The 54,952-nt window shown below is 73.2% G+C and carries 61 protein-coding genes and 1 riboswitch (1 of these 62 cut by a window edge); of the genes, 23 read left to right on the top strand and 38 right to left on the bottom strand.

What is annotated here, in order from left to right:
* Both AB0H83_RS19450 and AB0H83_RS19445 read left to right on the top strand, forming a co-directional pair.
* Positions 1–2,273, top strand: partial view of a discoidin domain-containing protein gene (locus AB0H83_RS19450; protein WP_360095356.1) — the 3' portion only. Its footprint begins 1,204 nt before the window's first position; 2,273 of the gene's 3,477 nt are visible here — the last part of the coding sequence; the start codon falls outside the window, past its left edge; the stop codon is at positions 2,271–2,273.
* A 100-nt stretch (positions 2,274–2,373) separates the two neighbouring features.
* A complete protein-coding gene (locus AB0H83_RS19445) occupies positions 2,374–3,132 on the top strand; it encodes a pentapeptide repeat-containing protein (RefSeq protein WP_360095353.1) in 759 nt (252 codons plus the stop codon).
* On the opposite strand, the gene AB0H83_RS19440 is transcribed toward AB0H83_RS19445, so the two are convergent.
* Positions 3,111–3,515, bottom strand: coding sequence for a hypothetical protein (locus AB0H83_RS19440; RefSeq protein WP_360095350.1), 405 nt, complete (start codon positions 3,513–3,515; stop codon positions 3,111–3,113). The two genes, AB0H83_RS19445 and AB0H83_RS19440, sit on opposite strands and share 22 nt — an antisense overlap.
* Positions 3,516–3,637: 122 nt before the next feature.
* Between AB0H83_RS19440 and AB0H83_RS19435 the strand changes: the two genes are divergently transcribed.
* From AB0H83_RS19435 to AB0H83_RS19425, 3 genes are read left to right on the top strand one after another with little or no spacing between them, the layout of a single operon-like run.
* A complete protein-coding gene (locus AB0H83_RS19435; RefSeq protein WP_360095348.1) occupies positions 3,638–4,258 on the top strand; it encodes a hypothetical protein in 621 nt (206 codons plus the stop codon).
* Positions 4,259–4,309: 51 nt separating this feature from the next.
* Positions 4,310–4,639 carry a hypothetical protein gene (locus tag AB0H83_RS19430; RefSeq protein ID WP_360095345.1) on the top strand — a complete coding sequence of 110 codons (330 nt, stop codon included), beginning with the start codon at positions 4,310–4,312 and terminating at the stop codon, positions 4,637–4,639.
* Positions 4,640–4,654: 15 nt separating this feature from the next.
* Complete coding sequence (locus AB0H83_RS19425) at positions 4,655–5,494, top strand: hypothetical protein (protein ID WP_360095342.1); 840 nt, start codon at positions 4,655–4,657, stop codon at positions 5,492–5,494.
* 209 nt (positions 5,495–5,703) lie between these two features.
* Here the strand turns inward: AB0H83_RS19425 and AB0H83_RS19420 are convergent, their stop codons facing one another.
* Entirely contained in the window at positions 5,704–6,057 is a 354-nt protein-coding gene (locus AB0H83_RS19420) for a hypothetical protein (protein WP_360095339.1), read from the bottom strand.
* A gap of 239 nt (positions 6,058–6,296) precedes the next feature.
* Between AB0H83_RS19420 and AB0H83_RS19415 the strand changes: the two genes are divergently transcribed.
* Together AB0H83_RS19415 and AB0H83_RS19410 are read left to right on the top strand one after the other, a co-directional pair.
* Positions 6,297–9,359: a hypothetical protein gene (locus AB0H83_RS19415; RefSeq protein WP_360095336.1), complete on the top strand. Its 3,063-nt coding sequence runs from the start codon at positions 6,297–6,299 to the stop codon at positions 9,357–9,359.
* A 203-nt stretch (positions 9,360–9,562) separates the two neighbouring features.
* Positions 9,563–9,769: a hypothetical protein gene (locus AB0H83_RS19410; RefSeq protein WP_360095333.1), complete on the top strand. Its 207-nt coding sequence runs from the start codon at positions 9,563–9,565 to the stop codon at positions 9,767–9,769.
* 20 nt (positions 9,770–9,789) lie between these two features.
* Here the strand turns inward: AB0H83_RS19410 and AB0H83_RS19405 are convergent, their stop codons facing one another.
* A complete protein-coding gene (locus tag AB0H83_RS19405) occupies positions 9,790–10,725 on the bottom strand; it encodes a WYL domain-containing protein (RefSeq protein WP_360095330.1) in 936 nt (311 codons plus the stop codon).
* A 64-nt stretch (positions 10,726–10,789) separates the two neighbouring features.
* Here AB0H83_RS19405 and AB0H83_RS19400 point away from each other — a divergent pair, with 64 nt between their 5' ends.
* From AB0H83_RS19400 to AB0H83_RS19385, 4 genes are read left to right on the top strand one after another with little or no spacing between them, the layout of a single operon-like run.
* Positions 10,790–11,650: a hypothetical protein gene (locus AB0H83_RS19400; RefSeq protein ID WP_360095327.1), complete on the top strand. Its 861-nt coding sequence runs from the start codon at positions 10,790–10,792 to the stop codon at positions 11,648–11,650.
* A 9-nt stretch (positions 11,651–11,659) separates the two neighbouring features.
* Complete coding sequence (locus AB0H83_RS19395) at positions 11,660–11,974, top strand: PadR family transcriptional regulator (protein WP_360095324.1); 315 nt, start codon at positions 11,660–11,662, stop codon at positions 11,972–11,974.
* A complete protein-coding gene (locus AB0H83_RS19390; protein ID WP_360095321.1) occupies positions 11,971–12,447 on the top strand; it encodes a hypothetical protein in 477 nt (158 codons plus the stop codon). The genes AB0H83_RS19395 and AB0H83_RS19390 overlap by 4 nt, the downstream gene beginning before the upstream one ends.
* A gap of 9 nt (positions 12,448–12,456) precedes the next feature.
* Positions 12,457–12,672, top strand: a complete 216-nt coding sequence (locus AB0H83_RS19385; protein WP_360095318.1) for a zinc-ribbon domain-containing protein — start codon at positions 12,457–12,459, stop codon at positions 12,670–12,672.
* Between the two features lie 10 nt (positions 12,673–12,682).
* On the opposite strand, the gene AB0H83_RS19380 is transcribed toward AB0H83_RS19385, so the two are convergent.
* Complete coding sequence (locus AB0H83_RS19380; RefSeq protein WP_360095315.1) at positions 12,683–13,936, bottom strand: hypothetical protein; 1,254 nt, start codon at positions 13,934–13,936, stop codon at positions 12,683–12,685.
* An 83-nt stretch (positions 13,937–14,019) separates the two neighbouring features.
* The gene (locus AB0H83_RS19375) at positions 14,020–15,444 is read right to left on the bottom strand and encodes a DHA2 family efflux MFS transporter permease subunit (protein ID WP_360095312.1); all 1,425 of its coding nucleotides are present in this window, start codon (positions 15,442–15,444) and stop codon (positions 14,020–14,022) included.
* 68 nt (positions 15,445–15,512) lie between these two features.
* Here AB0H83_RS19375 and AB0H83_RS19370 point away from each other — a divergent pair, with 68 nt between their 5' ends.
* Complete coding sequence (locus AB0H83_RS19370) at positions 15,513–16,079, top strand: helix-turn-helix transcriptional regulator (protein WP_360095309.1); 567 nt, start codon at positions 15,513–15,515, stop codon at positions 16,077–16,079.
* A 49-nt stretch (positions 16,080–16,128) separates the two neighbouring features.
* On the opposite strand, the gene AB0H83_RS19365 is transcribed toward AB0H83_RS19370, so the two are convergent.
* From AB0H83_RS19365 to AB0H83_RS19355, 3 genes are all read right to left on the bottom strand, one after another.
* On the bottom strand, positions 16,129–16,860 hold the full coding sequence (locus tag AB0H83_RS19365; protein ID WP_360095306.1) for a CbtA family protein: 732 nt from the start codon (positions 16,858–16,860) through the stop codon (positions 16,129–16,131).
* Between the two features lie 14 nt (positions 16,861–16,874).
* Positions 16,875–17,090, bottom strand: a complete 216-nt coding sequence (locus AB0H83_RS19360; RefSeq protein ID WP_360095303.1) for a CbtB domain-containing protein — start codon at positions 17,088–17,090, stop codon at positions 16,875–16,877.
* Positions 17,091–17,126: 36 nt separating this feature from the next.
* A riboswitch (cobalamin riboswitch) is annotated at positions 17,127–17,273 on the bottom strand.
* 244 nt (positions 17,274–17,517) lie between these two features.
* The gene (locus tag AB0H83_RS19355; RefSeq protein WP_360095300.1) at positions 17,518–17,751 is read right to left on the bottom strand and encodes a hypothetical protein; all 234 of its coding nucleotides are present in this window, start codon (positions 17,749–17,751) and stop codon (positions 17,518–17,520) included.
* Positions 17,752–17,868: 117 nt separating this feature from the next.
* On the opposite strand from AB0H83_RS19355, the gene AB0H83_RS19350 reads away from it, so the two are divergent.
* Together AB0H83_RS19350 and AB0H83_RS19345 are read left to right on the top strand one after the other, a co-directional pair.
* Positions 17,869–18,660, top strand: a complete 792-nt coding sequence (locus AB0H83_RS19350) for a YbaB/EbfC family nucleoid-associated protein (protein ID WP_360095297.1) — start codon at positions 17,869–17,871, stop codon at positions 18,658–18,660.
* A gap of 3 nt (positions 18,661–18,663) precedes the next feature.
* Positions 18,664–18,990, top strand: a complete 327-nt coding sequence (locus AB0H83_RS19345) for a cupin domain-containing protein (RefSeq protein ID WP_360095294.1) — start codon at positions 18,664–18,666, stop codon at positions 18,988–18,990.
* 88 nt (positions 18,991–19,078) lie between these two features.
* On the opposite strand, the gene AB0H83_RS19340 is transcribed toward AB0H83_RS19345, so the two are convergent.
* The 5 genes from AB0H83_RS19340 to AB0H83_RS19320 form a co-directional block, all read right to left on the bottom strand.
* Positions 19,079–20,206, bottom strand: a complete 1,128-nt coding sequence (locus AB0H83_RS19340; protein ID WP_360095291.1) for an ABC transporter ATP-binding protein — start codon at positions 20,204–20,206, stop codon at positions 19,079–19,081.
* Positions 20,203–21,957, bottom strand: a complete 1,755-nt coding sequence (locus tag AB0H83_RS19335) for an iron ABC transporter permease (RefSeq protein ID WP_360095288.1) — start codon at positions 21,955–21,957, stop codon at positions 20,203–20,205. The genes AB0H83_RS19340 and AB0H83_RS19335 overlap by 4 nt, the downstream gene beginning before the upstream one ends.
* Positions 21,958–22,029: 72 nt before the next feature.
* Positions 22,030–23,094 (bottom strand): ABC transporter substrate-binding protein, encoded by a 1,065-nt coding sequence (locus AB0H83_RS19330; protein ID WP_360095285.1) that lies wholly within the window; start codon positions 23,092–23,094, stop codon positions 22,030–22,032.
* 176 nt (positions 23,095–23,270) lie between these two features.
* Entirely contained in the window at positions 23,271–23,963 is a 693-nt protein-coding gene (locus tag AB0H83_RS19325; protein WP_360095282.1) for a response regulator transcription factor, read from the bottom strand.
* A 204-nt stretch (positions 23,964–24,167) separates the two neighbouring features.
* Positions 24,168–25,058, bottom strand: coding sequence for a HAMP domain-containing sensor histidine kinase (locus tag AB0H83_RS19320; protein WP_360095279.1), 891 nt, complete (start codon positions 25,056–25,058; stop codon positions 24,168–24,170).
* A gap of 286 nt (positions 25,059–25,344) precedes the next feature.
* Here AB0H83_RS19320 and AB0H83_RS19315 point away from each other — a divergent pair, with 286 nt between their 5' ends.
* Complete coding sequence (locus AB0H83_RS19315; protein WP_360095615.1) at positions 25,345–26,784, top strand: RICIN domain-containing protein; 1,440 nt, start codon at positions 25,345–25,347, stop codon at positions 26,782–26,784.
* A 617-nt stretch (positions 26,785–27,401) separates the two neighbouring features.
* Here the strand turns inward: AB0H83_RS19315 and AB0H83_RS19310 are convergent.
* On the bottom strand, positions 27,402–27,905 hold the full coding sequence (locus tag AB0H83_RS19310) for a hypothetical protein (RefSeq protein WP_360095276.1): 504 nt from the start codon (positions 27,903–27,905) through the stop codon (positions 27,402–27,404).
* A 153-nt stretch (positions 27,906–28,058) separates the two neighbouring features.
* On the opposite strand from AB0H83_RS19310, the gene AB0H83_RS19305 reads away from it, so the two are divergent.
* Entirely contained in the window at positions 28,059–28,322 is a 264-nt protein-coding gene (locus AB0H83_RS19305; protein ID WP_360095273.1) for a hypothetical protein, read from the top strand.
* On the opposite strand, the gene AB0H83_RS19300 is transcribed toward AB0H83_RS19305, so the two are convergent.
* Positions 28,300–29,121, bottom strand: coding sequence for a hypothetical protein (locus AB0H83_RS19300; RefSeq protein ID WP_360095270.1), 822 nt, complete (start codon positions 29,119–29,121; stop codon positions 28,300–28,302). The genes AB0H83_RS19305 and AB0H83_RS19300 overlap by 23 nt on opposite strands.
* A 141-nt stretch (positions 29,122–29,262) precedes the next feature.
* Here AB0H83_RS19300 and AB0H83_RS19295 point away from each other — a divergent pair, with 141 nt between their 5' ends.
* Positions 29,263–29,823, top strand: a complete 561-nt coding sequence (locus AB0H83_RS19295) for a DUF488 domain-containing protein (protein ID WP_360095267.1) — start codon at positions 29,263–29,265, stop codon at positions 29,821–29,823.
* 3 nt (positions 29,824–29,826) lie between these two features.
* On the opposite strand, the gene AB0H83_RS19290 is transcribed toward AB0H83_RS19295, so the two are convergent.
* The gene (locus AB0H83_RS19290) at positions 29,827–31,206 is read right to left on the bottom strand and encodes a permease prefix domain 1-containing protein (RefSeq protein ID WP_360095264.1); all 1,380 of its coding nucleotides are present in this window, start codon (positions 31,204–31,206) and stop codon (positions 29,827–29,829) included.
* A complete protein-coding gene (locus AB0H83_RS19285) occupies positions 31,203–31,568 on the bottom strand; it encodes a PadR family transcriptional regulator (RefSeq protein ID WP_360095612.1) in 366 nt (121 codons plus the stop codon). The genes AB0H83_RS19290 and AB0H83_RS19285 overlap by 4 nt, the downstream gene beginning before the upstream one ends.
* 113 nt (positions 31,569–31,681) lie before the next feature.
* On the opposite strand from AB0H83_RS19285, the gene AB0H83_RS19280 reads away from it, so the two are divergent.
* The 3 genes from AB0H83_RS19280 (at position 31,682) to AB0H83_RS19270 (ending at position 34,040) form a co-directional block, all read left to right on the top strand.
* The gene (locus tag AB0H83_RS19280) at positions 31,682–32,020 is read left to right on the top strand and encodes a PadR family transcriptional regulator (protein ID WP_360095609.1); all 339 of its coding nucleotides are present in this window, start codon (positions 31,682–31,684) and stop codon (positions 32,018–32,020) included.
* Positions 32,021–32,140: 120 nt separating this feature from the next.
* Positions 32,141–33,277 carry a cellulose binding domain-containing protein gene (locus AB0H83_RS19275; protein WP_360095261.1) on the top strand — a complete coding sequence of 379 codons (1,137 nt, stop codon included), beginning with the start codon at positions 32,141–32,143 and terminating at the stop codon, positions 33,275–33,277.
* A gap of 172 nt (positions 33,278–33,449) precedes the next feature.
* On the top strand, positions 33,450–34,040 hold the full coding sequence (locus tag AB0H83_RS19270) for a hypothetical protein (protein ID WP_360095258.1): 591 nt from the start codon (positions 33,450–33,452) through the stop codon (positions 34,038–34,040).
* A gap of 18 nt (positions 34,041–34,058) precedes the next feature.
* On the opposite strand, the gene AB0H83_RS19265 is transcribed toward AB0H83_RS19270, so the two are convergent.
* The 6 genes from AB0H83_RS19265 to AB0H83_RS19240 form a co-directional block, all read right to left on the bottom strand.
* A complete protein-coding gene (locus tag AB0H83_RS19265; RefSeq protein WP_360095256.1) occupies positions 34,059–34,724 on the bottom strand; it encodes a class I SAM-dependent methyltransferase in 666 nt (221 codons plus the stop codon).
* 94 nt (positions 34,725–34,818) lie between these two features.
* Positions 34,819–35,067: a hypothetical protein gene (locus AB0H83_RS19260; protein ID WP_360095255.1), complete on the bottom strand. Its 249-nt coding sequence runs from the start codon at positions 35,065–35,067 to the stop codon at positions 34,819–34,821.
* A complete protein-coding gene (locus AB0H83_RS19255; RefSeq protein ID WP_360095253.1) occupies positions 35,064–35,540 on the bottom strand; it encodes a hypothetical protein in 477 nt (158 codons plus the stop codon). The genes AB0H83_RS19260 and AB0H83_RS19255 overlap by 4 nt, the downstream gene beginning before the upstream one ends.
* Entirely contained in the window at positions 35,537–37,030 is a 1,494-nt protein-coding gene (locus AB0H83_RS19250) for a DUF4419 domain-containing protein (RefSeq protein WP_360095250.1), read from the bottom strand. The genes AB0H83_RS19255 and AB0H83_RS19250 overlap by 4 nt, the downstream gene beginning before the upstream one ends.
* A 58-nt stretch (positions 37,031–37,088) precedes the next feature.
* The gene (locus AB0H83_RS19245; RefSeq protein WP_360095247.1) at positions 37,089–37,817 is read right to left on the bottom strand and encodes a response regulator transcription factor; all 729 of its coding nucleotides are present in this window, start codon (positions 37,815–37,817) and stop codon (positions 37,089–37,091) included.
* Between the two features lie 164 nt (positions 37,818–37,981).
* Complete coding sequence (locus AB0H83_RS19240; protein ID WP_360095244.1) at positions 37,982–38,353, bottom strand: hypothetical protein; 372 nt, start codon at positions 38,351–38,353, stop codon at positions 37,982–37,984.
* A 67-nt stretch (positions 38,354–38,420) separates the two neighbouring features.
* Between AB0H83_RS19240 and AB0H83_RS19235 the strand changes: the two genes are divergently transcribed.
* Entirely contained in the window at positions 38,421–39,704 is a 1,284-nt protein-coding gene (locus AB0H83_RS19235; RefSeq protein ID WP_360095241.1) for a hypothetical protein, read from the top strand.
* Here AB0H83_RS19235 and AB0H83_RS19230 read toward each other — a convergent pair.
* From AB0H83_RS19230 to AB0H83_RS19185, 10 genes are all read right to left on the bottom strand, one after another.
* A complete protein-coding gene (locus AB0H83_RS19230) occupies positions 39,688–40,992 on the bottom strand; it encodes an ATP-grasp domain-containing protein (RefSeq protein ID WP_360095238.1) in 1,305 nt (434 codons plus the stop codon). The two genes, AB0H83_RS19235 and AB0H83_RS19230, sit on opposite strands and share 17 nt — an antisense overlap.
* On the bottom strand, positions 40,989–41,975 hold the full coding sequence (locus tag AB0H83_RS19225; RefSeq protein ID WP_360095235.1) for a glycosyltransferase family 2 protein: 987 nt from the start codon (positions 41,973–41,975) through the stop codon (positions 40,989–40,991). Before AB0H83_RS19225 ends, AB0H83_RS19230 begins: the two co-directional genes overlap by 4 nt.
* A 71-nt stretch (positions 41,976–42,046) precedes the next feature.
* The gene (locus AB0H83_RS19220; protein ID WP_360095232.1) at positions 42,047–43,060 is read right to left on the bottom strand and encodes an NAD-dependent epimerase/dehydratase family protein; all 1,014 of its coding nucleotides are present in this window, start codon (positions 43,058–43,060) and stop codon (positions 42,047–42,049) included.
* A gap of 31 nt (positions 43,061–43,091) precedes the next feature.
* The gene (locus tag AB0H83_RS19215; protein WP_360095229.1) at positions 43,092–43,781 is read right to left on the bottom strand and encodes a hypothetical protein; all 690 of its coding nucleotides are present in this window, start codon (positions 43,779–43,781) and stop codon (positions 43,092–43,094) included.
* A 147-nt stretch (positions 43,782–43,928) separates the two neighbouring features.
* On the bottom strand, positions 43,929–44,303 hold the full coding sequence (locus AB0H83_RS19210; RefSeq protein ID WP_360095226.1) for an ATP-binding protein: 375 nt from the start codon (positions 44,301–44,303) through the stop codon (positions 43,929–43,931).
* A 96-nt stretch (positions 44,304–44,399) separates the two neighbouring features.
* Entirely contained in the window at positions 44,400–44,522 is a 123-nt protein-coding gene (locus AB0H83_RS19205) for a hypothetical protein (protein ID WP_360095223.1), read from the bottom strand.
* A 58-nt stretch (positions 44,523–44,580) separates the two neighbouring features.
* Positions 44,581–45,825, bottom strand: a complete 1,245-nt coding sequence (locus AB0H83_RS19200) for an ROK family transcriptional regulator (RefSeq protein ID WP_360095220.1) — start codon at positions 45,823–45,825, stop codon at positions 44,581–44,583.
* Between the two features lie 79 nt (positions 45,826–45,904).
* Positions 45,905–46,678 carry an FCD domain-containing protein gene (locus tag AB0H83_RS19195; protein ID WP_360095217.1) on the bottom strand — a complete coding sequence of 258 codons (774 nt, stop codon included), beginning with the start codon at positions 46,676–46,678 and terminating at the stop codon, positions 45,905–45,907.
* Positions 46,679–46,690: 12 nt separating this feature from the next.
* Positions 46,691–47,941, bottom strand: coding sequence for an amidohydrolase family protein (locus tag AB0H83_RS19190; RefSeq protein ID WP_360095214.1), 1,251 nt, complete (start codon positions 47,939–47,941; stop codon positions 46,691–46,693).
* 24 nt (positions 47,942–47,965) lie between these two features.
* Positions 47,966–48,784, bottom strand: a complete 819-nt coding sequence (locus AB0H83_RS19185) for a class II aldolase/adducin family protein (protein WP_360095211.1) — start codon at positions 48,782–48,784, stop codon at positions 47,966–47,968.
* Between the two features lie 197 nt (positions 48,785–48,981).
* On the opposite strand from AB0H83_RS19185, the gene AB0H83_RS19180 reads away from it, so the two are divergent.
* Entirely contained in the window at positions 48,982–50,037 is a 1,056-nt protein-coding gene (locus AB0H83_RS19180) for a hypothetical protein (RefSeq protein WP_360095208.1), read from the top strand.
* 21 nt (positions 50,038–50,058) lie between these two features.
* Here the strand turns inward: AB0H83_RS19180 and AB0H83_RS19175 are convergent, their stop codons facing one another.
* From AB0H83_RS19175 to AB0H83_RS19155, 5 genes are all read right to left on the bottom strand, one after another.
* Positions 50,059–50,280, bottom strand: a complete 222-nt coding sequence (locus AB0H83_RS19175) for a 4Fe-4S dicluster domain-containing protein (RefSeq protein ID WP_360095205.1) — start codon at positions 50,278–50,280, stop codon at positions 50,059–50,061.
* 208 nt (positions 50,281–50,488) lie between these two features.
* A complete protein-coding gene (locus AB0H83_RS19170) occupies positions 50,489–51,199 on the bottom strand; it encodes a GntR family transcriptional regulator (protein WP_360095202.1) in 711 nt (236 codons plus the stop codon).
* Positions 51,196–51,966 carry a thiamine pyrophosphate-dependent enzyme gene (locus tag AB0H83_RS19165; protein ID WP_360095199.1) on the bottom strand — a complete coding sequence of 257 codons (771 nt, stop codon included), beginning with the start codon at positions 51,964–51,966 and terminating at the stop codon, positions 51,196–51,198. Before AB0H83_RS19165 ends, AB0H83_RS19170 begins: the two co-directional genes overlap by 4 nt.
* A complete protein-coding gene (locus AB0H83_RS19160) occupies positions 51,963–53,024 on the bottom strand; it encodes a hypothetical protein (RefSeq protein ID WP_360095196.1) in 1,062 nt (353 codons plus the stop codon). The genes AB0H83_RS19165 and AB0H83_RS19160 overlap by 4 nt, the downstream gene beginning before the upstream one ends.
* A complete protein-coding gene (locus AB0H83_RS19155) occupies positions 53,021–53,581 on the bottom strand; it encodes a 2-oxoacid:acceptor oxidoreductase family protein (RefSeq protein WP_360095193.1) in 561 nt (186 codons plus the stop codon). Before AB0H83_RS19155 ends, AB0H83_RS19160 begins: the two co-directional genes overlap by 4 nt.
* A 77-nt stretch (positions 53,582–53,658) precedes the next feature.
* Between AB0H83_RS19155 and AB0H83_RS19150 the strand changes: the two genes are divergently transcribed.
* The gene (locus AB0H83_RS19150; RefSeq protein WP_360095190.1) at positions 53,659–54,813 is read left to right on the top strand and encodes a zinc-binding dehydrogenase; all 1,155 of its coding nucleotides are present in this window, start codon (positions 53,659–53,661) and stop codon (positions 54,811–54,813) included.
* The last annotated feature ends 139 nt before the right edge of the window (positions 54,814–54,952 follow it).

Raw genomic sequence — 54,952 nt, 5'->3', positions numbered from 1 at the left:
GCCCGGAGAACGGCATCTTCGTCACCGACAACCAGGGCGGCTACCAGCCGTCGTCCAAGCTGCTGCACATCAAGCAGGGCCGCTTCTTCAACCACTACCTCAACCCGCAGGGCCTGTACGACGACGCGCCCGTCACCCAGCCCGTGCTGTGGCTGCCACAGAACGAGATCGGCAACTCCCCCAGCACCCCGCTGTACATGCCGACCGGCGCCTACGCCGGGCAGTTCCTCATCGGCGACGTCACCTACGGCGGGCTGCAGCGCGCGTTCGTGGAGAAGGTCAACGGCGAGTACCAGGGCGCCCTGTACCGGCTCACCCAGGGCCTCGAGGCCGGCATCTCCGAGGTCGCGCTCGGCCCCGACGGCGCCGTCTACGTCGGCGGGCTCGGCGCCGGCGGCAACTGGGGCCAGACCGGCAAGCTCAGCTACGGCCTGCAGAAGCTGACCCCCAACGGCGCCAACACGTTCGACATGCTCGCCACCCGGGCCACCCCGAACGGCTTCGAGATCGAGTACACCCAGCCGCTGTCGGCCGCCACCGCCTCGGCCCTGGCCACCAGGTACCGGGTGAAGCAGTGGCGGTACGTGCCGACCGCCGCCTACGGCGGACCGAAGATCGACGAGGAGACCCTGACGGTGTCCTCCGCGACGCTGTCCGCCGACGCCAAGAAGGTCACCCTGGTCATCAACGGGCTCAAGGCCGGCCGGGTCGTGCACATCCGCTCGCCACGACCGTTCGCCGCCACCAACGGCCAGTCGCTGTGGAGCACCGAGGTCTGGTACACGCTCAACGCCGTCCCCGGCCAGACCCCGCCGGCCAACCTGGCCCTGGGCAGGCCCGCCACCTCCGACAGCAACTGCGCCACGTCGGAGAAGGCGGCCCGCGCCGTCAACGGCACCACCACCAACGGCAACCTCGACAAGTGGTGCTCGCAGGGTGCCACCAAGTGGCTGCAGGTCGACCTCGGCAGCACGCAGAGCGTCAACCGGTTCGTCGTGCAGCACGCCGGCACCGGCGGGGAGAACACCGCCTGGAACACCCGCGACTTCAACCTCCAGGTCAGCACCGACGGCACCACCTGGACGACCGTCGCGACCGCCACCGCCAACACGGCCAGCACCACCACCCACACCATCGCCGCGACCCAGGCCAGACACGTCCGGCTCAACGTGACCACACCCGCCAGCGACGGCAACACCGCCGCGCGCATCTACGAGTTCGAGGTGTACGGCGGCACCGCGCCACCGACCGGGAACCTGGCCCTGGACAAGGCCGCCACCGCCGACAGCTCGTGCGCCGCGTCCGAGGGCCCGGAGAAGGCCGTCAACGGCGGGGTCTCCGGCGGCAACGCCGACAAGTGGTGCTCCACCGGCGCCACGAAGTGGCTGCAGGTCGACCTCGGCGCGGCGCAGACCGTCAGCCGGGTCGTGCTCAAGCACGCCGGCGCCGGCGGCGAGAACAGCGCCTGGAACACCCGCGACTTCAACCTCCAGGTCAGCACCAACGGGACCACCTGGACGACCGTCGCGACCGTCACCGGCAACGCGCTCAGCAGCACCACGCACGACTTCACCGCGGTGTCCGCCCGGTACGTGCGGCTCAACGTCACCACCCCGACCGGCGACGGCAACGGCGCCGCGCGCGTCTACGAGCTGGAGGCGTACGCGTCCGGCGGCGCCAACCCCGGGCGGGTCGTGCTGTTCGACGGCACCAACATGAACACCTTCGAGGGATCCGGCGGCGCCCCGGTCACCTGGCCGCTGGGCAACGGCGGCGTCGAGGTCCTCGGCGGCGACATCCGCAGCAAGGAGAGCTTCGGCGACTTCAAGCTGCACATCGAGTTCTGGCTGCCCAACCTGCCGTCCGACGTGACCGGCCAGGCCAGGGCCAACAGCGGCATCTACCTGCAGGACCGCTACGAGCTGCAGGTGCTCGACTCGTACGGCGACCCGACCATCGGCATCGACGAGTGCGGCTCGATCTACAACAAGGTCGCGCCGACGAGCAACGCCGCGACCGCCCCGCAGACGTGGCAGACGTACGAGGTGACGTTCCGCGCGGCCCGGTACAACACCTCCGGCGCCAAGACCGAGAACGCCCGGGTCACCGTCGTGTGGAACGGCGTCACCGTCCACAACAACGTCGCCGTCGACGGCCCCACCGGCAACGGCGCCGCCGAGGGCCCGTCGGCCGGCAGGATCCGCCTGCAGGACCACGGCGACCCCGGCGCGAACGTGCACTACCGCACCATCTGGGTCGAACCCGCCGGCTGACCCACCGCCCCACCCCTGCCGCCCGGCGCCGCCGCTCCACGACGGCGCTGGGCGCGTTCGCAATCCGGCCGCAAGTCCCGGCGGCTGATACCGTCCAACCGTGGACCTGTTACGCGTGGAACATCGTCATGAGGAATTGGCTGACGTCGACTTCTCAGGTCAATCGTTCGACACGTTCGGCGCCTACGGCGGGACGTTTGTGCGGTGCGACTTCTCCGAGACGTCCTTCGGCAAGTTCAGTGTGGGGCACCAGGGTCAGACCCGGTTCGTGGACTGCGTGTTCCGGCGCACCCGGTTCCCGCTCGGCAACACGTACCTCGGCAACGCCCGCTTCGAGCGCTGCGTCTTCGACAACGCCCGGCTGCGTCACCTGCGCATCGACGGCAGCGAGTTCGTCGACAACGTGTTCTGCGGCCGGATCTGGCACACCGTCTTCTACGGCGTGCCCGGTCACTGGTCTGCGGGGGCGGACCGGCCCGGCAACGCGTGGCACGGCAACGACTTCAGCAAGGCCGACCTGGTCGACGTCGACTTCCGCGACATCGACCTGCGCGCGCAGCGCTGGCCCGAGGACCGCGACGAGTACGCGCTCATCGACCGTATCGACGAGCGCACCGCCGCCGCGACCGCCGCGATCACCGCCGCCCCGCCGGGTGCGTGGGCAGAGCCGGCGAAGGCGCTGCAGGCGGTCGACTTCCTGCGCACCGGCGTGCAGCGCGACCCGCACGGCTTCGTGCTGGTGCGCCGCCGCGAGCTGTGGCACCGGCTGCCGCCGGCGACCCGCGACCGGCTGTGGGCGCTGCTCGTCACGAACCCCAGCTTCGACGGCTCCGGCGGTTACAGCGACGACCAGGAGTAGAGCGACCGTCCCTGCGCCGCCGCCGACCGGGCCAGCCCGGCGAGGGCGATAAGGCGCTCCACCTCCCACTCCTCCAGCAGGAACCGGTCGGCGTACCCGCGGATCTGCGCCGGCTCCAGCCCCGCCAGGGTCTCGGCGAGCTGCGCGTTCACCCGTACCGTCCAGGGCCCCTCGAACTCGGGATCGGCCGACTCACCGAGCGGCTGGTCCTCGCCGAACTCGCTCGGGTCCCGCCCACCGATCTCCGCGGCGAACTCCTCGACCTCGAGGATCCAGCCCTTGCAGTCGACATGCGGCCAGTTGTTGCCGGCCGGACCGGCATCGAGGTCCATCGCCGCCAGCTCCGCGTCGGTGGCAGCGAAATAGTCCATCAGCACGCCCACGCAGCCGACCATATCGCGCCGGCCCGCCCCCTGCAGCGCGTGCCGCACCGGCGCACGGGCCGTGGTGACGGTGAGCTCGGTCAGGTGCGCCCGGCGACGGTACCGGGTGGCAAGATTGCGGCGTGGATGCTCTGCAGCTGTACCGCACGGAACTTCAGGCGCTGGTGGGTGGCGGCGAGACGCTGCGGGCCGCGGTGCACTGCCAGCGGGCGTTCGGCAGTGACCGGCTGGAGCGCTCGCCGGAGGAGATGGAGCGGCTGATCGGGTTCCTGCCGGGCGGGCTGCGCGACTCGGCGCTGGCGGCGCTGCGCGCGGAGCCGCGGCCGGAGCAGGCGTGGGAGCGGGTCGTGGGCGTGCTCATCGGCGCGGACTCGGTGATCCGGTTCGACGTCGACCAGGCGATCGGCGGGGTCGCCGCGGCCGGGCACGTGGGCTCGTGCGCGGCGCGGCTCGCCGAGGGCATCCGCGACGCGAGCATGGTGCACTGCGTCGTGACGGACCGGCGGATCGTGCTGGCCTCGATGGACCTGGACCCCGTCGCGTTCACACCGCTGACGCAGCTGCCGATCGGCGCGGTGCTGCAGGCCCGGCGGGAGGGGAAGTTCCTGCAGCGCGGCCGGGTCGTGGTCGACTTCGTCGACCTGTCGGAGCTGGCGCTGATGACCGGCGTGTTCGGCACCGGCGGCGCGGACGTGCTCGCCGGCGCGCTGGGCGGGGCCGCGAAGCCCGCGCCGGGTCGGTAGGCTGCCGGGGCGGCCGGGGGGAACGGCCGCCGTCGACATGGGGAGGCATCAATGGCGCCAGGGTTCAAGGTCGATCCGCCGGTGCTGGAGTCGTTCGCCGGCACGTCCGACGACCGCCGGGCCGCCTATGAGGCGCTGCGGCAGAAGATGACCGACATCCGGGTCAACCGGGACGCGTTCGGGCACATCCCGTTCCTCGGCAGCTCGATCTACGACTCCTACGACGAGCACGTCGAGACGTGCGAGGAGGCGGTCACGTCCGCGGCGACCGCGATGGCGGCCGTCGCCGCGGGCATCCGGGCCGTGGTCATCGCGTACCTGGACGGCGAGGCGAAGATCGGCGAGGACCTCGCCGCCATCAACCGGGCGCTCGGCAACTGACATGGAGGGGATCCGATGAGCGCGGAGTACGCCAACAAGCTGGAGCAGTGGTTCAGTTCCGCGCCCGGGCCGGTGCAGGAGGTGCTGCGGCCCGTGTTCGACCCGGCCAACGACATGCTCAAGGCCGTCGCCGGTGACCCGCAGGACCTGGTGCGGGCCGGCCAGCGATACGTGGAGGTCGGCCGGGAGATCGTGGCGATCGCCGAGCGGCAGCGCACCGACCGGCAGCGGCTCGCCGGCGCCTGGGAGGGCGACGGGTATCGGGCGTTCACCGACAAGGCCGCGGAGATCGAGGAGAAGCTCAAGACCCTCGGCGAGGCGACCGGCAAGACCGACGAGGTGCTCAAGGCGGCTGCCGAGGCGTGCGTCGAGGGCGCCAACCTCATCATCGACATCATCGTGACGCTCGTCGCGTTCGCCATCGGCACGCTCATCGTCAAGCTCGCCCTCGCGGCGCTGACGCTCGGGGCGAGCATGCTGGCGTGGGTCGCGGAGCAGATCGTCGCCGGCATCGTGGCGCTGACCCGCATCCTCAACGTCACGATGCAGGTCGCCCGGGTCCTCATGCAGGTCGCGCGGATCTTCAAGCAGATCGCCGAGATCCTGCGCGGCGTCGCCAACCTGCTCAAGGCGATGAAGACCCTGCTGGAGATGCTCGACAAGCTCAACAAGGCCTCGAAGGGCATGGCGAAGCTCGGTGCGTTCTCCACCCGCGCCGGCGCGTACGCCGCGGTCAACGCGACCGTCCTCGGCGGCAACGTGCCGCTGCCGGGCGGCTCGCTGCTCAAGACCGGCCGGGACGCCCAGGACGCGGCCGGGCACGCGAGCGACGCCGAGGACGCCGCCGGCAAGTGACTCCGCTCCCCCGCCCGGTGCACGGCAGACGAGGGACCGGGCGGGCGACGTCCTGGTCGAGGCTGTACTTCGTCCTGATCCCGTGGCAAGGTGCGGCATCGCTCGACCCTTGCCCGGGCTCTGCCACCGCCACAGCCTGAACCCAGACATACCGCCCCAGACCAAGCCGTCGGGCCGGGTCAGTACCAGCCAACCGAGATGAGATCACGTTAGTCGATCTCGATGTCACTGCGGTCGATGACTCCGCCGCCGGAGGCCCGCCGTTCGACGCGTCCGCCCGCGTTGTCGACCTTCGACCGTTCGATCCGGCCGTGGCGGTCCGCCCGGTCGGAGACCTCGCCGGCCCCGCGCAGGCGGATCGGCGACCGCCGGATGACGCCGGCACGGGTCGCGCGCTGCCGGACGGACCGTCGGGTCGCGGTGCCGGTCTGCAGCCAGGCCAGGACTCCCGCGGCGACGATCAGCAGGGCCAGCACGACCGCCGCCGTCCAGGTGAAGCTGTCGGTGACCACATTCGTGAGGATGCCGATGGCCGCGGTCACCAGGACTGCAATCAATGCCATCACTCGCACGATCGGCCCCCTCGCATTGGCTGACGACTATTCTACGCTCGGCCGGACGGCCGCCCGGCTCACGAGGACGGAGGATTCCGCCGCCGCCGGATGGCTGCCAGGGTGGGCGGGGTATGCAGCAACGGGCGGAACGGTTGGTGACGGTGGTTGTCCGGCGCTTCGTCGACAGGGTCGAGGCTGTTGCGGCGCTGCGGCGGTTCACTCGGGGAGGCCGGCGAGAACCGCGGCGGTTGCTCGTCGTCTGGGGTGAGCCGGGCCAGGGCAAGACGGCGTTCCTGGCCCACGTCCGCCGGCCCGGCTGGGCCGTCCTGGACCTGGAGACGACGTTCGACTACCGGGCCTCGAAGGCCGCCTCCTCCGACCAGTTCGCGGAGGCCCTCACGTCCCAGGTACACCTGGCCCTGATCCGCGCCGGGCGCCGCTGGTGGCGGCCGCGCCGGGTCCCGGCGGCCCGCCGGCACGACCACCCTCCCACGTCCGTCGTCATCACGGCCGATCGCCACTCGGTGATCGAAGGGCTGCATCTGCGGATCGATCGAGGTGAGCGCCGGTCGTCGTCGGAGACGCGCGGCCGGGCCCTGGAGGATCTCCGGGCGGCGGCGCGCTTCCTGGGTCGTCGCCGGGCCGTCCTCGCGATCGACACGACCGAGCGGCTCTTCTACCTGGACGAGGAACTCGGCAGCGAAGACGGAGACCATCGCACCGGCAACTGGTTCCTGCACCATGCGCTCCCGGTGCTGTTGGACGCGGCCCCCCGGCTGCGGATCGTGCTGGTGGGCCGGAACCGTCTCGTGGTTCCGGACGCGGCCGAGGTCCAGCTCCGTTCGTGGTCCGCCGACGTCAGCCGCGAGTTCCTCGGCCTGGCCGGCATCGCCGACCCCCAGCTGGCCGGGCTGCTGCACCGCCGGTGCGCGGGCATTCCAGTCTGGATGGCGCTGGCGGCCGACGTCATCCGGGCCGAGCAGGCCGACGGCCGCGCCGTCGGGGCCGACCGGATCGCAGAGATCACCCGGGACGAGCCGGCCCGGGTGTGGCTGCCTCGCGAGTTCATGGCCCGGCTCACCCGGCAGGAACGCGCCGCGGTCGAGGCCGCCGTCGTCCTGCAGACCGTGACCCAGGAGGCCGTGGAGAGCCTCGTCGACACTGCACTCGGGAGCCAGTGGTTCGCGGACCTCTGCAGGCAGTCGTTCATGCACCCCGCGGACAGCGGGGCGGCCGGCCAGCCGGAGGGCCAATGGCGGGTCAACGCGCTGGTGAGCACGGCATTCCGCGCGCACCTGCGGATCGAGTCGCCGAACCGGTTCCGCGCGCTGAACCTGCGCGCCGCGCAGTACCTGCGCACGCTCGCGCCCGGCGGCCCGGGCGTCGCCTACCACCTGTTCTGCGCCGGTGACTTCTCGGCGGCGCCGCAGTGGAGCCGCCGGCTGCGCGAGGCGGTGAACGCCGCCGACATCGCCGGCACCCTCGAGTGGGCCGGCGTGGCCGCCGGCCCCGACGTCGGGCCGACCGTGCGCGCGCATCGGCCCGAGCTGTACTGTCAGGCGGCGCTGGCCCTGGCCCGGGCCAGACTGGCACAGGGCAACGAGCGGGCGGCCAGGGTGTGGGCCCAGCGTTGCCGCCGGATCGCAGCCGAGCGCGGCCTGCGCCTGGAGGCCGGCGAGTCATTGGCGCTCCTGGGCGACGTCGCATTCGGCGCTCATGACTGGCGGCGGGCCGCGTCGAACTATGCGGCCGCCCTCTCCACCGGCGCGACGGAGGACCTGCGCGACCATGCCGGTGACGGCCTGGTGCGCGCCAACCTCGCGCTCGGGCGCCTGAGGGAGGCGCTCGGCGCCGCCGAACAGTCCCGAACCAGCGGCGGTTCGAGCGGCGCCCTGCAACAGGGGCTCGTTCGGTGCGCCCAGGGCTGGTACACCGAGGGGAGCCGGCTCCTGACCGCGGCGGCGCAGGACGACGGCCGGCCCGGCGATCGAGGTCTGGCGCTGCGCGTCATGGCGGCCGCCGCGCTCGACCGCGGCGAGACCAGCCGGGCGCGGGCCCTCGTGGAGCAGGCCGAGAAGACCGTCGCCGACGTCTCGCCACGGGCCGGTCAGCGGCCCTACCTGGACCTTCTCGCTCTGCGGCTCGGCCGTACGAGGAGCGTGCGGGCCATCCGTGACGAGTTCGCCCGGCGCGGCGACCACGCAGGCCTGGGCGAGCTGGAGCTGATTGCCGGCACAGCGGACGCGGCACTGGCCAGGTTCCGTAGGGCGGACGACCGGTTCGGCGTGTGGCGCGCGCGGCTGGCGACGACGGTTGCGGACCGGAAGCAGTACATGCAGGACGAACAGGATCGCGGGAACTACGCGGTGCTGGCGCGCAGCATCTCCTACGATGACGACGCCCGGCTCATGCTGCGCGTGCTGAGCCAGCCCGTTCACCGGTTCACGGGGGCCACCTCGACGACCATCGGCGGCTACAACATCTCGCTGTCCTCGACCGATGGGGAAGCCGCCACCGCCGTCTTCGGCGGGACGCCGATCAGCCTCGGCGGCGCGCGGTCGGGCGACCGCGGCGGCGGCTACGACGATCTGGCCGGCAACGTGGTGATCTCCGATCCGGACATGGTGGAGCAGGACGGCCCGGTCCTGGAGAACGCCGACGGTACCGTCACCCGATTCCCACGGCCCCAGAATGTCCTGCCGCCCCCGGTCCTGCGCGGGTGCGAGGAGCGCCTCGCTCAGCTCATCCGTCACTTTGCCGCCGAGGACGCGCCGACCTGGCGGGCCCGGGCACACGTCGAGCGGGCGTACGTCCGGCTGCTCTTCGCGCGGGTCGACGCATCCGGCGCCGACCTGGAAGAGGCGGCGGACCTGTTCGCGGCTGCGGGCAGCCCGCTCGAGCAGTTCGACGCGGGCCGCGAGCGCGCCCGTGTGCTCGGGCTGAAAGGGCTGTTCCCGCAGGCACTCGACGCCTGCGAGGGGTTGGTGACGATGCTGAAGGGGATCGAGGGTCAGTTGCGCCGCCGGGCCGAGCTCGCCCACCTGCGGGGGCAGCTGGCGCTGCTCGCTGGCGACCGGCCGCTGGCCACCCGCTCGTTCGACGCTGCGCGGCAGCGCTTCGACCGGCTCAAGGATCAGGCACGGAGCGCGGAGACGCTGCTGCAGCTGGCGTACGTTGAGATTGCGGCCGGCCGGTTGCTGGTCGCCCGCGAGCGGCTCCACGAGGTGGACCGGCAGTTCGTACTGGCGCTGAAGGGTGAGAACGACCAGCAGCGCCGCAACGTTCGCCGGCTGATCTCGGGCCTGAGCTGACGGTGGAGCGGACGCGCGGCCTGGCCTGGTTCGCCTTTCCGCAGATGGCCTCCTTGGCGAGGCGGCCATGGTCACCGTGCAGCACGCCGGCGGCGAGGGGCCGTTTCATCCTTTCGGGGTGAGCGGCGGGCGTGCCGGCGGCGGGGACCGTTGCAGAATGGACGGTGCCTCGATCCACGCTCCGAGCGGGAACCGGAGGAGCGATGAACGCCCTGTACAGCTACAGCGAGCCAACGTGCCTGTATGAGCTCAAGCGGGTCGTCCTGGCCGAGTTGGTGCTCGCCGGCCAGCCGGCGCGGACCGTCGGCGTGCCGCTGCAGGAGCTGATGTTCGACCGGGTGGACGCCGACCGGTACGAGCTCGGCCTGCACACGCTCCTTGATGCGGTCGTCGCCCTCGAGCGACGGTAACCGCCGGCCCACCAGGCTGGTCAGGCCGGGGCGTAGAGGGCGGCCACCGCCAGGGCCTCGGCCCGCATCGCCGTGCGGACCTCGGCGGGTTCGGTGACCTCGACCCGGGTGCCCAGGCCGAGGAGGCTGCCGACCGCGTGCGGCACCCCGGCGAATGCGAGCTGCACCGTCGTGGAGGTGCCGTCGTCGTCGCGCAGGTGGCGGGCGAGCAGGCGGCGCGTCATGGTGGCCGCGTCCGGGGCGGTGGTGATGACGACGCGCAGGTCGCGGGGGCGCACCTCGACCCGGTCGCGCAGGCCGGCCCAGGCCGCCTCGAGGTCGAATCCCGCGGGCACGTCGGCCGGCTGCGGCAGGACCGCGCACGCCAGGACGCGGGACACGCGGACCAGGGACGGTTCGGTGGTGACCAGGTACCAGGTGCCCGCCTTGGCCACCAGGCCGGCCGGGGCGACGGTCCGCGGGCGGCGGGTGCCGTCGCTGTCGCGGTAGTCGAGCTCCAGGCGCCGGCCGCGCAGCAGTCCGTCGTGGATGAGCGGCAGCAGCGGCACGGGCTCCCCGGCGCGCATCCACGGGTCGACGTCGACGATGACGTGGCGGCGGCCCTGGGTGAGGCCGCCGCGGACGGCCTGGCCGCCCGCGCCGATGATCTTCTCGATGGCCGAGTCCAGGGCGTCGCCGAGGCCGAGGTCGCCGGCGAGCCGCGACTGGCCGACGGCGAGACCGGCGCCCTCGGCGCGGCTGAGGTTCACCAGGCCGGTCCGGTACGTGTCCAGCAGCCGGATCCCGCCGTACCGGCCGCGTTCGGTGTACACGGGGATCCCCGCGGCGCTCAGCGACTCCACGTCGCGCAGCACGGTGCGCACCGAGACGCCGAGGCGGCCGGCGAGCTCGGGCGCGGCGGCGTCGGGGCGGGCCTGCAGCAGCAGGACCAGCGACAGCAGGCGGTCGGCGCGCACCCGCCGAGCATAGTCCGGCAAACATGACAGGAGGTGTCGTGTTTGTACGGCGATGCTGGCTGGCATGCACGCACCCATCACCGGCCCGTACGACCTGGCCCGGCAGAACGAGTACTTCGGCGGCTGGACCCAGCCGGTCGGCGACGCCCGCACGATCGTCATGGCGTTCCCGGTCGAGGGCTGGACCCACTCGGCCGCCGTCCTCCTGCGGCAGGACACCCCCGGCACCGTCACCGGCGAGGTGCAGGGCCCCGCGGCCGCGTGGCGGCAGGCCCTCGAGGCGCTGTCGCTGGACGTCGACGGCAGCGGATACCCGCAGGTCGGCGAGCGCGACCCGGTCATCGGCGCGCTGCAGCGGCGGCACGCGTACCTGCGGCCGGTGCTGTTCCACTCGCCGTACGAGGCGGCCTGCGCCTTCATCATCGGCCACCGGCTGCGCATCGAGCAGGGCCGCGCGATCCGGCAGCGGATGGCCCGCGCCCACGGCGAACGGTTCGAGGTCGCCGGCACCACCATGCACGCGTTCCCGTCGCCGCAGGCGCTGCTGCGGCTCGGCGCGTTCCCCGGGGTCAACGAGGAGAAGATCACCCGCCTGCACGGCGTCGCCGAGGCCGCCCTGGACGGCCGGCTCGACCGGGCCCGGCTGCGTAGCCTGCCCGTGGCCGAGGCGCTCGCCGGCGTCAAGCGGCTGCGCGGTGTCGGGGACTTCTTCGCCGTCGCGATCGTGATGCGCGGCGCCGGCCTCGTCGACTCGCTGCCCGGCGACGAGCTGACCAGGGCCGGCATCCAGCGCTGGTACGACCTGCCCGCCCCACCCTCCGGTGCCGAGGTCGCGCGGCTGGCGCAGGCGTGGCAGCCGTACCGGATGTGGTGCTCGGTGCTCCTCCACGCCGCGGAGCGGCGCGCCCGGGCCGCAGCTCTATAGAGTTGGCGGGTGGCGCGCGTCAGGCAACCGTCCCCGCAGACCGCGGCCGTCCTGCGCGCCCTCGCCGCGGACCCCGCACAGTGGCGCTACGGCTACGAGCTCGGCCAGCAGGTCGGGCTCAAGGCCGGCTCGCTGTACCCCATTCTCATCCGGCTCGCCGACCGTGGCCTGCTGGAGGCGTCCTGGGAGAGCGACCCGCCGCAGGGCAGGCCGCCGCGTCACCTGTACCGGCTGACCACCGCCGGACTGGAGACGGCCACGGCCCTCGCTCCGGCGGCGGCCCCCGCACCACGGACCCGGCCCGAGCCGCGGGGTGCGTGGTGACCGACCCGCTGCTGGCGATCGTGGTGCGGCTGCTGCCCGCCCGGCACCGCGACTGGGGCGTGGCCATGCGGGCCGAGACCGCCGCCCTGCCGCCCGGCCTGAAGCGGTGGGCGCACACCCTCGGCTGCGCCGGCGCAGTCCTCGCCCAGCCCGCCGCACTGCGGGCCGTCGGCTGTCCGCTCGCCGCCTTGGCGGTGCTCGGGGTGGTGCTGCGCTGGTCGGCCGGGATCGCGGACGCCCCGCTGCGATGGGCCCTCGTCGGCGCCGTCGCGCTGCTGCTCACCGTGGCCTGCCTGGGCCGGACCGTCAGCCCGGTCGGCCCCGGCGCCGTGGCCCGTGCCGTGCGGGCCGGCGTCGCCGCGCTCGCCGCGACGGTCACCGGCCTCGCGCCCCGCGTCCGGGCACCGGCGGGCACTGCCGGTCCCGTGCTGCGTGCCCGGGGCATCGGCGGGCAGGCGCGGCCCGGCGACTAGGCTGGACCGGTGCTGATCTTCGGTTGGGGCTGGCGGGTGAAGCACCTGCGCACCCTGACCCTGCGCTGCCCGCACTGCGGCAACACCGTCGCCCACCCGCTGTACAAGCGGGTCCTGAAGCTGTCACTGTTCTTCGTGCCGCTGATCCCGCTGCGGGTCAAGCACACCGTGCAGTGCACCGCCTGCGGCGCCCAGCGCGACGTCGACCCCTCGCACATCGGCTGAGCCCGCGCGATCAAGGCTTGCGGGCGATGCGGTATTCGAGGGTGAGGAACGGCAGGCCGAACAGGGTGAAGGCGTGGTCGGCGCGGAGTTCTCCGTTGTCGACGTAGACATCGAGGGTTTCGGTGAATCCGTGGACGGCCAGGGTGGTCAGGTCGCGGGTGTCTGCGTCGACGTAGCTGAGGTAGTGCCCGGTCTGCCCGTCGCTGCCCCGGCTGGTGAGCCGGAGCCCGCCGCCGGGGCGTTGCTGGGGTGCGAGGGTGGCGGTGAAGTTCGCCTGAGGGAGCGGGAAGCCGACGCTGACGTAGCCGCGGTCGTGGTGCCGGTACGTGGTGTAGATGCCCACGTAGATCGGTTCCCCGGTGAGGGCGTTGCTGCGGATCCAGCCGCGGGTCGACACCGCCGGACTGCCGGGCGCCGTGATGGTGTCGATGCGGCTGTGCACGCCCTGTTGTGCCTCGCGCTGGTTCATGGGCACGTTCGCTTGGCCGAGGGGCCGGGCGACCAGGGTGCGATAGAGCAGGTAGCCGGGTCGGACCCAGGGGCGCCACCGCGGCACGATGTCGAGGGTGAACCGGGTGGTGTGCTCGTAGAACTCCCGCACCAGCGGGGCGACGGCGGCCGGCTCGAACTCCGGCCCGGCGAGGGCATCGAGGTCGGCGACGATGCCGACGTCGGGGGTGGCCTCCTGGTAGCTGCCGCCGGTCGCTTCGGCGAGCGCGCGGACGTATCCGGTGCCGACGTACCGGGTCCGCGCCTCGAGCGGCACCACGAACGGCAGCCGTTCCGCGGGCACCCTGTCCGCGACGAGCGCCACCTGCGGCTCCCGGAACAGCAGCTGTGACAAGGTGCGGAACGCGACGACGGTCGCCGCCGCCACCTGGGCCGGCGGCCGGTCGCGCAGCGCGGCGCCGACGGCGAGGCCGACGACCGGGCCGAGCGCGACCTTCTGCGGGCGGACACCCATCGCCCCGGCGACCGTGCCGCTGGCCACACCGACGGCCAGCGGGTTTGCACCGGCCTTGCCGGCCACCCAGCCGATCGGCGCCGCCAGCGCTGCGCTTGCCGCGATCCTGGACCAGGCGGCGGGGATCTCGTTGGGTCGCCGCCGGGCCCTGGCCGCCGCGTCGACGGTGGCCAGGGCGGCCGCGCCGAGCAACGCCCCCTTGACCGCACGGCGCGATCCCTGATGCGCACCGAGCGCAGCGCCGGCCAGGGCACCCATCGCCGCGGCGAACCCGGCAGCTTGCACCCGTTTGACGTCCACGGCGTCTGTTGTACACGCTGCGCCCGCCGAACCGCATGTGGAACAGCCCGGACGGACGGACCGCCGCTGGTCCGGCCGCCTGCCTACGACCGTGCGACCGGCGCGACCCGGTCCGCCAAGACCGGTGAAGCGCCCGGTGAAGCAGCCGGTGAAGCGGCCGGCGACACCCTGGCGACGGCGAGCAGCAGCACCCCGCAGCCGGCGACGACGACCCAGCCCGCCCGCGACGCCCCCGCCAGCCCACCGGCGCCCGTCCCGGCCACCAGTCCGCCGGCGACGGCGACGCCCAGTGCGGCGCCGAACTGGCGGGCGGTCGACGTGATGCCGCCCGCCACGCCGGCGCGGTCCGCGGGCAGGCCGGCGACGGCGGTGTTGGTGATCGGCGCGTTGGCGAAGCCGACCCCGACGCCGAGCAGCAGGTATGCCACCGGCAGCGCCGTCCGGTCGTGCAGCGGGGTCAGGCACAGCCCGCCGGCCACCGTCGACGCGCCGGCGACCAGCAGCGGCAGGCGCGGGCCGGACCGGCCCACGAGGCGGCCGGACAGCGGCGCGCACACCGTCGCGGCGAGCGCCATCGGCAGCGTGACCAGGCCCGCCGCGGCGGGCGACAGGCCCCGGGCGTGCTGCAGGTACAGGGTGCTCAGCAGCAGCGTCACGTTCAGCGCGACGAACACGACGACCGCGCCGAGCACCGCGGCGGTGAACGGGGCGCGCCGGAACAGCCGCACGTCGATGAGCGGCTCCCGGCGGCGCAGCGACACCCGTACGAACGCCGCGAGGGTGGCGGTGACCAGGACGGCACCGGCGAGCACGGCCGGCGACGTCCAGCCGGCGTGCGGGCCCTCGATGAGCAGGGCCACGGCCCCGCCGACGAGCCCGATCAGCAGCAGCTGCCCCGGCACGTCGATGCCCCGCGGCCGCGGAGCCCGCGACTCGGGCACGTAGCGCGCGGTGAGCAGCAGGACCACCGCGATCAGCGGTACCCCGGCCCAGAAGACGGACCGCCAGCCGAGCGAGGACACGAGCAGCCCGCCGGTGACCGGGCCGAGCGCCATGCTCGCGCCGAAGATGGCGGCCCAGACGCCGATCGCCCGGGCGCGTTCCTTCGGGTCGGTGATGACGTTGACCACGATCGCGAGCGCGACCGGGCTCAGCATCGACCCTCCCACGCCCTGCACGATCCGCGCGGCGACCAGCGCCTCGACGGACGGCGCGGCGGCGCACGCCACCGACGCGGCGGCGAACACGACGAGCCCCAGCTGGAAGACCCGCCGCCGGCCGAACCGGTCGGCCAGCGCGCCGGAGGAGATCAGCAGGCCGGCCAGCGCGAGGGTGTACGCGTCGACCGTCCACTCCAGGCCGCGGGTGCCGACGCCGAGGCCCGCGCCGATCGACGGCAGCGCCACGTTGACGATCGTCGTGTCCAGCCCGACCACGAACAGGCTCATCGAGCAGATGGCGAGGACCAGTCGGCGGCGGGCGGGAGAGGGTGGTTGCGGGGTTGTCATGGCGTCGATCGTCGCCGCGGTGGCGCCCGCGGCCGCGGCGGCTTTGCGGAAACTGCAAAAATACCGGGGTGGACGTGGCGCGGCTCATCAACGACATCGGTCCGCGGCTGCGGGCGCTGCGCCACCGGCGCGGGCTGACCCTCGAGGCGCTGTCGGCGCAGACCGGCGTCTCCGTCAGCGCGCTGTCCCGCCTGGAGGCGGGCAAGCGCCGCCCGACGCTGGACCTGCTGCTGCCGCTCGCCCGCGCCCATCAGGTGTCCCTCGACCAGCTCGTGGACGCGCCGGCGACGGGGGATCCCCGCGTACACCTGAAGCCGCGGCGCAACCGCAAGGGCAGCGTGGTCGTGTCACTGACCCGGTACCCGGGGCCGGTGCAGGTGTTCAAGCAGGTGCTCGGGCCGAGCGAGCCGAGGCTGGTCACCCATGCGGGGTACGAGTGGCTGTACGTCCTCGCCGGTGACCTGCGGCTCATCCTCGGCGAGCGGGAGCTGGTGCTGCGCCCGGGCGAGGTCGCGGAGTTCGAGACGAACACGCCGCACTGGTTCGGGCCGGCCGGGGAGCAGGCGGTGGAGATCCTGCACCTGTTCGGCCCGCAAGGGGAGAAACCCCGGGTCCGCGCCCGGCCACGGCCGTGAACAGACGTGCGGTGCCCGGCGAGACCGGGCACCGCACGACGAGCGATGTTCAGGCGGCGACGGGCTGTGCCCGCACCACCGCGGCCGCGCGCTCGCTGCGTTCGGTGAGGTATCCGAACAGCAGCCCGAGCGTGGCCCAGGTGACCGCCTGCGTGCCCAGCGACGCGAGCCGGAACCGCCACAGCAGGACCGGGGCGAAGCCGTCGGGCACCTCGTTGACCGCCGGCAGCAGCGCGATCGCGGCACCGACGACCACGACGGCGCCGAGGACCCCGGCGATCGTCGCGTTCCAGGTGCCGAGGCGCGGCTGCAGCGACCGGCTGACGACGATCGCGCCGATGACCGCGGCGACCCCGATGACCAGCATCAGGAAGTACAGCCCGGTGCGCTGCTGCAGCGTGTCGGCGTTGCCGGTGGCCGGCGGGTTGGCCGGGTACTTCAGGAACGGCACCAAAGCCACCCCGACAAACCCGGCGAGGGCGACGATCCCGGCCGTGGCGCGGGCGCTGATCCGCCCGATCCGCCCGAGCGTGACCGCGACCGCGATGGCGAACAGGCCGCCGAGGGCGACCCCGTACACGATCGAGGCGGTGGCCAGGCCGAGCGTGCTCTGCACGGTCCGGCTGAACGGCCCGTGCTCGTGGCCGGCGGCCTGGGCCTCCTCGAACGCGATCGCGTCGTTGATCGGGCCCTCACCGAACAGGTAGGCGAACAGGAACGCGGCCACGCCGGCGGCAGCGCCGACGATCATCCCGCGGACCAGCAGGGTACGGGCGCTCATGGTGGCTCCCCGGCTCAGTGGCAGGGGAAGCCGAGCAGGTGCCGACCGTCGTGGACGAACTCGTGCACGGCCTCGCCGGACACGAGCGAGGTGATGCCCTGCTCGGCGCCGACGAAGTAGAGCAGCACGACGGCGAGCACGACGCCGAAGGTCGCCCACGGCAGGATCTGCCGCAGCGGGATCGGGGCCGGAGCCGTGACCGGGGTGGGAAGAGCCGAGATCGTGGCCATGCTGATGCAGCCTCCTGCGGGATTTCGCGTCCCATCGAGCGTTGTCGTGGCGGTGGCCGGGTCTGACTCCCACACCTCGTGGTTACAGCGGCGCGACCGTGCCGGGCTTGCACCGGCTTCCGTTCACCGTCACGTTGATGTTTCGGACGGTACGGACGGCGTACCAGCGTGTCAATCGACGCGCGGCGCCGCCACCCTTCCGATGCCCCCGCGCCGCAGGTCACGGCGCAGGCGGCCCGCGGGTGTGCCATCCGAAAGGTGATCAGCTTCTCGGTGCGGATCAGCCTGTCACCGGCAGCGCGGCCAGGTCCGTGCCGACCCGGTGCAGGCCGTCGAGGCGCCGCTGGAGGGTCTTGCCGCTCGGGCTGAGGAACTCGTCGTACTTCGCCCACACCGCGCCGGAGGTCGTCGCGGCCGCCGACCGGCACTACCCGTGGGCGTTCAAGGCGACCGGCGCGGCGCCGCCGAAGACGAGGCATGTGTCGCGCGGCCGCATCGTCTTGCCGTCGCAGGTCGGGCGGTACTCCGCGATCCGCCGCGACGACTCCTGCGCCCGCTGCGCCGCGGTCGTCGAGCCGCTGGCCAGCATCTGCCATCCGATCAGCAGGAGCACCCCCGCCAGGACGAACCGGACGACCAACCCCGTATGCCGTGATTTCACGGTGAGATGTATAGCAGCCGATGGCCGGGCGTAGGGGGCGCGGCAGCGGCGCGGGCGGCCCGGCCAGTAGGCTGGCCGGGCTTCGGTTCTACGACTGGACACGCACGGGGGGCGTCGATGTATCCGGATCAGGAGGCGGTGCAGCGGATCACCGCCGAGTTCGAGCAGCGGCAGCGGACGATCGAGACCGCGACCGCCGACGCCCGCGCCGGGCGCACCGTACACGAGGCCGAGGGCGGGGCCATCCGGGTCACCGTCGACGGCCGGTTCCGGGTCGCGGAGCTGTACCTCAGCGCGTACGCGGTGCGCGACCCCGACCTGGGTGCGCTCATCGTCACGGCGGTCCGCGACGCGATCGAGACCGCCGAGGGCGAGTTCCGCCGCACACTGCTCGGCGAGCTCGACCCGGCCACGTCGGGCCTGCTGCAGTCGCTGGAGGACCTGGGCCGCATGCTGCAGGACGGCGGCGGCGCCGGCCTGTTCCCCCGCGCGCCGGTCGGCGGGGCGGCCACCGCGGCCGGCGCCCGACTGGAGAAGGTGCTCAACGAGCTGCCCGACCGCATGGCGCAGGCGCAGGACCGCGCCGGCGAGTTCGCCACCCGCCACTTCACCGGCGAGGCCGCCGACCAGTCCGTCGCCGCCACGGTCGACGGCGCCGGCCGCCTCACCGAGGTCCTCGTCTCCGCGGCCGCGACCCGCCGGCTGGACAACTTCACCCTCGGCGAGCGGGCCGCCGAGGCGGTCAACGCCGCCCTCGACGCCCTCGACACGGCCCGCGCCGCGCTGCTGTCCACCGACGGCGACGAGCCCGACCTGCAGGGCGCCGAGGAGCTGTTCGCGTACCGGATGGACCAGCTGCAGCTGCGCCTGGACGCCATCGAGTCCAGCCTGCGCGGCATGGAGTTCTGACCGATGCGCATCATCGAGGGCGCCGGGGTGTGGACCGCACCGGCCGGGACGGGCACCGACTGGGTGGAGCAGCTGCGGGTGCCGGACCTGTCGGTCGGCACGTACTGCATCCCGGCCGGCGGGGTCGACGACCAGAGCCCGCACACCGAGGACGAGATCTACGTCGTCACCTCGGGCCGGGCCCGGATCGTCACCCCGGACGGGTCGGCGGACGTGGCGCCCGGGTCGGTCGTGTTCGTGCCGGCCGGCGAGGAGCACCGGTTCGTCGACGTGACCGAGGACCTGACTCTGCTGGTGGTGTTCGGCCCCGCGTACGGCAGCCGAAGCTAGTGCTGTGCGTGGTGGGGCGGGCCTCAGCCGGCGAACCGACAGAGAACCCGGCCGGCGTTCGTGGACACCGCACTCGCCGCCGACGCGCCTACGTGCCGTTGAGAACGTACGCGCGGTCCGGGTTCACGGTGACGGCCACGTTGGTGCCGACGGTGAGCAGGCCGTCGGGGTCGGGGCCGGCGTCGGTGACGTGCAGGGTGCCGCTGATGGTCTCGACCTCGTAGTCGACGCTGTGGCCGTGGAAGGTGGAGCGCAGCACGGTGCCGATGCCGCCCTCGCCGGCCGGGCGCAGGGCGATCGTCTCGGGGCGGATCATCAGGTACGCGCTGGCGTTGTTCGCGCGTACCGCCGGGTGGGCCGGCACGGTGAGCCGGGTGCCGAGGGCGTTGACCACGGCCGTGCCGTCGCTGACGTGCTCCGGGGCGACCTCGATGAAGTTGGCCCGGCCGATGAAGTCGGCGACAAAGATGGTGGCGGGCCGGAAGTAGATCTCCGCCGGCGCCGCGACCTGCTCGACGCGGCCCTTGTTCATCACCACGATGCGGTCGGACATGCTCATCGCCTCGTCCTGGTCGTGGGTGACGTACAGGCTGGTGATGCCGAGGCGGCGCTGGATGCGGCGGATCTCGGCCCGCATCGCGCCGCGCAGCTTGGCGTCCAGGTTGGACAGCGGCTCGTCGAACAGCAGCACCTTCGGCTGCATGATGAGGGCGCGGGCCAGGGCGACGCGCTGCTGCTGGCCGCCGGACAGCTCGTGCGGGGCGCGGTGCTCCAGGCCGACCAGGTTCATGCTGGTCAGGGCGATCTGCATGGCACTGTGCACGTCGTCGTGGGCGCGGCGGCGCAGCTTCAGCCCGTAGGCGATGTTCTCCGCGACGCTGAGGTGCGGGAACAGCGCGTAGCTCTGGAACACCATCGCCATGGTGCGCCGCTGCGGCGGCACGTGGTCGATCGGCGCGCCGTCGAGCAGGACGTGGCCGCTGGTGGCGGCCTCGAAGCCGGCGACGATGCGCAGGGTCGTGGTCTTGCCGCAGCCGGACGGGCCGAGCAGCGTGATGAACTCGCCGGGGTCGACGTCGAGGGTCACGTCGTCGACCGCGGTGACGGCGGCGGACCTGCCGGGGAACGTCTTGGTGAGCCGGTCGAGCCGCAGCCGGCCGGCGTCGGTGCGGCGCGCCGGGGCGAGGCGGTCGTCGGGCTGGTGCGTCACCGTCATCGTTGTTTCCTTCCGGCGGGTGCGGCGGTGCGGTAGAGGGTCACGGTGCCGCCGACGAGCAGGCGGATGAGCCCGAACCCGGCCAGGACGATGGCGGTGAGCACCGTGCAGTAGGCGAACGCGACCCCGTAGCGCCCGGTGTTGGCGGCGCTGAGGATCTGTGAGGTGATGATCTTCGTGTTCGGGGTGACCAGCAGGATCACCGTGGAGATCGACGTCATGCTGCGGGCGAAGCTGTAGCTGAGGCCGGTCAGCAGCGCGGGGCGGATGAGCGGCAGGACGACGGCGCGGAAGGTGCGGAAGGACCCGGCGCCGAGGTTCACCGACGCCTCCTCCAGGCTCGGGTGCAGCTGGGTGAGGGCCGCGCCGCCGGTACGCAGTCCCGCCGGCACGCTGCGGGTGATGTACGCGAGCACGATCGCCAGTGACCCGCCGGCGACCGCGGTGCCGCCGACCAGCCCCGGCAGGACCAGCAGGTCCCCGATGTACCGGTCGGGCCGGTAGGCCAGCAGGTAGCCGATGCCGAGGACGGTGCCGGGCACGGCCACGCCGAGGGTGCCGGCGAAGTCCAGCCAACCGGCGGAGCGGCGCAGGTGGCGGGTCACCAGCCAGGCGATGAGCAGCCCGAACACCCCGGCGATCGGGGTGGCGACGGCCGCCAGCAGCGTGGTGTCCTGCAGCGCCGAGCGGCCCGCACCGAGCAGCACCTCACGGAAGTGCTCGAAGGTCACCGTGTTGTCCACGCCGAACACCCGGGTCACCGAGCCGACGACGACGGTGCCGTACAGGCTGACCACCAGCAGCGCGACGAGCACCGCCAGCCCGAAGATCGGCCACCGCGCCCACCCTGTGATCAGGTGGACGCTGCCGGACGGCCGGCCGGTGATCGTGGTGCGGATCTTGCGGCCCAGCCAGTACCGCTGCGCCAGGTACAGCCCGACCGACGGCACGAGCAGGATGAGGCTGTACACGGCGGCGCTGGTGGTGTCGTATTCGCCGGTCACGGCGAGGTAGGCGCGGCTGGCCAGCACGGTGTAGTCACCGCCGAGCGCGAGCGGGTTGGCCAGGTCGGCGATCGCCTCGACGAACAGCAGCAGGAACGGCGCGGCGAGGCCCGGGGCGAGCAGCGGCAGCTGCACGGTGCGGAAGATCTGCCAGCGGCTCGCGCCCATGTTCATCGCGGCCTCCTCCATCGCCGGGTCCAGGCCCCGCATCATGCCGAGCATGCCGAGGTAGGCGACCGGGAACAGCGACAGCGACAGCACGAACACCAGGCCGTCCAGCCCGTAGATGTCGTAGTCGACGCCGAGCAGCCCGTGGGTGACGGCGCCGCGACGGCCGTACAGGACGATCGCGGCGGTGGCCACGGCGAACGGCGGGCTGACGACGGGCACCAGCGCCACCACGTGCAGGATCCGCTTGCCCGGCACGGCCAGCCGGGTCTGCACGAACGCGAACAGGAAGCCCAGCGCGGTGCCGAAGCCGCCGACGAGCAGGCCGAGCACCAGGGTGTTGCGCAGGATCGTGAGGTCGACCGACGAGGTGGCGAACTCGGCGTACCGGGGCAGCGCCGGACCGGACAGCGCGGTGGACAGCACGGCGGCCAGCGGGTAGACGCTGCCGACGACGACGAGCAGGACGCTGGCGGCGACCGCGGCGACGACGCCGATGTCACGTGAGCGGCGGCGGGGGCGGGGGCGGGGCCCGGCCGGTTGTGGCTGGGCCTGCGGGGACTTTTCGAGCAGGGTCATGGGGGGTCCTCCTGGCGACGGGCCGGCGCCGGCCGGCCACCCGGGCGTGCGGGTGGCCGGCCGCGCCCGGGTTCAGGACTTCGGGGCCTGGGCGACTTCGGCGTCGAACCGCTTCGTCAGGTCCTTCTTCGCCCGGCCGGCCGCCGCGACGTCGTAATCGACGAGCTTCACCTGCGACAGGTCGACGGTCTTGTCCGACAGCTTCGCCTGCGGGTTCGTCGGCACCTGGTACGACTTGACGGTCGGGCCGATCTCCTGTGCCGCCGGGGTCAGCGTCCAGTCGATGTACCGCCGGGCGCTGCTCGGGTTGTGCGCGCCGTGCACCAGGGCGACGCCGCCGACCTCGTAGCCGGTGCCCTCCGACGGGAAGGTCAGGCTGAGGTCCTTGAACCCCTGTTCCTGGGTGGCGACGCAGTCGTGGGAGAAGATGACGCCGACGCCGACCTCGCCGCGGGCCGCCTGCTGCGCCGGGGCGATGCCGGACTTGCTGTACTGCAGCACGTTCGGGTGCAGGCGTTTCATGTAGTCCAGGGCCCCGTCGGCACCCTGGTGCAGCGCCGTCTGGGTCCACAGCATCGTGTACGCGGTGCCGGACGTCGACGGGTGCGCGATGCCGACGTCCTTGGCCAGGCCGGGGTTCAGCAGGTCCTGCCACGACCGGGGCGCGGCGACCTTCTTCTCGGCGAGGATCTTGGTGTTGTTGCAGAAGCCGAGGACCCCCACGTACACGCCGGTCCAGAGGCCGGTGGGGTCCTTGTACCGGGCGGGGATGGTGGCGGCGTTCGCCGACACGTACGGGTCGAGCAGGCCCTGCTCGCCGGCGGCGACGAACCCGTCGGCGGGCCCGCCGTGCCAGACGTCGAACTCGGGGTTGGCTTTGCCGGCCTGCAGGCGGGCGACGGTCTCGCCGCTGGACAGCCGCACGAACTCCGCCTTGATCCCGGTCTCCTTCGTGAACCGGGTCGTCATCGCGCTGCACCACTCTTCGGTGGCGCCGCAGGCCACGACAACCTTGCCGGAGTCCTTGGCGGACGCCGGGTTGCCGGCGTCGGAACGGGCGCAGCCGCCGGCGGCGAGCGCGGTCGCGGCCAGCAGGACCAGTACGGCCCTGACACGTCGGTGCTGAGGCGGTGCCATCGACTCGACCTCCTTGAGCAGCCGGTGTCCACCGGCGGGGGGTGTGCCGGGCGGGGGCCGGCGGGGACGAGGTCAACGTATGCGGCGGGAGAGGGCACCGCGGTGACAGCGAGGTTGGCTTCGGTGACAGCCGTGTTACCGGCGTGATCCCGGCGGCTCTGCCGTGGTGGCACCCGTCAGGGCGCGGTGGGCGGCGGCAGGTCGGGCATGACGTATCCGGCGCCGCGGATCGTCCGCACGTACGTGGTGCCGTCGCCGTCTCCGGTGAGGCGGGAGCGCAGCCGGTACACCGTCGACTTCACCACGTCGCGGCCGCCGATGATCTCCGTGGTGCCCCAGACCGCCCGCAGCAGGTCCTGCCAGGACTGCGGGTTGCCGCGGTGGGTGGCCAGGTGCAGCAGGAGCTTGAACTCCGTGTACGGCAGCTCCAGGCGCTGCCCGGCGAGCGTCGCCGTCCGGGCGGTCGGGTCGATGACCAGCGCACCGACCCGCAGCACGGTGCCCGTCTCGCGGCGGCGGCGGATCAGCGCCGCGGCCCGCAGCGCCACCTCGCGCGGGTGGAACGGCTTGGTCACGTAGTCGTCGGCGCCGCGCTCCAGCCCGGCGATCACGTCGTCGTGGTGGGCCAGCGCCGTCAGCAGCATGATCGGCACGTCGGACCGGGCGCGGATCCGCTCGCACAGCGTCAGCCCGTCCATCGCCGGCATGAGCACGTCGAGCACCACCAGGTCCACCTCCCGCGAGCGCAGCAGGTGCAGCGCCGTGGCCCCGTCGTGCGCGACCAGGACCGAGAAGCCCTGCGTCTCCAGGGCGTACCCGATGATCATCGTCATCTGCGGCTCGTCGTCGACAATCAGTGCCGTGCTCACGACGTCACCTCCGCTGCGCTCCGGCACCGCCGCGAGCCAAACCTGAGCCCATGGTTCGCGGCTCCTCCGCTCCGCTCCGGCCCGCTCACGCCGGCACCTCCGCTCCGCTCCGGCCCGCTCACGCCGGCACCTCCGCTCCGCTCCGGCGCCGCCGCGAGCCAAACTGAGCCCATGGTTCGCGGCCCGAGCCGCTCCGCTGGCCGCTCACGCTGGTCCCCCGGCCGGCAGGGTGAACAGGAACGTGGTGCCGCGCGTCGACGCCGTGTCCACCATGATCGACCCGCCGTGCAGCTCCACGATGGTCTTCGTGATGACCAGCCCCAGGCCGGTGCCGTCCTCCAGCGGCCGCCCGGTGGCGAACCGGCGGAACAGTTGCTGGCGCTGCTCCCGGCTCATCCCCGCTCCGTCGTCGGTGACGTAGATCGCGACGCCGGTGTCCACCGCCATCACCCGCACGTCGACGTTGCCGCCCACGGTCGTGAACCGGCTGGCGTTGGACACCAGGTTCGTCAGCGCCTGCGAGATCAGCAACGGATCGGCCGGGATGCGCGGCGTCACCTGCGGCGTGTCCAGGGTGATGCGCTGCTGCCGCTGCGCGCACAGCGGCCGCATCGCGGTGACCACGTCCCTGGCCAGCACCGACACGTCGGCCCGCTCCAACCGCGGGGTGAACAGCCCCGCCTCGATCTTCGCCTGCGTCAGCAGACTTTCGCACAGCGCGACGACATTGGTGCACTGGTGCCCGATCACCAGCAGGAACCGCTCCTGCGCCGTGGTCAGCGGCCCCGGGGTCCGCTCCAGCAGCAGGTCCGCCGCGCCCTTGATCATGCTCAGCGGGGTCCGCAGCTCGTGACTGAGCGCCGTGACCTGCTCCGCTCGCCGCTCCACCTGCTCGGCGAGCCCGGCCAGCTCGGCCCGCTGCACCCGCAGGACGTGATGCGTGCCGGCCGCCGCGACGACCACCCCGGCGGCGACACCGGCCACCGCCGTGGCCGGCGACCACTGCCCGGCGACGCCGAGCGCCGCCACCGCCACGACGCCGCAACCGGCGGCGACCCAGGCCACCCAGAGCGCTCGAGCAACGATCCACTGCACCCCGGCCACTTAAGCGCCTCCCGGCCGCCACGTCCACTCCCGCCGGCACGGCCGGCCGGCACGGTGGCCTCCGGTGGGACTTTCGCCGCTGCCACCGTCACCGGCCACCGCCACCCAGCGCCGCGAACGGTGTCCTGAGCAGCACGGACAGGCGCCTCACGATGTCGTTCGTGTACGAACAGTTGCGGACGGTTCGGTCGGATTTGTGGCGCGCGGGCACCGTTTCGGCTACCAAGATGGCGCACCGCCATCAGCTTCCCGCCGACGGAAGGGAGACGACGTGAGCATGCCCCGGTGGCTCCTGTCGACATGCCTGTCCCTCGCGGTCACCGCGGCCGGCGTCGCGGCGATCGTGACCGTGCCGGCACCGGCCGCGCACGCCGCACCGGCCACCGTCGCCAACGGCACCCAGTTCACCGACACCAGCGGCAACGTGCTGCACGCGCACGGCGGCGGGGTGCTCAAGGTCGGCGACTTCTACTACTGGTTCGGCGAGCACCGCAACGCCGACAACACGTTCCGCGCCGTGTCGGTGTACCGCTCCACCAACCTGCGCGACTGGGAGTTCCGCAACAACGTGCTGACCCAGCAGTCGGCCGCGGAGCTCAACGTCGCCAACATCGAACGGCCGAAGGTCATCTACAACGCCGCCACCGGCCGGTTCGTGATGTGGATGCACAAGGAGAACGGCAAGGACTACGGCGAGGCCCGCGCCGCGGTCGCCTCCTCCGCCACCGTCGACGGCGCCTACACGTACCACGGCAGCTTCCGGCCGCTCGGGCACATGTCGCGCGACATCACGCTGTACAACGACAACGGCACCGCGTACATGATCTCCGCCGCACGGGACAACTACGACCTGCACATCTACCGGCTCACCGCCGACGCCCTCGGCGTGGCCGGCCTGGTCGGCAACTTCTGGCCCGGCGCGCACCGCGAGGCACCGGCGCTGTTCCAGCGCGGCGGCACGTACTTCATGCTGACCTCGGCGGCCACCGGCTGGAACCCCAACCAGGCCCAGTACGCGACCGCCACCAGCATCGCCGGCCCGTGGTCCGGCTGGACCAACGTCGGTGACTCCACCACCTTCCGCTCCCAGCCCGCCTACGTGCTGCCGATCCAGGGCACCGACACGACCAGCTACCTGTACATGGGCGACCGCTGGGCCGGCGCCTGGAACGGCCCGGTCGGCGACTCCCAGTACGTCTGGCTGCCGATCACCTTCCCGTCCGCCACCAGCATGTCCATGACGTACGCCGCGTCCGTCACCATCGACACCGCCACGGGCACCGTCACCGGCCGGTCGCCCACCGTGTACCGCGTGACCAACCGCAACAGCGGCCGGGTGATGGACGTGATCGGCAACTCCACGGCCAACAACGCCGAAGTCAAACAGTGGGGCTGGAACGGCGGCGGCAACCAGAAGTGGGAGTTCCGCGACGCAGGCGGCGGCTACCTGCAGATCGCCAACCAGAACAGCGGCAAGTGCCTCGACGTCGCCTCGTCCTCCACCGCCGACGGCGCGAACGTCATCCAGTACACCTGCGGCAGCGGCCAGAACCAGCAGTGGCAGTGGGTCGCCACCGGCAGCTACTTCCAGCTGCGGGCCCGGCACTCCGGCAAGTGCCTGGACGTGGTCAACGCCGCCCTCACCGACGGCGCCGACATCCAGCAGTACACCTGCGGCACCGGCACCAACCAGCACTGGAGCCGGGCGCAGGCCTGACCGCCGACCGGGCCGGGGACCGCCACCCGCACCGGCGGCGATGACCTCGGCCCGGTCCACCCGTTCCCCGGCCTGCGGCGAGGTCGGGCCTGGGACTCGCCCGGGCCGAGGCCGGGGCTGGACGGGCCGGGGCTGGGCGGGCCTCGGGTCGGGCCTGGGCGATCCGGCCACCGGACCGGTGCGCCCGATCACCGGCCCGACACCAGAACTAGCCCCAACTAACCCATAACCGGACATCCGCAGGACAGCCACCAGGACCGCCACAGTGATCAAAGTCGCGTACCGGCCATCTGAACGACCACGGTGGGACTTCGATCAACAGAGCAAGACCGAAACTCCCCGCGCACAGCAACGGCGACCGCGATCGGGTCGAACGGCCCCACGTGGTTCGCCTGCGGAGGCCCCGCACCCGTAGCGACGGCGATCCCCGGCCCGCGCCACGGCGTCCCCCGGGGTCACGCCATCACCTGGGCCGGACCTCGGGGTCACGCCGTCACCCGGGCCGGAACCGGGGCCGCGTCGTCCGCCGGGCGGTGCGCCCGATCACCGGCTCGGCCCCGGAGCCCCGGGAACCAGAGGTCCGCGGACCGGCTCCGGGGCTCCGGCTGCGCCGGTGGCTACCCGGCCAGGGCGGGGCAGTACTTCGCGGCCTCGGCGGTGGCCTTGTCCATCTCGGCCTCGAAGGTCGGGTCGTCGAGGTTGTCGCCCTGCAGGACCTTGGCGAACGACGCCACGAACTTCTGCAGGGCGGCCTTCGCGGCGGGGTCGGTCGCCTTGGCCAGCTCGGCGTCGACCGCCTTCGCCAAGCGGTCGATGACCACCTGGCCCTTGGCCTTCGCCGCGGCGACGCCGGCCTTGTCGTCCTTGGCGCCGGCCGCGAGCAGCTCGCCGAGGGCACCGAGGAGCTCGGCCTTCTCCTTGTCGTAGGCGGCCACGACGCCCTTGCACACGGCATCGGTGTTGGCCGCGCCGGCCGGCGCGGTACCTGAGGCCGACGAGCCCGCGGACGCAGCAGAAGCGGTGGCGGACGCGGAGGTGCCGGCCGGGTCGTCGCCGCACGCCGCAGTCAGCGCCACCGTGGTGGACAGGGCCAGGGCCAGCAGGATCCGTCGCAGTTGCATGTGGGACTCCCCCGTGTGGTGTGAACAAGAGCGAGGAGAGCATAAAGATGACCACCGACAATTTCGCCGCGGGGAGGCCGTGAGAGATACCTCAGCCGGCACCGTGTGGCGCCGCCGTGCCGGGTGGCGCGCTTGGGCGTAGGCTCGCCGCTCGTGACCGTTGACATCGCAGCCGAGACCCCCGAAGCCGACGCCGAGGAAACCTTCGAGCCCGCCGGCGACGCCGCCGACGGGCCGTCGATCATCTACACCGCCTACTTCACGGCCGCCGAGGAGCTGGTCGAGCACATCCGGGCCGCGGACGTGCTCAACCTCGGGTTCCGTGTCGAGTCGTACCTGGTCGCGCCCGAGGAAGGGTCCGACACGCCGCAGATCGAGTTCGAGTTCACGCTGCTCAGCGAGCTGCCCGAGCGCTGAGCCGAGGTGCGCCGCCCGGCCCGCGCAGGCCGGGCGGCGCACCTGCGAACCCGGGCTCAGCCGCCGCCCCGGCGTCGGCCGCGTTTGGCGGGCTGGCCGCTGCCCAGCCGGCAACGCCGCGTAGCCGATGCACAGCAGTCTTCGGCCGCGACGAGGGGCCACGACGAGGGGCATCGACGAGCCACAGCAAGGACGTCGGCACCGGGCACAGCAAGAACCTGGGCACGGGGCACAGCAAGGATCTGGCGGTCGCGCTGACGGCGCAGGAGCAGCAGGAGCTGGTCCGTGACGTCGTGGTCACCTGGGGACAGGTGGAGGTCGCCACGCTGCGCGACGCGCCAGTGGCGGCGCTGGTGGGGATGGCGACCCGGGCGGTGATGGCGCTCGCCGAGTCGGGCGGCGAGCCCGCGTCGGGGTTCTCACCGCCCTGCGACTGGTGCGCGACGTTCCAGTAGATCGCGTACGTGACCAGCCCGAGGTACGCCAGGCCGACCAGCCCGGCGACGGCCGGGTTGTCGTCGTGGCTGTCGTGCTGGTCGAGGATCTGCGTGAGCTGGTCGAGCACCGGCGACTGCGCCTCGTCGGGCCGGCCGAGGTCGGCCGGCGCCTCCACGCCGAGCTGCCGCAGCACCTTGCGCAGCGCCTCGGAGGCCAGGTACTCCGCGACGGACTGCAGCCACAGCCTGGCCTGCTGCGGGTCGGACCCCGGCACGGGCCGGAACCGCAGCAGCATCCCCGCCCGGATCACCAGCTCCCGCACCTGTTCCTCGGTCAGCGGCTGCTCTGCGACGATCGTCATCAGGACCTCCAAGTGCCCGACGGACCGCCACCGCGGCGGCCCCGTGCTTCGAGCCTCGGCCCGCCCCGGCCGCCGTTACCGGAACTTGACACAACTGGCCACCCGGGGGCCGACCGGTCAGCCGCGGGTAGCGTGCCTGGGGTGGACGAAACGACGCCGGCGGTGCGCATCTGCACCGTCGGGCACGGCGCGCGGACGATCGAGGCGTTCCTCGGCGTCCTGGTCGGCGCCGGCGTCGAGGTCCTGGTCGACGTGCGGCGGTTCCCCGGGTCGCGGCGGCATCCGCAGTTCGGCCGGGACGCCCTGGCGGCCGCGGTGACCGGCGCGGGACTGCGGTACACCTGGCAGGGCGAGACGCTCGGCGGGCGGCGCCACGGCAGCCCGGGTTCGCGGCACACCGCGCTGCGCAACGCCGCGTTCGCCGCCTACGCCGACCACATGGACACGCCCGGGTTCCGCGCCGCGGTCGACGACCTTGTCGGCGTGGCGGGCGGCGCGCTGCCCGCCGTGCTGTGCGCCGAGACGCTGTGGTGGCACTGCCACCGGATGCTCATCGCGGACGCGCTGGTGATGCGGGGCGTGACCGTCGAGCACCTGCTGGACGTGGGCACCCGCCAGCCGCACCGGCCGACGCAGGGGGTCCGCCGGGGCGAGGACGGCTGGCCGGTGTACGACGCCCAGCCGGCGCTGCCCGGCCTGTGACGCTCACACGTAGTTGAACAGCGGCGGGAAGACCAGCACCACGATCCACGCCCAGGCCGCGTACACCGGCAGGTGCCCGGTCTGCCAGCGTTCGAGGGCCGCGAAGCGGCGTTGCCGGCGGATGAACTGCAGCAGGAGCAGGGCCGAGCCGGCGAGGTTGACCAGCAGGATCACGTTCTCGCCGAGGGCGGCGGCCTTGTTGGGGGTGGTGCCGTACTCGCTGACCCGGCCGGTGATCTCCAGCAGCACCAGGGCGTCGATGGCCAGGGCGCTGAGCACGAGCGCCAGTTGCAGCTTGTCGAATCCGCCGGGCGGGGCGAGCGGGTTGCGGGCGGAGATGGAGTACAGCAGCAGCCCCAGCACCACCACGAGCAGCAGGTCGAACAGGATCAGCGCCTCGCGCTCGACGTCGATGCGGGCGCTGGTGACGCCGACCGCGACGAGGAACGCCAGCAGCACCGCCGTGAACAGCGGGGTGAACAGCCGGGTCAGGACCGGGGCGATGTTCTCGACCACGCTCTGCTTGGCCTCCACCAGCCAGCCGGCGACGACCACGGCGGCCATCGCGCCGCACGGCAGCAGCCACTGCCCGATGAACGTGTCCGGCGTGACGCCGATCGCCTCGAACGTGCCGAACATGAACGCGACCAGGACGCCGCCGCCGAGGGCGATGAGCACGAAGTAGACGAACACCTCGCCGGTGAAGCGGATGAAGTCCATGTGCCGCCGGGAGGAGCGCCAGTCGTCGGCGACGTAGGCGACGCCCACCACCAGCCACAGCGCGATGGGCAGGTGGATGGCGGTGATGACCAGCGACTGCGACTCCTCACCGAGCGGGTAGACGTTGGCCGCGACCGCGCCGAGCGCGAACAGCGCGACCAGCACCGCGAGCACGGGCCGTGGCGCCTGCCGCCGCCAGGCGAGGAACCCGGCCAGCCACGGCAGCGCGAACAGGCTGATGTTCGTCGCGTAGAACACGCCGTCGTCCTCGAAGCGCCGCCCGAACAGCTCGGGGACCTTGATCGAGGCGGCGGCGCCGGCCGCGCAGCCGATCATCACCCACAGGGTGCGCCGGGATCGGCGGTCGGCGGGGGTACCGCCGTCGCCGGCGTCCCCGGTGAGCACCAGCTGCTTCCACAGCCGCTCGGAGTGCTCCCGGGCGAACTCGCGGGACAGCTCGTCGAGGCTGCCCATGCGCTTGACCGCGACGAGGAACGCCTCGTCGTGGCTGAGCCCGGCCTCGACCAGCTCGTCGACCGAGCCGCGCAGGTGGTCCTCGAGCTCGTCGGCGTCGGCGGTCTGCAGCTCGCGGCGGCGCTGCACGTACTGCCGCCACTGGCCGATCTGGGCCTCGAGGCCTTCCTGGCCGTCGGATGTGGTCATGACGGGCACTCCTGGGGGACGACGGTGAACGGTGCGCGCCAGATCTCCTTGAGGGTGTCCACCACGGTGTCCCACTGGCGGCGCTGCTCGGCGAGCTCGGCGAGGCCCTGCTCGGTGATGCGGTAGTACTTGCGCCGCCGCTCCCCGGCCGCCGCGTGCCAGGTCGCCTCGACGTGGCCGAGCCGCTCGAGGCGGTGCAGCAGCGGATACAGCAGGCCCTCGGTCCAGTCGAGCTCGCCGCCGGACAGCTCGTTGATGCGTTTGAGGATGGCGTACCCATAGCTCTCGCCCTCGGCGAGGATGCCGAGCACCATCGGCGTGGCCGACGCGGCGACGAGGTCCTTCGCGACCTTCACGACCATCACACCCCTCGAAGTACGATGCATAGTACTGCTAGGTATATGGCCACGCAATCACCGCCGTGACCACCCATCGCCTGCATATACCGATCGCCGATATGGTGGGCGGCATGGCGATGCAGGAGCCGACGTTCTACATCCTCACCGCGCTCACCGAGCACCCCCAGCACGGCTACGGGATCATGCAGACCGTCGCCCGGCTGTCCGGGGACCGGGTGACGCTGCGGGCGGGCACGCTCTACGCGGCGCTGGACCGGCTCACCACCGAGGGCCTGCTGGCCGTCGACCGCGAGGAGGCGCTGCAGGGCCGGCTGCGCCGCTACTACCGGCTGACCGGGGCGGGCTCGGCGGCGCTGCGCGCCGAGGCGGCGCGGATGCACGCGGCCGCGTCGATGGCCACGGCCCGGCTGCGCGCCCACGACGGGTCCGCCGCGGCCGCGGAAGCCGGCGCGTAACCGGCCGAGCGGGAGGGGTGCGGTAGCATCGACGCGGCACGATGCGATGGGAGCCGGGCCACCGCAGTCCCCCAGTGCGCGGGATGGATCCGCGCACGCCCGTCTCCCCAGGAGTGTTCCATGTCGTTGCGGTCGTCGCTGTCCGCCGTGCTCACCGCGATCCTCGTCGCGGTCACCTTCGTCGTCGCCCGGCCCGCCCTGTCGGCGGCGGCCCCCGTGCGGATCATGCCGCTGGGCGACTCCATCACCGCCGGCCCCGGGTGCTGGCGGCCCAAGCTGTGGCAGAAGCTGCAGACCAGCGGGTACACGAACATCGACTTCGTCGGCGGGGTCTCCGACGGCGGCGGCTGCAACCCAGGCTACGCGTACGACTTCGACCACGAGGGGCACGGCGGCTACTCCGCCACCGGCATCGCCGACAACAACCAGCTGCCGCCGTGGCTGGCCGCGGCCCACCCCGACGTCGTGCTCATGCACCTGGGCACGAACGACATGTGGGGCGGGTACATCCCGACGGCGACGAAGCTGACCGCGTTCACGAAGCTGGTCGGGCAGATGCGGGCGAACAACCCGGCGGTGAAGATCGTCGTCGCGCAGATCATCCCGATGAGCGCGGGCGCGTGCGCGACCTGCCCCGCCGACGTGGTGGCGCTCAACACGGCACTCCCGGGCTGGGCGGCGGGCCTCACCACCGCCCAGTCGCCGATCGTCGTCGCGGACCTGTGGACCGGCTTCGACGCGCTCACCGACACCGGCGACGGCGTGCATCCCAACGACGCCGGCTTCACGAAGATGGCCAACGCCTGGTTCCCGGTGCTCACCCGGGTCCTGGACGGCGTGGTCCAGCCCTCGCCCAGCGCGTCGGCGTCGCGGTCGGTGTCGCCGTCGGCGTCGGTGTCGCCGTCGCGGTCCGTGTCGCCGTCGGCGTCGCCGTCCTCGCCGGGCGGTGGTGGCCGCTGCACCGCCGGCTACCGGGTGATCTCGCAGTGGGGCGGCAACTTCCAGGGCGAGGTCACCGTGCAGAACACCGGCACGACCGCGTCCACCGGCTGGACGGCGACGTTCACGTTCACCGGCGGCCAGCAGCTCAGCCAGGCGTGGAACACCGCGTACACCCAGAGCGGCTCGACCGTGACGGCGCGTAACGTCACCTACAACGGTGCCCTGGCCCCCGGCGGGTCCGCGTCGTTCGGCTTCCTCGCCAGCTGGAACAACACCACGAACCCGGTGCCGGCGGCCAGCTGCACGCTGAGCTGAGCGCACCGGCGTGCCGGCCCCGGGCGTTCCGCGGGTCCGAATCCCGGGCCCGGGCCCGGCACGCCGTACGCAGCCAGCAGCCCGGTCGCAGGTTTTCCCGCGCCGGGCGGATCCGGTGGCGGGCGGCGTGCGTCGAACCGGCGTAGATCCCCGCAACGAGATGGAGTGCACCGTGCGAAGCAGACTTGGGCGGATCGCCGCGAGCCTGACGGCCGGGCTGGTGCTGGTCACCGCGGCGGGCTGCACACGCCAGGCCATGGCCGGGGATCCGGCGCCCGGCGGCTCGGGCGGGCCGGTCACCGCCGCGCAGGACCGGGACGTCGCGGTCTACACGCAGGTGCTGCGCCGGTACCTGAGCACGCCGAGCGAGAACTCGTTCCCGGAGCGCACGTTCCGGCACGTGTACGTGCTGGACCGGGCGATGCCGGACGCCGGCGACCCGCAGGCGCGGCCGGTCACCGGGGAGTCGATCCCGGCCGGCACGCAGCGGGCGGTCGCGGGCGCGCTGGCCGACGTCGGGCCGGTGACCTTCGTCGCGGACCGGGAGTCGGTGACCGTGCTGGAGAACGGCTGCGCCGTCGTGCGGGACGGCGGCATCCTGGTCACGCTCGGGCCGGTGGACGGCGCCGGGGACCGGGTCGAGGTCGGCGTGTACGGCTTCGTCGCCTGCCTCGGCGCGACCTGGCTGACGTACGTGGTGCGGCACACAGCCGGCGCCGGCTGGCAGGTCACCGGGACCACCGGGCCGATGGCGATCTCCTGATCGGCACCGGGGCCTGTGTCACGGCCCGGCGGGTGTGGGTGGGAGTTCGGCGCGGCCGAGCAGGTGCGCGGTCCTCGGGGTGAGGGCGGCCGGCGCGAACCCGAACCGGTCCAGGTCGGTGATGGTGAAGCCGGCGCGGGTGATGGTCGCGGCCGTGTCGCGGTTGGGGTGGCAGCCACCGGCCACCCGGGACCACAGCGGGGTGGCGGCGTCCTCCAGAAGCCCGACGAGGCGCCGCGCCGAGCGGACGTGCTCGTAGAAGCGCAGCTGCCCGCCGGGGCGCAGGACCCGCCGCACCTCGGCCAGGGCGGCGTCGGGGTCCGCGACGCTGCACAGCACGAGCGAGCACACGGCGGCGTCGAACGTGCCGGGCTGCGCGGGCAGGTGCTCGGCGGTGCCGGCCACGACGGTGACCGGGACCGGCGCGCCGGCGGCCGCCTTCGTGGCGAGGTCACGCAGGTACGGGTCGGGCTCGACCGCCAGCACGGCGGTGACCTGCGCCGGGTAGTGCGCGAAGCAGGCCCCGGTGCCGGCGCCGACCTCCACGACCGTGCCGCTGAGACCGGCGAGCAGACGGGCGCGGTGGGTGGCGGCGCCGCGCGCGTCCATGCGCGGGACCGCGGCGGCGAACGCCCGCGCGAAGCGTTCCTGCCCTGCGCCACGTCCTGCCCACTGTCCTGGCACGAACCCGATTGTCGCCGCGGCCGGCCGCCGGCGCAATCAACGGCCGACGGCCGCCGGCCCAGCCAGTCGCCGGCGCGGTCAGCGGCCGGCCCGGTCAGGTGGGGGTGACCGCGAGGAGGGCGCCGCCGGGCCGCAGGGCGTACTCGAGGCGTCCGACGGTGTCGTCGTACACGGACAGGCCGACGACGGCGGCGCCGTCCGGCACGGGGCCGGGCTCGAACGCCGGGCCGCCGCCGAAGGGCTGCCAGCGCAGGTCGGTCCCGCCCACATGCACCGCCGCGGTGGTGGGGCCGACCGCGCACACCGCCGCGAGCAGGACGAGGCCGGCGATGTCGGCGGTCACGTACGGCGGGTGCGACGGCCACCGGTCGACGTCGACGACCGCGGCGACCCCGGCCGGGTCGGGAACGAGCGCCGCCGGGTCGATGCCGGGACGCCAGCCGGGAACGGCCGCGGCGCGGCGTGCCGGCGGACCGGGTCGACGACGGCGGCGGGCGCGCCGAGCGCCTCGAGGGCGGCCGCCTTCGCCCCGGCCCGCGCCGCGGTGGTGGCGGCCAGGGTCCCGTCGGCGGTCAGCGCCGCCACGACCGCCGGCAGGCGGCGCCGGATGAACCGTTCCAGGTCCCCCGCCCACCGGGGTGCGCCCGTCGCGCCGGGGATGACGCGGTGGTCGGTGGTCGCCGCCCGTACCGCGGCAGCCAACGCCAGCACGTCGGCCTCGGCGATCGGGTAGACGTGCGGGCCCGGCGGGAAGTGACCGTGCAGCTCGCCGGCCGCGTCCAGCCACAGCGTGTCCGCGGGTCGCGACCCGCTCACCCGGCGAGGAACCGGTCGAGGCGGCCGGTCTCCAGGTGCTCGACGTCGCCGCCGGCGTCGAGTGCGGACTGCAGGAGCATCGCGAGCGAGGTGCCGAGCATCGGGACGTCGGCCGGGTCGCCGGCCAGGTCGCCCCGCCGGTAGCTCATGGAGGAGTCGGCGTCGGCCACCCGGCACAGCATCCAGTGTTCCGTCTGTGCGGCCTCGTCGAGCACCGACGCGATGCTGCGGCCGTCGTCCAGCTCGACGAGGGCCGAGCCCACGTGCGTGCCGCCGACGCGGAACTGGCGACGCTCGTTGTCCGGCACGAGCCGCCACCGGCCGCCGAACAGGGTGGCGGCGCCGATCCGCGAGTAGAGCGCGACAACGTCGGCGGAGCCTTCCGGCCCGAATTCCGCCGGCGGGGCGGTGACCTCGTGCTCGGCCACGATCCGGTCGATCACGTCGTCGATCTGGACGGCGGCGGGGACCACGTGCCAGCCGGCGACGGGCCGCAGCGCGCCGTCCGGGTCCTGGGCGACCGCGACGAGCCCGCCCTCCAGCGCGACCACCCGGTAGTCGCCGGCACCGCGGTCGTTGACGTTGATGATGACCCGCGACAGCGTGGCCGGGACCGAGGTGCTGAGGATGCCGGGGCCGGAGTAGAAGCCGCCGTGGTCCGGGGTCACCCCGCGGGGCTCGCCGAGTGGCAGGTCCAGCATCTCGTTGGGCCTGTCGACGGTGGTGCCGGCGAGGTACGGATAGAAACGGGTGATCCAGCCGGTGATGACGTCACCGCCGTACGCGTCGACCGGGTTGTAGATCCGCTGCCAGAACGCGCGGTCCGGGGTGCCGGCCGCGGCGGCGACGAACTCGTCGGCGATCGGCGCCAGCGACCGGCGCCAGTGCTGCAGCCCGAAGCGGTCCAGGGCGTCGACCCTCCCCCGGATGCGCCGCCAGTCCTCGACGGTGCCGGTGACGGTGACCGACGGGATGCCGCAGACGGCGACGAGCCAGAACGCGAAGTACGGCGAGTACACGTCGAGCAGCACCACCCGGCCCGCCATCCGGTCGGTGTCGGTGCTGGTGGAGAAGTCGCACTCGAACAGGTCGGTGTCGTCGACCTCACCGGCGAGCAGCTTGGCGAACATCTCGGTGGTGCCGGCCCAGCCGGCGGTGTCCACCGGCACGGCCGGGACCTCCACGGCGAGCCGTTTCCGGCCGGCGTGGCGGACCAGGAGTGCACGCAGTTCCTCGGCGTGCAGGCGGACGTGCTGCGCGACCCCCTGCGCGATGGTCAGCCACACCGCGTCGGGCGACAGCACCAGCGGCCGGTGCTCGGCGAACGCCCGGGCGACGGCGCTCAGCAGCGGGTGCACGCCGTCCGGCGCCAGCACCGGCAGCGCCGGGTCGCCGCCGACGACCAGGGCGTCGGGGAACAGCTCGCCGAGCGGGCGCTGCGGCAGCCGCTGCGCGGCCGGGGTGACGTCGTCGACGGTGAACGTGACCATGCCCCGAACCGTAGTCGCCCGTCGCCGTTACCGGGTGCCCGTCACATCGCTCACCGGGTCACACCGGTTGGAGCAGGGCCTCGGCCTCGGCGACGACCGGCTGGGGGTCGGTCCGGGCCGGCAGCACGAGCGTGTAGCCGACCTGGCGGACGGTGCCGATCATCGACTCGTGCTCGGTGCCGAGCTTGGCGCGCAGGCGGCGCACGTGGACGTCGACGGTGCGGTGGCCGCCGAAGTAGTCGTACCCCCACACCTCGCGCAGCAGCTGGTCGCGGGTGAAGACCCGGCCGGGGTGCTGGGCGAGGTACCGCAGCAGCTCGAACTCCTTGTAGGTGAGGTTGAGCGGGCGGCCCTTGAGCTTGGCGGCGTAGGTGTCGGGGTCGATGCGCAGCGCACCGGCGGTGATGAGGTTGCTCGACGCGCCCGCGGCCGCTAACGCCGCCTGGGTGGCCAGGCGCAGCCGGGCGTCGACCTCGGCGGGGCCGGCGCCGGCGAGGACGACGTCGGTGATGCCCCAGTCGGCGGCGACGGCGACCAGCCCGGCCTCCTCGACCACGGCGATCACCGGGGCGCGCAGCCCGGTGGTGCGCAGCAGCCGGCAGAAGGCGCGGGCCTCGGCGAGCCGGTGCCGGGCGTCGACGAGCACCACGTCCGGCTCGGGGCCGGTGGTGCAGGCCTGCACGTCATACCCCGTGACCCGCCGGGCGTGGGCCAGCAGGTCCAGGGCCGGCAGGACGCGGCTCGCCGATCCGCCCGCGGGCTGGGCCGTCACTACCAGGATCTCCACGTGGTGCCACCTCTCGCCCTGCCGCAACGATGCCGGTCAGCGTCCACCACGATTGTTTCGGTTCCGGTCAGCGGGGCCCGCACGTGGCGCAGCCCACACCCCGGCGGCGGCCGGCCCGGCGGTGACGAGCGCCGCCGGGCCGGCCGCGGGTCAGAACCCGGTGTTCAGACCGCTGTACGTGTAGTTGACGCCGACGGTGTAGTCGTAGTCGCTGCCCCAGCCGCAGTACCAGATGCTGATGTCGTCCAGGCAGAGATGACGCGCGAGTTGGAATTGTTGTCCTCGTACGACAGGAAGTAGGTGTTCGTGTCGTAGCCGCCGTAGTGGCCCGTCCACAGGCCGTTGTTCTGGATGTGCACGGAGGCCCGCCAGCCGGGGAACAGGCTGCGGAAGTTGGACTGGTAGTAGTCGTTGCCGTTGCAGGTGCCGTTGACCGGGTCCTCGACCACGTAGACGGTGCCCTCGACGATGAGCGAGTGGGTGGCCTCGTTGCCGCTGACACAGGCCGCGTGCGGCGCCGGCGGCCGCACTCCCACATGCATAGACGTACGCACATGGGTTAGGCAGACTGGACAGGGTCGACGGCGCCCGAGGAGGACGGCCATGCTGCTGCGGGAGATGGCGTACGTGCCGGTGACGCTGCTGCGGCAGTACGGCAGCCGCGGGGCGCTGCGCCGGTTCCAGCTGCGCCGGTTGAACCGGTTCCTGGCGCACGCGAACGCGAACGTGCCCTACTACCGCGGCACCCTGCCGCAGCTGGAGAGCCTCGCCGACCTGGCGCGCCTGCCGCTGGTGACGAAGGCGGTCATGCGCGCCACCCCGAACCGGCGGTTCGTCGCCGACGGGGTCGACACCGGCGCGTGCCTGCAGTGGTCCAGCAGCGGCACGACCGGGCACCGGATCACCGGCTGGCACGACATGAACGCCCACGACTACCACATGGCCGCCTGCGTGCGGCGGTTCTTCGCGACCCGCCGGTACCTGCCGTGGGACCGGCTCGCGCACCTCAAGCCGTTCCCGATGCCGGGGCGGCTGGTGGAGAAGGTGGGCCTGTTCCGGCGGCACGTCATCCTGACGACGTCGCCGCCGGCCGAGTGGGTCGCGGACCTGCTGGCGTACCGGCCGAAGGTGCTCATCGGCTACCCGGTGCACCTGCGGGAGCTGGTGCGCACGATGACCGCCGCGCAGCGGGCCGCGCTGGGCCGGGACCTGCGGCTGGTGCTGACCGAGTCGGAGCTGCTGGTGCCGGCGTGCCGGGCGCTGCTCGAAGAGGGGTTCGGGGTGCCGGTCCGCGACGAGTACTCCGCCTACGAGACGCTGAACATCTACTTCGAGTGCCACCTCGGCGGGCGGCACCTGGCCGAGGACCGGGTCTGGGTGGAGGTGCTCGACGAGCACGGCGACCCGGTGCCCGACGGCACCGAGGGGCAGATCGTGGTGACCGCGTTCCAGGAGCGCGCGATGCCGCTGGTGCGCTACGCGCTGGGTGACCTCGGCACGATCTCGCCGCACCCTTGCCGGTGCGGGCGGCGGCTCCGCACGATGACGCTGACCAGCGGGCGGATGAACGACGCGGTGGTGCTGCCGGACGGGCGGAAGCTCTTCGGCGACGTGTTCCTGGGCGTGGCGATGTACGAGCCGGGCGTCGCGGAGATGTACGTGCGGCAGGACGCCGCCGGCACGATCCGCGTGTTCGTCGTGCCGGACGGCTCGCTGCCGGCCGAGGCGGTGCTGGCCGCCACCGAGCGGACGCTGCTGCAGCGGGCCGGCGGGCCGGTGCCGCTGCAGATGCAGCTCAGCGACCGCATCCCGCTGACCCCCGGAGGCAAGGGCCAGCTGGTGCTCAGCGAGTACGCGCCGGCCCTGGCGATCAACCGGGCAGACTGAGCCCGGCGGGCGCGGCGGCCGGCGCGGCTGCGGGCGTGGCGGCGGGCGCGGCGGCGGATGTGGCGGCGGATGTGGCGGCGGGCGTGGCGGCGGGCGCGGCGGCGAACTCCAGCACGAGCACGTCCAGGGCCGCCGCGAGACGCGCCCGGGCGGTGGCCGCGTCGGGGCCGGTCACCACCAGGTAGCCGAGCTTGTTGGCGGACTGGTCGAACGGGCGCACCACGGCGCCCGGCTCGGCGTACACCTCGCAGCACACGACGCCGGGCAGCGCGCGGGCCTGCGCCAGGTCACCGACGGCGGTCAGCACCGCGTCGCCGGGCAGGGGTGAGGCCAGGACGTGGATGACGCCGGCGTCGTCGCGCGACGGGGTCAGGTCGAAGGGTTCGCCGAGGGCCAGCGACACGAGCGCGGCGACGGTGTCGACGCCGTACACGTGCCGCATCAGCGTCGGGAAGGCGTTGCCGCACAGCCGGGCGTTGGCCTCCAGCACGGCGAAGGAGCCGTCGTCGCGGAGGATGACGTCGAAGTTGGCCGGGCCGTCGATGAGGTCGATCGCCCGGCAGAGCCGCCCGGCGGCCAGCACCAGCCGGTCGCGGACGGCGGCGCCGACGGCGGCCGGGCCGGCGTGCCCGCCGATGACGAACCGCGGCCCGGGCACGATGCGTTTCTCGGTGATACCGGCGAACGCGACCTGCCCGGCGCGCATGAACACGTCGACGGTGAGGTTGCGCCCGGCGAGGAACTCCTCGACGAGCAGCGGCCCGCCGGGGGCGGTGAAGCGGGCCGCGTAGTCCAGGGCCACCGGCAGGCCGGTGGGGTCCTCGACGAGGCTGATGCCCTTGCTGCCGGACGTGTCCGGCGGCTTGACCACGACCGGGAAGCCGATCTGGTGCGCGGCGCGGATGAGCGCGGCCCGGTCGGCGCCCTGGTGCCAGCGGTACCCGGGGACGCCGGCGGCGCGCACGATCCGGTGGAACGCGGACTTGTCCAGCGAGGCGCGGGCGGCGCCGGCGGGGAACCGGTACGGCAGCTCGTAGCGCCTGCTCAGCTCGTGCCAGCTCCACAGCCCGGCGTCGCTGGCGGCGGCGACGACGGCGGTGGGGCGGCGCCCGTCGAGCGCGGCGACGATGCCCTCGTGGTCCTTGATGCTGACCGGCAGCCACACGTCGGCGTACGGGTACGCGGGCCGGTCGCGGCGCGCGTCGACGCCGATGGTGGGGATGCCGCGGCGGCGGGCCTCGAGGTAGACGGGCAGCTGGTCCTCGCTGGCGCCCAGGATGAGCATCATCGGGCCGGCTCCCGCACCGCGGGCGCCTCGGCGTACAGCGAGTCCTCCGGGGCGATCGGGATGTTCGCCTCCCGCACGTAGAACAGCGCCGGGCGCACCGAGCCGCGCACCAGGCGGTGCACGTACGCGGCGAGGACACCGACGGCGCCGAGCAGCACGACCTCGCCGGCGAGGGCACCTGCGGGGGAACCGATGGCGCCCGCGATGAGCACGACCGGGACGGCGAGCGCGACCGCGGCGTACAGCCACGTGAGGGGGCGCAGCGAGAAGCCGAAGAACAGCTCGGCGCTGTGCGCGAACAGCCGCCACACCGCCCACCGGGACCCGCCGTCCTGCCGCTGCCGGTGCGCGACGTCGACGGTCGCCCAGCGCGCGCCGAGCAGCGGCATCGTGGCGACGAAGTACGGGGTGGCCAGGCGCAGGTCGACGGCCCGGCGCGCGACGCTGGCCCGCACCACGCGGAACACCGACGAGCCGTAGACCAGGTCGACGCCGAACACCCGCTGCGCGAGGCGCTGCTGGACAGCGGAGCCGAGCCGGCGGAACAGCGGGTCGTGGCGTTCGCGGCGGATGCCGTACACCACGTCGTAGCCTTCGAGGGCCTTGGCAATGAGCTTCGGCGCCTCGGCCGGCGGGGACTGCAGGTCGGCGTCGAGCTGCACGACCCAGGTGCCGCGGGCGTAGCGGAACCCGGCGCCGTGCGCGGCCTCGAGGCCGAAGTTGCGGGAGAACGACACGTACCGCACCCGCGGGTCGCGGGCGCTGAGCGCCTTGACCTTGTCGAGGGTGCCGTCGGTGGAGCCGTCGTCGACGAACAGGATCTCCAGGTCCGGGTAGCCGGACAGCTCGGCGTCGATGGTCGCGTGGACCTCGTCGACCTGCCCCTCCTCGTTGAAGCAGGGGATGAACGCGGTCAGCGACGGCGCCCGCGGCGGGTCGTCGCCGGTGCGGGGGCTCGGCACCGCCGGGCGGGTGGCGGTCACCGGGGCCGCCCGGGGCGGGGACCGCTGGTGGACGTGCGGCGCATGCGACCTCCTCGACTCCGGACAGACACTCAGTCGCCCAGCGCGGCCAGCCACGACGGCGGCAGGTTGCGGCGCACCTCGATCGCGTCGAACACCGACGGCTCGCGCGGGCCGTGCCGGCGCACCCAGGCCGCCATCGCCGCGAGCCCCTCGGCCAGGGGTGTCTCGCCGTCGGTGAGGCCGAAGCACTTGCGGACCTTGTCGTGGTCGGCGTACGCCTGCCGCACCTCGTTGCGGGCCGGCAGGTGGGTGACCCGCAGCGGCACGCCCATCGCCTCGGCGGTCGCGCGGGCCAGCTCGTTGAGCGAGTACACGGTGTCGCCGCCGATGTTGAACGTCTCGTTGTACGCGGCCGGGTTCGTCACCGACCGGGCGAGGACCGGCGCCACGTCGCCGATGTGGGTGAAGGCGCGGACCTGCTCGCCGTCGCCGAAGACGGTGAAAGGCTCGCCGCGCAGCGCCTGGTTCATGAAGATGCCGATGACGTTGCGGTACCGGTCGCCGATGTTCTGGTACTCGCCGTAGACGTTGTGCGGGCGGAAGATGACGTACGGCAGGCCGAACATCTCGTGCGTGACCCGCAGCTCCTGCTCGACGGCGAGCTTGGCGATGCCGTACGGGTCCTCCGGCGCGGGCACCAGGTCCTCGCTCATCGGCACCTGGTTGCTGCCGTAGACGGCGATGGAGGAGGTGAACACGAAGCAGCGCACGGTGCCGGCGTTGACCGCGGCGTTGATCAGGGTGACGCTGCCGACGACGTTGTTGGTGTAGTTGAACCGTTTGATGAAGTGGCTGAGCCCCTCGGCGGCGTACGCGGCGAGGTGGAACACGTAGTCGAACCGGAACTCGGCGAACAGCGCGGCCACCGCCGCCGCGTCGCACACGTCCCCCTGCCGGAACAGCGCGCCGGCGGGGACGTTGTGCGGCGAGCCGCCGCTGAGGTCGTCCAGGACGACGACCCGGTGGCCGTCGGCGAGCAGCGCGCGGGCCACGTTCGCACCGATGAACCCGGCACCGCCGGTGACCAGCGCGGTCGTCACCATGTCAGATCTCCTTCCGCCGGTCTGCGCGGGCTCAGATCCGGGCCTCGACCTGCTCCGTCCCGGTGCCGGCCGGGTCGCCGCGGCGCCGGGAGCGCGGGAGCGTGAACCACCGGGTCGGCGCCGCCAGCACGAACACGACGAGCACGACGTGCACGGCGATGAAGGCGTACGCCTCGTACTTGCTCGGGTAGTGGCCGAGGAACACCTTGATGTGCGACGCCCAGGTCCACACGTCGGGGATGGTGCTCCACTGCGGGTCGGTGTGGTCGTTGACCGTCAGGAACGCCAGGTCCTCCAGGCCCGACACCATGATCAGCAGCATCGCGTAGGCGATGCGCCGGGCGTTGCCGGGTGTGCCGCCGCCCAGCCGGTACGCGAGGGTGAGCGCCATGATGATGATCGGGGTCAGCACGAGAATGTGGTAGTACACGGTCGGGAAATCGTCCAGATAGAAGAAGATCTTCGGTACGAAGTACAGGAAGAACACGCAGAACATGATCGGCACCAGAATCCGCACCAGGTGCAGCCGGCGGGCCAGCTCCGTTTCCAGGCGGGCGATCGCCTCGGTGGCGAAGATGAACGGCAGCAGCTTGAACAGGAAGATCCCCAGCGACTTGACCTCGCGGTCGTGCGGCAGGACGAACCACACGACGGCGGCGGTGCCGGCCGCGAGCGCCAGCAGGACGAGAAACGCCACGTTCCGGCGGAGGACCTGGCTCATCGGCTGCTCTCTTACTGTCGGTGCGCCAACGCTGCGGCGCTGAGGCTGCAAACCCGCCCGAAGCATACGCGTCCGTCACTGCCTCAGCACGGCGCGCAATTGACGGCAGCAAATGATGAAGGGGGCATGCAAGGGGGGTGCGGCGGGTCAGTCCCGCTCGACCGGCAGCCGCACATGCAGGCGGGTGCCGCCGCCGGTGGGGCTGTCCAGGCGCATCGTGCCGCCCAGCGCCTCGATGCGGTCGGCGAGGCCGACCCGTCCCGACCCGCGCCCGAAGTCGGCGCCGCCGGCGCCGTCGTCGCTCACCGACACCTCGAGGCGCCCGTCGCGCACCGCCGCGCCGACCCGGACCACGCTGGCCCGGGCGTGCTTGGCGGCGTTGGCGAGGGCCTCGGCGGCCGCGTAGTACGCGGCGACCTCGACCGGCTCGGGCAGCCGAAGAGCAGCAGCACACCGGTGGCCAGCACCATCCGGCGGATCAGCCCGCCCTGCCCACCGCGCACGCCCACCGTCGACCTCCACAACATCCTCTGGAGGTGCATGCCCCGCACGGTGCCGCTCACGCCTCCCCCGGGCCCATTGCCGGCCTTCGAGACCTCGGCTCGTTCCTCCCCGGGCTCAGTCCGGTGACATCCCGCCGACCGACCCGTGGCAGACGACGCCGGGCGGCGGGTCACCGGCGAACACGACGTCGCCGTGGAACGTGGCCCGGCCGGACGGGCCGCCGAGCGTGAACGCCACCCGGTCGAAGCGGCTGCCGTTCCGCGGCGATGAAGGTCCGTTCGGCCGAGCGGCGCCGCTATCCGGGGGGCACCGCGGACGGGTCGTCGATCATGCGCTCGATCACGGCGCCGGCGCCGCCGCGGGCCGCGGCGGTGAAGCCGAGGTCGGAGGCGACGAAGTGGCAGCGGGCCGCGGGTGAGGCCATGGCCAGGCGGGTGAGCTGGGTCTGCGCGGCGGGGATCAGGTGGTCGGCGAGGTCGGCGAAGTAGCCGCCGAGCACGACGACGCGCGGGTTGAACAGGTTGACCAGGATCGCGCCGCCGAGGCCGAGCCAGCGGCCGATGCCGGCGACCGCGTCCAGCGCCGCCGGGTCCTGCGCGTCGAGGCGGCGGCGGACCTCGGCGATGCGCTCCCGCGGATCGGGCACGGGTCCGTCGCCCAGGCCGTACGCGAACTCGGGGGTGATGCGGCGGACCAGTTCGGCGAGGCCGACCTTGGTCTCCCAGCAGCCGGTCCGGCCGCAACCGCACGGGTCCCCGTCGAGCTCGACCGGCAGGTGGCCGATCTCGCCGGAGAACCCGTCGGCGCCGCGCAGCAGCCGGCCGCCGGTGATGGCGCCGCCGCCGACGCCGACGGAGCCGGTGAGGTAGACGAGGTCGTCGGTGCCGGCGGCGACGCCCCACGTGTACTCGGCCAGCGCGGCGAGGTTCGCGTCGTTGTCGACGCCGACCTGCAGCGCGGGGTCGAGGCCGGCGGCGAGGCGGGACACCACGGGCACGTCGCGCCAGCCGAGGTTCGGGGCGACGACGACCACGCCGCGGGCGACGTCGACCAGGCCGGGCACGGCGACGGTGAGCCCGACGGGGGTGACGCCCCGCGCGGCGAGCTCGGCGAGCGCCCGGTCGGCGGCGGTGGCCAGGTCGGCCAGGCAGCCGTCGACGTCGCGGCGCTGCGCGTCGAAGCCGAGGCGGCGCTCCACGATCGTGCGGCCCGTCAGGTCGCAGCCGTGCACCGCCAGGTAGTCCACGTTGATCTCGATGCCGACGGCGCCGAGCTGCGGGGACAGGGCCACGCCGCGGCCGGGGCGGCCGGCGGAGCCGGAGCGCTCCAGGCCGGTCTCGCGCACCAGGCGGCGGGCGAGCAGCTCCTCGACGAGGCTCGACACGGTCGTCTTGTGCAGGCCGGTGCCGGCCGCGATCGCGGCGCGGGAGCCGGGCCCGTTGACGCGGATGTGGCGCAGGGTCCGGCTCAGGTTGACCCGGCGCACGGCGAGCTGGTCGACCGGCTCCGGGACCGGTCGCGCCGCGGTCATGCTCACCATCGGTGCCTCCAGCCGACGTCGCGTCCTCCGCACAGCATGGTGGCGCCGGAGGACGCGGATCGGACCACTTTTCGAAAGACTACGGCTGCGGCTGGCGGCGGATGAGGGCGGCGTCGATCACCGCCGACGGGCCGGCCGGGCTGGGGTTGCGCTGGGCGTCGGTGAGGTGCTCGGTGACCAGCCGTTGCACCTCGTCGACGGCGCCCTGCTCGATGAGGGCGAGGATGCGCCCGTGCGTCCGGCCGGCGGCGCGGCGCTCACTCAACGGTACCCCGGTCGTCTCGCGGATCCGGGTGGCCCAGTCCTGCTCGTGGCTGGACCACAGCGCTTCCAGCGCCCCGGCGAGCACGATGAGCGGCGGGTTGCCGCACAGGCCGACCAGGGCCTCGTGGAAGCGGCGGGACACGCCGACGACCTCGACCAGGTCGTCGATGCGGGCGAGGTACTCCTCGTGCAGGGCCCGCAGCACCGGCACCACGGTGTCGGCGCGGTCGGGCCGGCCGGCGCACAGGGCGGCGCAGGCCGGCTCGACGTGGCGCAGCGCGGTGGCGACGTCGTCGATGCCGGCGCGCTGCGCGGCGAGGACGAGTCCCAGGTTGTAGCCGAGGTTGGCGGCCGACGGGCGGTGCACCACGGCGCCGCCGAGGCGCCCCCGGCGCACCGTGATGAGCCCTTCGGCCTCCAGGATCCGCATCGCCTCGCGGAACGTCGGCATGCTCACCGGGTACCGCTGGATGAGCTCCTCGGACTTGGGCAGCGGCGCGCCGTCGGCGAGCTCACCGCGCAGGATCTGCCCGCGGATGTGATCGGCCACCTGCTCGACGAGCCGGTCGCCCCGCGGTGCATCGGTCATGGGTCCGGCAGTTTAGTAGGCGTCCGGGTCGTCCTGGACCGCGGGTGGCACCGGGTGCCGGTACACCCTGGAGGCGTTCTCCCAGGTCATCTTCCGCACGTCGGCCTCGGGCAGGCCGCCGATCTCCTCCTCGATGGTGCGCTGGGTGTGCGGCCAGGTCGAGTCGCAGTGCGGGTAGTCCTGCTCCAGGAAAATGTGGTCGACGCCGATGACGTCGCGCAGCGCGAACGACGACGGGTCCTCCACGGCGCAGAAGTAGAAGTTGCGCAGCAGCACCTCGGCGGGGGTGAGCTCGATGCCCTTCCAGGTGCCGTACATCTGGTGGTAGCTCAGCATGTGGTTGAGCCGGTCGACCAGGCCGGGCACCCAGCCGATACCGCCCTCCGACAGCACGATCTTGATGTCGGGGAACCGGACGGGGATGCGGGAGTACAGCCAGTCCACCGCGGAGAACATCGAGTACCCGAAGAACAGCACGCCGACGACGTCCGGCGGGGCGTCCGGCGCCGTCGACGGTGACGTGCCCGACGAGCCGATGTGCAGGTTGATGACGGTGCCGGTCTCCTCGCAGGCGCGCATGATCGGGTCCCAGTGCCCGGTGTGCAGCGACGGCAGGCCGAGCAGGTGCGGCGCCTCGGTGAACGTGACGGCCTTGAAGCCGCGTTCGGCGTTGCGGTAGATCTCCCGCGCGCCGACCTCGGGGTCCAGGAAGTACGGCAGCTGGCACGGGATCATCCGGTCCGGGTACGCGCCGGACCACGCCTCGATGTTCCACTCGTTCCAGGCGCGGGTCGCGGCCAGGGCCAGCTCGGTGTCCTTCGTGGACAGTTGCAGCCGCTGCCCGGCGAAGCCCGGCAGGAACGACGGGAAGCACAGCGAGGCGTACACGCCGCTGAGGTCCATGTCCTTGATGCGTTCGTGGATGTCCCACGAGCCGCGGCGCATGTCGTCGAAGCGGCTCGGCTCCATGCTGTACTCGTCGACGGGCCGGCCGACGACGGCGTTGAAGCCGACGTTGGGGAACTCCTTGCCGTCGTAGATCCACACGTGACTGCCGTCCTGCTCGACGACCCGGGGCGTCTGCTCGGCGAACTTCGCCGGCATCCGGCCCTCGAACGCGTCGGGCGGCTCGACGATGTGGTCGTCGACGGAGATGAACGTGTACTTGCGCGGCTGCCGGGGCGGGTCCGGCAGGAACGTCACCTTCGACCGGTCGGCGACGGTGAACGCCGTGTTCTGCAGCAGCTCGTCGATCGATGCCATGGCGGTTGCCTCTCAGTCTGTGCTTCAGTCGAGTACTTCGGGTTCGCGGCGCAGCAGGGAGCGCACGGCGCCGGCCCAGAACACGTCGGTGCCGCGCTCCAGCAGCGACTTCTTCATCCCGTGCCGCAGCCCGGGGGCGATCTGCAGCGGGTCGCGGCCCAGCAGCATCACGTCGTAGGCGAGGCGGCAGGCGCGGTCGATGCTGGCCGAGCGGTACGTCGCCTCCTGGATCGTCGGGGCGGTGACGATGATGCCGTGGCTGGCGAGGATGACCACGGAGCTGTCGCCGATGCGGCGGGCCAGGTCGGCGCCGAGCGCGGCGTCGTCGACCTCGCCGGTGTACTCGTGCACGAGGGCGAGGTCACCGTCGTACATGCACCCGGTCTGGTGCACGATCTGCGGCAGCACCCCGATCGCGGCCAGCACGGTGACGTAGTAGGGATGGTTGTGCACGACGACCCGGGCGTCGGGCCGGACGCGGTGCAGCTCGGTGTGGATGTGGATGGCCGGGGTGACGTCCCACCTGCCCTCCAGGACGGTGCCGCCGCGGTCGACGACGCACAGGTCGGACGCGGTGATCTCCTCCCACCACAGGCCCCACGGGTTGACCCACATGGCGCCGTCAGGACCGCCGTCAGGGCCGTCGCTTCTGACCATCGTGATGTGCCCGGCGATGTTCTCGCTGAAGCCGCTGTGCCCCAGGATGCGGAACGCGCAGGCGAGGGCCTGCCGCTCGGTGAGGTCGACCCCGATCGGCGGGCTGATCCGCGGCGACCAGGTGGCGGTCCCGCCGTCGCGCATGGGCGCGTCCGTCGAGCCGGGCGGTGCTGTCGTGAGTGTCACGGCTCACCTCCAAATCTTTTAGAAGATTAAGCTCGCCGGTACCGGCGAATCAAGCAATCGCTTGGTTGTTTTTTGGGCGGCGTGGCCGGCGGGGAGCCAGCACTGTCGGCATCGCGTCGCAGCGGTGCCGATCAATCGACAGACGTGATTGTCTTCGGGGGTCATGTCCGCTCCTTTCCGCCAGAAGGGGGATCCACGTGCGCAGAGCGCTCCACGTACTGATCGCCGCGTCGCTCGTCACGGTCGGGGGTGTCGCCGCGGCCGGTTCGCCGGCCGCCGCGGCGCTGCCCGACGCCCACGGGTTCGTGCTGTGGAACGGCGCCGCCACCGTCCCGTCCGGGACCTGGCCCGCCGCGACCTCGGTCGCAGCCGGCCCGGCCGGCGTCTACACGATCAAGTTCCCCGGTCAGGCCGCCAAGGGCGGCGTCGTCCACGTGACCGCCGTCAACGCCGGGCCGCGCTTCTGCCAGGCGGTCAAATGGGGGCCGTCCGGCCTGGACGAGATCGTCGTCGTGCTGTGCTCGCAGCCCGGCGGCGCGCTCGTGCCGACCGCGTTCAGCGCCGTGTTCGAGGCCAGCTCCGGCCCGTCCGGCGCGATCAACGGCGAGTTCGGCTACGTCGACTTCGACGACGCGACCGGCACGATGGTCGACCAGTACAACTCCGCCGGCGCGGTCAACGGCGTCACCCCGCTCGGCGGCGGGCTGTACGAGGTGAAGCTGCCCGGCCTGAGCACCGCCGGGCCGATCGACGGCAGCCTCCAGGTGACCGCGGTCAACAGCACGCCCGCCCGGTGCAAGGTGCGCAACTGGACGTCCAGCCCGGGCGGCCAGGTCGCCTACGTCGCCTGCTTCACCTCGACCGGCGCGCCGTTCAAGACCCGGTTCACCCTCACGTACCAGTACAACCAGTCGCTGTGGGGCGCCGGGTGGCCGCCGAAGTACTTCGGTTACCTGTGGTTCCGCCCGCCGGTGGGGCCGCCGGCCACCAACTTCAACTCCCAGCTCGGCTTCGGCGCCAACACCCTCATGGGCGCGGGAACGGGCCTGTCGCTGGTCACGTTCCCGCGGCTGGCCGTGCTGCCCGACAACGTCCAGGTGACCGCGGCCGGCGGCACTTCGGACTTCTGCAACCTGCTCACGACATGGGCGCACTCGCCGACCGACATCATCGTGCGCGACGTCGCCTGCTACACCAGCGGTGGCGCGCGGGTCGACACCGGCTTCCTGATCAGCGCCAACTCCGCCAACTGACCGACCGCCGGCGCCCCGCCGTCACGCCGGCGGCGGGGTGTACCGGTAGACGGCGAAGACGAAGTCGGGGCAGACGATCTGGCAGGCGGTGCAGCCGGTGCAGCCGTCGTGCAGCTCCGGGTACCGGTAACCCTGCTCGTTGACCGTCGCCGACATGCTCAGCACGTTGGGCGGGCAGGCGGCGAGGCACAGCTCGCAGCCCTTGCAGCGTTCCGTGTCGATGACCAGCGTGCCGCGGCTCATGATTCGCGGCTCCTCGCTCCGCTGCGGCCCGCTCATGCCGCCCCCTCCGCTGCGCTCCGGTGCCGGCCTGAGCTCCAAACTGCGCTCATGATTCGCGGCTCCTCGCTCCGCTGCGGCCCGCTCATGCCGCCCCCTCCGCTGCGCTCCGGCGCCGGCCTGAGCTCCAAACTGCCACATGATGAGCGGCCCGAGCCGCTCCGCTGGCCGCTCATGCTCGCGCTCCCTTCAGGACGGCCGCCGCGTCCGTCCACTCGGCACTGTCCTCATCGGAGGGTGGGAAGACGCCGCGGCGGCGCAGCGCGGCGACGGCGTTGTCCGCGGTGAGGCGCAGGTGGGCCAGGGCGGCGGCGCCGGCGGCCTCGACGTCGCCGTCGCGGATGGCGGCATACTCGGCGTGCAGCGCGGCCCGCTCGGCGGGCAGGGCGTCGTCGATGGAGAACCGGGCCGCGGCCGGGACCAGGCCGCTGAACGTGCGCAGCAGCGCCCGCAGGTGGTTGCGGGCCCCGGCGACGTTGACGACCCGGCGGAACTCCCGGGCGATGGACTCGAACTCGGCCGGGTCGTCGCAGCCGGCGAGCCGCTCGTCGAGCTTCGCCAGGGCCTCCAGGACCGCCGGGTCGCGGCGGGCCGCGACCCGGCGGTTGGTGAGCGCGCTGAGCATGCCGTACAGCTCGAACGCCTCCCGGACGGTGGCGTCGTCGAACTCGCCGACGAACGCGCGCCGGTAGTGGGCGCGGTCCACCAGGCCGTCGCGTTCGAGCTGGATGAGGCCCTCGCGGACCGGCACCCGGCTGACCCCGAGCGTCTCGGCGATCTCGTCCAGGTCGAGGCGCTGGCCGCTGCGCAGCTCGCCGGCGAACAACAGGTCCAGCACGTGCGCGGCGACCGCCTCGCTGGTGTTGGCGCGCTGCAGCTTCACCGGGTCACCAGCTCGCCGATGCCGTACGTCTGCTCCATCGTGCCCTGCTGGTAGGTGGGGCCCTCGGCGGTCGGCACGAACCAGCCGGTCGGGCACATGGTGAGGATCTCCACCAGGCTGAACCCGGCCCCGTCGAGCTGGGTCTGGAACGCCTTGCGCAGCATCCGCTTGGCCTGCAGCACGCCGGCGGCGGTGGACACCGCGCCGCGGGCCACGTAGGCGCTGCCGCGCAGCGACGCGACGAGGTCGGCGAGCGGGATCGGGTAGCCGTGCGTCTCGGGGTCACGGCCGTCGATGCTGGTCTTGGTGCGCTGGCCGAGCACGGTGGTGGCGGTCTGCTGGCCGCCGGTGTCGCCGAAGACCCCGTTGTTGAGCATCACGCAGGTGATGTTCTCACCGCGGGCGGCGGCGTGCAGCACCTCCTGCAGGCCCTCGTTGGCCATGTCGCCGTCGCCCTGCAGGGTGAACACGGCGACCCCGGGACGGACCCGCTTGATGCCGGTGGCGCACGCGGGGGCCCGGCCGTGCAGGCACTGCAGCACGTCGACGTCCATGATGCGCACGAAGCTGCCGTAGCAGCCGTGCCCGACGACGCCGATGCTGCGCTGGACGATGTCGAGCTCCTGGAGCACCTCCAGCAGGATGCGCAGGGCGACGGGCTCGCCGCAGCCGGGGCACAGCGAGTGCTCACCGAGCAGCAGGCTGGGCTTGAAGTCCGCGACCTGCTTCGCGGGAACGACCGGCGGCCCGGACGTGTCAATGATCATGTCGCACCTAGGATTCGTTCGCGGATCACTGGGGCGTCCAGCAGCGGACCGTAGGACAGGCCGGACTCGGCGATGCTGACCCCGCCGATGAACCGGACGGCGTCCCGGTCGTCGGCGTGGATGCGCACGTCGTCGAGCATCTGCCCGGCGTTGAGCTCGAAGACCAGGACGTTGCGGGCGCCGGTGGTCGCCCGCCGCAGCGCGGCACCGGGGAACGGCCACAGTGTCACGGGACGGAACCAGCCGATGCGGTGCCCCTCGGCGCGCAGCCCGGCCACGACGTGCTCGACGAACTTCGCCGCGGTGCCGAACGCGACCACGACGGTCTCGGCGTCGTCCACCATGGACTCCTCGTGGCGCTGCTCCAGCGCGGCGATCCGGTCGAACTTCTCGGCGATCGCGCGCCAGTGCCCGTCGGGGCCGGGACCGGGGTCGTTCGCCTTGCCCATGGCCCACGTCCAGATCTGGCGGCTGCGGCCGGTGCCGCCGCCGGTGCCGTCCAGCGCCCAGTCCTTCGCCGGCAGCGGGCCGAAGTCGAGGGGCTGGATGTCGACGCCGACGCGGGTCTGGGCGAGCAGCGGGTCGCCGTACAGCATCACCGGCGCCCGGTGCTTGTCGGCGAGATGGAACAGCAGCTGGGTGTGCTCGACCGCCTCGGGGATGTCCTTCGGGGCCAGGGTGATCGTGCGGTAGTCGCCCCAGCCGCCGCCGCGGGTGGCCTGGAAGTAGTCCTGCTGGTTGCGGGCGAGGTTGAACACCACGAACGGGGTCTCGTTGAGCGCGGCCTCGGCGATCGCCTCCTGCATGAGCGCGATGCCCTGCCCGCACGAGCCGGTCGCGGCCCGCGCCCCCGCCGCGGCGGCGCCGAGGGTCATGTTGACGCCCTCGATCTCGCTCTCGGCGTTGAGGCATACCCCGCCGGCCGCCGGCAGCCGCCGGGACATCTCCTCCAGCAGGCCGGTGAACGGCGACATCGGGTACCCGGTGAAGAACCGGCACCCGGCGGCGATGGCGGCCTCGGCCATGGCGGCGCCGCCCTCGAGCAGCTGCAGCGTCATGCCGGCACCCCCGCCACCCCCGCCACCGCTGCCGCGCCGGCCTCGATCGCCCGGGCGTTCGCGGGCGCGTGTTGTCTGCGGTACGGCGGCAGCAGCTCCTCCATCGCCGCGGCCAGCGACGCGGGCTGGACCAGCTCCGTCAGGGCGTTGTACGCACCGAGCAGCACGAACCCGGACGCCTGCGGCGCCTCGGCCGCCTTGGCGGTGCCCGTCGCGTCGACCGCGAACACGCGCAGGTCGGCGCGGAACCCGCCGGGGTCGACGAGCGGGGTGTTGGCCACGACGATGGCACCGGTGCGCAGCCGGTCCTGCACGCCCTCCGAGAAGCGGTGGTGGGCGAAGATGGCCGACCAGGCCGACGGCAGGATCGGCAGGGCCTGCAGCGGGGCGTCGCCGACGACCACGCCGGCCTTGGACGGCCCGCCACGCATCTCGCCGCCGTAGTCCGCGGCAAGCATCGCGTAGCGCCCCTCCCTGGTGGCGGCGAGGGCGAGGGTCTTGGCCAGCAGCTGGATGCCCTGCCCGCCGACCCCGGTGACGATGAGCTCCCGCTCCATCCGTGCCTCCCTTGACGAGATTTGAATATTGAATACAAAATCTGATCGTAGCGTCAAGCGGTCGAGGAGAGCACCAGATGCGGGCTTTGGTACTGCGTGGCTTCGGCGACGCCACCGTCGAGGAGGTCCCGGACCCGGTTCCCGGGCCGGACGAGGTCGTCATCGACGTCGCCTGCGTCCAGCCGAGCGTCACGGAGTGCATGCTGATCGCCGGGGACCCGGTCGCCATGCACGACGTGCTCGCCGCCCGGCTCGCGGCCGGCCCGACCCGCTTCGGCGGCCACGAGTTCGCCGGCGTCGTCAGTGCCGTCGGCGCGGCGCACGCCGCCGGCGGGAGCGGGCCTTCCGCGGCCGCCGCCGGGCTCGGGTTCGGCGTCGGGGACCGGGTGACCGCCGTGGAGACCGCGGCGTGCGGTGCGTGCGCCGCGTGCCGGCGCGACCGGCCCGACGCGTGCCCCTCCCCCGGCGTGCTCGGCTTCACCAGGCCGGGCGCGTTCGCCGAGCGGGTCGCCGTCCCGGCGAAGTCCGTGGTCGCCGTGCCGGACGGGGTCACCGCCGCGCAGGCCGCGGCCGTGCAACCCCTCGCCGGGGCACTGCACGGGCACGCCATCGCCGACGTCCGCCCCGGCGACAGCGTCCTGATCCTCGGCGCCGGCGTCATGGGCGTGCTGCACACCCAGGTGGCCCGGCACGGCGGCGCGGGCCTGATCATCGTCACCGGGCGCAGCCCCGCCAAGCGGCAGCTCGCCTTCGAGGCGGGCGCCGACCTCGTCCTGGACGCGGCCGACGACGTGCTCGCCGCGGTCCTGGCCGCGACCGGCGGCATCGGCGCCGACGTGGTGTTCGAGACCGCGGGCGGCACGCCGAGCGCCGGCCTCGCCGGCACGTCCACGCTGGACCTCGCCGCCCGGTGCGTGCGCCGCGGCGGGCGGATCGTCATGGTCGCCGTCCTGCCCCGGCAGGCCACCGCGCCGCTGGGGCTGCTGCGCGAACGGGCGGTGGCGCTGCTGCACCCGCGCTCCGGTGCGGGCGGCTACTCCCCCGGCGCCGGCGCGTTCGAGCACGCGCTGCGGCTCGTGCGCCGCGGCGACGTCGACGTCGACCGCCTGGTCACCCACCGCCTCGACGGCGTCGACGCGCTGCCGAAGGCCCTGGACATCACCCGCGACAAGGCCGCTTACGGCGCGGCAGGCCCGGCCCAGGTCACCATCGGCCCCTGGGGCCGGTCATGAACGGCCCGGAGCGTCACCATGGACGTAGGCGCCGCTCGGACCGGCGCCGGAGCGCAGCGGAGGTGACGGCATGAGCGGCCCGCAGCGCAGCGGAGGGCTGCGAATCAGCAGCTCAGGGTGGAGCTCAGGCCGACGCCGG

This window comes from Dactylosporangium sp. NPDC050688 (genome assembly GCF_040654515.1).
Taxonomy (GTDB): domain Bacteria; phylum Actinomycetota; class Actinomycetes; order Mycobacteriales; family Micromonosporaceae; genus Dactylosporangium.
This window is presented reverse-complemented; position numbering and strand designations above follow the sequence as displayed.

What these genes read in the sequence shown, in the direction of transcription:
- AB0H83_RS19430 (WP_360095345.1), top strand. Translation starts at nt 4,310, where the DNA reads ATGGCGCCAGGGTTCAAGGTCGATCCGCCGGTGCTGGAGTCGTTCGCC.
- AB0H83_RS19425 (WP_360095342.1), top strand. Translation starts at nt 4,655, where the DNA reads ATGAGCGCGGAGTACGCCAACAAGCTGGAGCAGTGGTTCAGTTCCGCG.
- AB0H83_RS19420 (WP_360095339.1), bottom strand. Translation starts at nt 6,057, where the DNA reads ATGGCATTGATTGCAGTCCTGGTGACCGCGGCCATCGGCATCCTCACG.
- AB0H83_RS19410 (WP_360095333.1), top strand. Translation starts at nt 9,563, where the DNA reads ATGAACGCCCTGTACAGCTACAGCGAGCCAACGTGCCTGTATGAGCTC.
- AB0H83_RS19400 (WP_360095327.1), top strand. Translation starts at nt 10,790, where the DNA reads ATGCACGCACCCATCACCGGCCCGTACGACCTGGCCCGGCAGAACGAG.
- AB0H83_RS19375 (WP_360095312.1), bottom strand. Translation starts at nt 15,444, where the DNA reads ATGACAACCCCGCAACCACCCTCTCCCGCCCGCCGCCGACTGGTCCTC.
- AB0H83_RS19365 (WP_360095306.1), bottom strand. Translation starts at nt 16,860, where the DNA reads ATGAGCGCCCGTACCCTGCTGGTCCGCGGGATGATCGTCGGCGCTGCC.
- AB0H83_RS19360 (WP_360095303.1), bottom strand. Translation starts at nt 17,090, where the DNA reads ATGGCCACGATCTCGGCTCTTCCCACCCCGGTCACGGCTCCGGCCCCG.
- AB0H83_RS19350 (WP_360095297.1), top strand. Translation starts at nt 17,869, where the DNA reads ATGTATCCGGATCAGGAGGCGGTGCAGCGGATCACCGCCGAGTTCGAG.
- AB0H83_RS19345 (WP_360095294.1), top strand. Translation starts at nt 18,664, where the DNA reads ATGCGCATCATCGAGGGCGCCGGGGTGTGGACCGCACCGGCCGGGACG.
- AB0H83_RS19340 (WP_360095291.1), bottom strand. Translation starts at nt 20,206, where the DNA reads ATGACGGTGACGCACCAGCCCGACGACCGCCTCGCCCCGGCGCGCCGC.
- AB0H83_RS19335 (WP_360095288.1), bottom strand. Translation starts at nt 21,957, where the DNA reads ATGACCCTGCTCGAAAAGTCCCCGCAGGCCCAGCCACAACCGGCCGGG.
- AB0H83_RS19330 (WP_360095285.1), bottom strand. Translation starts at nt 23,094, where the DNA reads ATGGCACCGCCTCAGCACCGACGTGTCAGGGCCGTACTGGTCCTGCTG.
- AB0H83_RS19315 (WP_360095615.1), top strand. Translation starts at nt 25,345, where the DNA reads ATGCCCCGGTGGCTCCTGTCGACATGCCTGTCCCTCGCGGTCACCGCG.
- AB0H83_RS19310 (WP_360095276.1), bottom strand. Translation starts at nt 27,905, where the DNA reads ATGCAACTGCGACGGATCCTGCTGGCCCTGGCCCTGTCCACCACGGTG.
- AB0H83_RS19300 (WP_360095270.1), bottom strand. Translation starts at nt 29,121, where the DNA reads ATGACGATCGTCGCAGAGCAGCCGCTGACCGAGGAACAGGTGCGGGAG.
- AB0H83_RS19290 (WP_360095264.1), bottom strand. Translation starts at nt 31,206, where the DNA reads ATGACCACATCCGACGGCCAGGAAGGCCTCGAGGCCCAGATCGGCCAG.
- AB0H83_RS19285 (WP_360095612.1), bottom strand. Translation starts at nt 31,568, where the DNA reads ATGGTCGTGAAGGTCGCGAAGGACCTCGTCGCCGCGTCGGCCACGCCG.
- AB0H83_RS19280 (WP_360095609.1), top strand. Translation starts at nt 31,682, where the DNA reads ATGCAGGAGCCGACGTTCTACATCCTCACCGCGCTCACCGAGCACCCC.
- AB0H83_RS19275 (WP_360095261.1), top strand. Translation starts at nt 32,141, where the DNA reads ATGTCGTTGCGGTCGTCGCTGTCCGCCGTGCTCACCGCGATCCTCGTC.
- AB0H83_RS19250 (WP_360095250.1), bottom strand. Translation starts at nt 37,030, where the DNA reads ATGGTCACGTTCACCGTCGACGACGTCACCCCGGCCGCGCAGCGGCTG.
- AB0H83_RS19235 (WP_360095241.1), top strand. Translation starts at nt 38,421, where the DNA reads ATGCTGCTGCGGGAGATGGCGTACGTGCCGGTGACGCTGCTGCGGCAG.
- AB0H83_RS19230 (WP_360095238.1), bottom strand. Translation starts at nt 40,992, where the DNA reads ATGATGCTCATCCTGGGCGCCAGCGAGGACCAGCTGCCCGTCTACCTC.
- AB0H83_RS19220 (WP_360095232.1), bottom strand. Translation starts at nt 43,060, where the DNA reads ATGGTGACGACCGCGCTGGTCACCGGCGGTGCCGGGTTCATCGGTGCG.
- AB0H83_RS19215 (WP_360095229.1), bottom strand. Translation starts at nt 43,781, where the DNA reads ATGAGCCAGGTCCTCCGCCGGAACGTGGCGTTTCTCGTCCTGCTGGCG.
- AB0H83_RS19200 (WP_360095220.1), bottom strand. Translation starts at nt 45,825, where the DNA reads ATGGTGAGCATGACCGCGGCGCGACCGGTCCCGGAGCCGGTCGACCAG.
- AB0H83_RS19195 (WP_360095217.1), bottom strand. Translation starts at nt 46,678, where the DNA reads ATGACCGATGCACCGCGGGGCGACCGGCTCGTCGAGCAGGTGGCCGAT.
- AB0H83_RS19190 (WP_360095214.1), bottom strand. Translation starts at nt 47,941, where the DNA reads ATGGCATCGATCGACGAGCTGCTGCAGAACACGGCGTTCACCGTCGCC.
- AB0H83_RS19175 (WP_360095205.1), bottom strand. Translation starts at nt 50,280, where the DNA reads ATGAGCCGCGGCACGCTGGTCATCGACACGGAACGCTGCAAGGGCTGC.
- AB0H83_RS19165 (WP_360095199.1), bottom strand. Translation starts at nt 51,966, where the DNA reads ATGATCATTGACACGTCCGGGCCGCCGGTCGTTCCCGCGAAGCAGGTC.
- AB0H83_RS19160 (WP_360095196.1), bottom strand. Translation starts at nt 53,024, where the DNA reads ATGACGCTGCAGCTGCTCGAGGGCGGCGCCGCCATGGCCGAGGCCGCC.
- AB0H83_RS19155 (WP_360095193.1), bottom strand. Translation starts at nt 53,581, where the DNA reads ATGGAGCGGGAGCTCATCGTCACCGGGGTCGGCGGGCAGGGCATCCAG.
- AB0H83_RS19150 (WP_360095190.1), top strand. Translation starts at nt 53,659, where the DNA reads ATGCGGGCTTTGGTACTGCGTGGCTTCGGCGACGCCACCGTCGAGGAG.